This is a genomic window from Nostoc sp. UHCC 0251, assembly GCF_034932245.1.
Classification (GTDB): domain Bacteria; phylum Cyanobacteriota; class Cyanobacteriia; order Cyanobacteriales; family Nostocaceae; genus Nostoc.
The window spans coordinates 1-42113 of sequence record NZ_JAYGHD010000023.1 but is presented as its reverse complement, the minus strand read 5'-3'; the positions used below and the strand labels follow the sequence as shown (position 1 = coordinate 42113).

Genomic DNA, 42113 nt, shown 5'->3' with positions numbered 1-42113 from the left:
CCTAATCTGATTTAGCACTGATTCCGCCCTGCTTCCAGCTTCACTCTGGTGATTAACCTCGGTGTGGACAGATAGGGAGTCACTTCTAACCTTGAAGGGGAGGGATTACACCTCCATCCTGGGAACAGTTATGAGATTTTCAAGGTTCTGCCTTGACGTTCTCACTGCGGGTTATGAATTCACCGCAAACGAGTCGCACCACCCCACACCCTTTTCTTTGTAACTTTCTGTTGGGCGAAGAATTTTGCTAGTTGTGCATCGGTGTTAATATCAGCCCAAGTCCTTCCCGGTGTGGCGGTTAAACCTAATAAGGCGGTTTTTTCGTAGGGGATGACTAAAGCATCTAAGACGAGTTTATAGGTTTCGGCAACTGCTTGATGGGCTTCATCGATAATTACCAATGAACAACGCACACCCAGTTGATTAATAAAGCGAATACTCTTTTTTGCGGCGTGATAGACTTTCGCTAATCCTGCTACTACTAAGCCATCTTGAGCTTGTGCTAAGTCTAACTCATGGTTGCCCCAGAAGCGGTAAGTGGTGGTGGTGCGTTAGCGAAGCTTAACGAAGTTATCGCCTAAACTGTCCCAGGCTTTTTGGAATTCTGTAACTGCTTGTTCACAAAGTTCTTCACTGTATGCCAGCCAAATTACTAAAGTGGGTTTATTGTTTCTTAGACATAAATCCAATTTGGAGTAAAACCTTGTATAGTTGCTAAAGAAATTAAAGGTTGAGTTGTTGTTTTATAAGCCTTACTCAAAACCTCTAAATTTAATAAATCATCAGCTTGGCTAACTTTTAATTCAGATACAAATGACTCAGTATATTTTAACCATTGATTTTTAGATATGTTTTGATAGGCAATAGTTAAACCGCGATGTTGCAATTCTACAAAAGCATGAAAATATTCTTCGGATGGTAAATTGTTAGATTTAGAAGAATTAACAGATTTTGTAGTTGGAATTACATTCCATAGTTGATTATGAGCTACAAAAGACCAAGGCAGATAATGATCTAATGAAATTTCATTCTTATTTAAGAGAACCTTAGAATAAATACATTCAATATCTTGATATTCTAAAACAGTTTTCCAATATTTCTTCTGTTCTGTTAAAGAATCCCTTTCTTGCGGCATAAATAATTTATTAACCACATTAGGAGTACTGGGATTTCTTTGCTGCATATAATTCAACCATTCCCAAGATGCCCAACCCCTAACTATTGCGTAATTTTCCTCTAAATATTGAATCCAATCGGGATGTAAAATAATGGCGTTACAATTTTTCTGATCTTCAGCGTTAAAGTAATATAAGGGCTTTTTAGTATCAAATTGATTGTTAGCTAAACTAATAATAGTAGGGTTAACATCATAATCTTTTAATCCTCTCGTTTCTTGAGAAAAGAAAGGACGAATTAAACGATAAGATACATAGCCATTAATGGAAATAACAATATCATCAAGATTTTGATTATTAATAGACACACGCAAAAGTTTTTTATCTGTATCTTTAAACTTTAAAATTGGTTCTGTAATTTCTATATCAAGAGCATCTAATTTATTAGCAATTTGGTCTTGCTTACCAAAAGATAGTTTAAAATAATTGTGAGGATACCAAGCAGTAGCTAACATCTCAACAATTATTTCCCGAAAGCTAATAGGCGATAAAGTATCAAAATTCCTTCTTTTTAGAATGTCTAATATTGATAAAAAATAAAGGTACTTGTAAGAGTTAGTTATATTATTAAATATTTGAGATAAAACTGTAACATCAACTTTATCTGAAAGTGGTAAATCCCGACTTATAATTTGATTTTTAAATAAGATTAAATCTCCTAAAAATACTTGAATGAAATCATTGGCGGCTGATTGATTAATCTTATTTAACGCCTTAACAATGTCTGCAACAGTTTCAGCAGTGGGATCAATTTTTTCATGATACCAACGGAAGACAATCGGACGATCAACACCTAAACCTGTCGCCAGTTGGCTTTGGCTGATGCTGTACGACTCTAAAACCTGTCTGAGTGCTTGTCCTGCTTTTCCCATGATTTCCATTATCACAGGTCAGGGAGCAGAACTTTATTAACTTTTATGATAACTTCTCTTTTCTATTTTGTTACCATATATGATAACAAAATAGAAAAAACTTAAGACTATGCAAGTAGAAGATTGGCAAATGTTCGATGAGGATGGGAATATAGCCGTTTCTCACATGATGCAAGAGATTAAACAGGCTCTTTCTAACCAACCTTTACCAAAAGTGCGTGAGCAACTTCATCAAAAAATTCAAGAACTTTCAAAAAAGTATGGTGAAGTCTATGACACAGAAGTTAGATATAGAATCTCATCTAGATTGTCTAGCTTTGGAACTATGCAAAAAGAAGGTTGGTTATCAGGAGTACATTTTCTCGCAGATGCCTTGCGGACAGCAATTGTAGCGATACATCAATTACCACAGATGCCGGAAACGTTATGGTTGAGGCTTTTGGGTAGGGGAAGCGTGCAATCGCAAGCGATTATTGAGTTGCAAGCGTTACCATTAAATCATCCATACCAAAAAGCAACCCTGGAATTAGTTTACAACTTGCGCGAAAACTTGAGAGTAAATCAAGAATTAGAAACAGATGATAGGGAGTTAGTTATGCGATTAGAACCACTTTATCAAAGAGACAGAGAACAAGCCAAACAAGAGGGAAGACAGGAAGGAAGGCAGGAAGGAGAACAACATTTAATTATACGTCAAATCAATCGACGTGTTGGGGAAATTAATGAATCATTAATCGAGCGAATTAAAGGATTATCGATTGAACAATTAGAAAATTTAGGAGAAGCATTACTAGACTTTTCTAATGTTGCTGATTTAGAGACTTGGTTAAACCAATAACAAGGATAAAAATTGTGAGGAGTTGGTGCGATCGCACCAATTCTTTATCGTTTAAACGTTCTAATAACAGCGACACATGATTTGTATCTAACAGCCAAAGGCCCATACAGTGCTATTTATATCTAACTCGCGCTCAATACGCAGTTCTTGAGCCAGATCCGCAAACTCTTCATCACCCTCAAACATCCCAATAAAATCTGTCCAGGGATTATTCGCCACTTCTAGGGTTAGCACCTCAATATTTGCCAGTCTAGCTTTAACTTGCTCCTGTACGGCTGCGATCGCTGTGTCACAGGTTTCGGCTTCAGCTGTACAATTAGGCAACTCTGGGACTGATGCGATAAAAAGTCCCGACTGAGCCTGTTCAACCAGAACATGAAGAGACAGCCTATTAAAACTTGTGACGGCTAGAAGATTCATAAATACTGGTACTAGTTTCTCCTTCCCCATCATAATGCTTCTTTTAACCGAAGTTCTTCCCCTTGATATTCTCATCAGATCGCTTTTAGTTAATTATAAGCCTCTAAAAATCGACAGTAGTTTTACTTTTTTTCATACATTTAGGCTCGTAAACCTAATATTCTAAAATATTAAATATGGCTTATTCTATTTGATGCAAAAACCTCTATTTTCATCAATTTCACAAATTAAATGTCACTTTCTTGTTAGTAGAAGTGTTTATACCACAAAGGAAGCTTACAATACTTAATGATATAAAAATGCAGTGATGCTAGTATAGGCTCCATCTACACAAAAGATGTATTATTTTAATCTGTTTGACTGTATATGTATAAAAATTAGGTTAATTTTACATAAAAGGTTTAAGTTGTGTCATTTGAACTTGAAGATATTCTGGAGGATGGTCATTCAATTTGTCCTTTCCTTTACTTCCACAATCTTTAGGACATGACGCACTCCAGTAGATTGCTAATGTGGTGGATTACCGTACACAATCGACAACTTAAATTCTTATGTATATTTTTTAAAGCCAGCAGCGGGATTTGAACTCGCGACCTTCCGATTACAAGTCGGATGCACTACCACTGTGCTATGCTGGCAATTTTTTTGATTACTCTCAAGTAGCAACCACAATTTCTTATTGTACCATAATCAATTTATTTGTCTAGCTGTAATTGCTAAAAAATATCTTCCTGTTGCTAAATTAGGCTAGAAGACGAGAGATTTGGGCAGTATGGCTGCTTTTGTATGGCTAGATGGTTGAGTTGGCGTTGCAATTGTAGTGATTGCGATCGCTAATAAAGTTGGTAAATTAATATGCACGGCAAAAGCTAACTCAAATCCTGGGTTGGGTGCAAAAATATCTAGTGCAATTCTAAAACTGCATTTTCTGAACACGGCTGAATAAAGGGACAGAAATATATAATTATTTTTTACAGATTATAAGCATGGCAGCATTGCTCGGACGAGATTTATTAAGTCTAGCGGACATCAGTCCTACGGAAGTTCAAGAACTCCTACAATTGGCAACCCAACTTAAATCACAACAACTGAAGTTGCAGTGTAATAAAGTTTTGGGGTTGTTGTTCTCCAAAGCTTCAACTCGCACACGGGTAAGTTTTACTGTGGCGATGTACCAACTTGGTGGACAGGTTATTGATCTCAACCCTAATGTCACTCAAGTTAGTCGCGGGGAACCTTTACAGGATACGGCACGGGTGTTAGACCGATATCTGGATATTTTGGCAATTCGCACTTTTGCCCAGCAAGATTTAGAAACTTTTGCTCACTATGCCAAGATTCCGGTGATTAATGCGCTTACCGATGCAGAACATCCTTGTCAGGTATTGGCGGATTTATTAACGGTTCAAGAAAGCTTTAACACCCTTGCGGGGTTAACTTTAACCTACGTGGGTGATGGGAATAATATGGCTAATTCTCTGATGTTGGGCTGTGCTTTGGTGGGAATGAATGTCAGAATTGCTACCCCTAGCGGATATGAGCCAGATTCTAAGATTGTAGAACAAGCAAGAGCGATCGCTAATAACAAAACTGAAGTCCTTGTCACTCACGATTCAGAATTAGCAGCTAAGGGTTCTAATGTACTTTATACTGATGTTTGGGCAAGTATGGGGCAAGAGTCTGAAGCCGATAATCGGATGCCAATTTTCCAGCCTTACCAAATTTCGGAGCAGCTATTGAGCCTTGCTGATCCAGAGGCAATTGTTTTACACTGCTTACCAGCCCATCGAGGTGAAGAAATTACTGAGGCAGTTATTGAAGGTTCTCAATCACGAGTTTGGGAACAGGCGGAAAATCGCCTCCACGCGCAAAAAGCCTTGCTTGCCAGTATCTTAGGGGCAAAGTAAGGGAATAGCGCACAGGGGACAGGGTATAGTTTTCTTCCTTATAACCTGTAAGCTTTAACCTGTAACCGATAATATTCTTATTTGTCAAAAAGGCAAAAGAGAAGAAAATAATTTTACTTTTGCCTTTCATATTTTTACTTTTCTCTTGTTATGGGGAGTTTTTTGTAGTACTAATGTTCTAGAGACATTTATAATTACTTCCCAGAAATTTATGGAACGTCTAACGGAAGCTCAACAAGAACTTTACGAATGGTTGGCAGAATACATCAGAACGCACCAGCATTCGCCTTCAATTAGGCAAATGATGCAAGCGATGAACTTGAAGTCACCAGCACCAATTCAAAGTCGTTTAGAACATTTACGCACTAAAGGATATATTGAATGGACTGAAGGACAAGCGCGAACGATTCGGATTTTGCGTCCTGTGAAGCAAGGTGTACCAATTTTGGGGACAATCGCTGCTGGTGGTTTAATAGAACCATTTACTGATGCTGTAGATCATTTAGACTTTTCTAATTTCGATTTACCTCCCCAAACCTACGCTTTGCGCGTAGCTGGGGATAGCATGATTGAAGATTTAATTACTGATGGCGATGTGGTATTTCTGCGTCCAGTAGCAGAACCAAATCATTTAAAAAATGGTACTATCGTCGCCGCTAGAGTTGATGGATTTGGTACAACATTAAAACGTTTTTATCGCCAAGGCGATCGCGTTACCCTCAAACCAGCAAATCCTAAGTACAATCCCATCGAAGTCAGTGCGATGCAAGTACAGGTGCAGGGTTCACTCATTGGTGTTTGGCGTGGTTACAACTGAATTGGGGAATGGGGAATGGGGCATGGGGCATGGGAGCAGAAGAGAAGTTGTAGTAAGTCTTTCTCCAATGCCCAATGCCCAGTCCCCAATGCCCATTAATTAGGGTTCATGACTACCTTTGTGCTTAATATATGTACCTGACGAAAAATTCAGTGGAGCAACTGCCCACTTTCCGGTTGAAATTACCGTTTGCAAGGGAAAGTAAAGGCAGTTATTACACTCCGCAACCATTACCAGGATGCCCAAGAATGCCTCCGTCTCTGCAATTGCGGCAATATCAGCGCCAAGCGATCGCTAGCTGGTTTACCAACAATGGCAGAGGGACGCTGAAAATGGCTACTGGTAGTGGTAAAACTATTACTGCATTAGCGATCGCTTGTGAACTCTACCAGCAGATTAAGTTACAAGTTCTGGTGGTGGTATGTCCCTATCGCCATCTCGTTACCCAATGGGCGCGAGAATGCGAAAAATTTAATTTGCAACCCATTTTAGCTTTTGAGAATTTACGCACTTGGCAAAGTCAACTTTCGACGCAAATTTATAATCTGCGTTCTGGTTCTCAACGATTTGTCACAGTGATTACTACGAACTCCACTTTAATTGGAGATGGTTTTCAGTCTCAACTCAAATATTTCCCCGCCAAAACTTTAATTATTGGTGATGAGGCGCATAATTTAGGCGCACCTAAGTTAGAAGAAAGTTTGCCGCGTAGTGTTGGGTTGAGACTAGCTTTATCTGCCACACCGGAGAGATATTTTGATGATTTTGGTACGCAATCTCTATTTGATTATTTTGGCCCAGTTCTCCAGCCAGAGTTTACTTTGAGGGATGCGATCGCTCAAGGTGCTTTGGTACATTATCTGTATTATCCGGTGTTGGTGGAGTTAACTGAAGCCGAAAGCATTGCCTATTTAAAGTTGACTAAAAGAATTGGGCGATCGCTACTTTATCGAGATCGAGAAAATGGACAAGCAGGAAGTTTTGAAGATAATGAAGATTTAAAACCGTTGTTGATGCAAAGAGCAAGGTTGATTGGGGCGGCGGAAAATAAATTAAATGCTTTGCGAGATTTAATGATTACTCGCCGCGAAAGTACTCACACACTTTTTTATTGTAGTGATGGTTCCCAAGATGCGGGACAACGTTCATCTCTACGCCAAGTTAAAGCTGTTGCTAAAATTTTGGGAGTGGATTTGGGATACAAGGTAAGCACCTATACAGCCCAAACAACTTTACAAGAACGAGAACTTTTGCGCCATCAATTTGAAAGTGGAGAGTTGCAAGGTTTAGTCGCAATTCGTTGCTTAGATGAAGGTGTCGATATTCCGGCGATTAAAACTGCGGTGATTTTATCTAGTTCTGGAAATCCTCGCCAATTCATTCAACGACGGGGGCGAGTTTTACGTCCTCATCCTGCTAAGGAACGCGCCACTATATTTGACATGATTGTTTTGCCACCAGATTTAGATAGAGAAACTATAGAAGTCGAACGTAATTTATTGAAAAAGGAATTGCGTCGCTTTGTGGAGTTTGCTGATTTAGCTGATAACGCAGGCGAAGCAAGAATGAAGTTACTTGATTTACAAAAGCGATATGGTTTATTAGATATTTGATGATGAACTATATAGTTGTATTATTTTGTAAAATTTTTCGAGTTTTGAAAAAACAAGCATTAAGTATGAAATAATAAAATTATGAGTTTGATCATAATGGGATGTAAGTGGCTTTAAAAATTTCACTTACATCCCATTATGATCTAGATTGTTAATATTAATAATAACAGAAGACAATTCAATAATAAAGTCTTTTTTAAAAGAAAAGTATAAATTTAAAAAATAGTTTTTACAAAATTAAAGATAACGCTAACAGTGGCTTTACGGAGGTAAATGCAGTACTAGAGAAAGTTAAAATATAGAAAATCTATATTTCCAAACCGAAGATGTCACAAGATGCGAATATCGATGATGTGCAAGAGCCAATAAACAGCGCTCCGCCAGAGGTACGGCGAATTATTGAGCGGGTATGGAAGGAGGAAAAAGGTAGGTTAGATAAGAAAACTAACACCCATATAAATGAGAATATTTTGAAAATTATTAAGGAAGAGGTGCGATGAAGCTAACTTCAATCAAGCTATGCAACTTTCGCTCCTTTTATGGTAAGACACCAGAGATGCTTTTAGCTGGTGGAGATATTCACAACACAACGATTATTTATGGGAATAATGGCTCTGGAAAAACCAGTTTACTAAATGCCTTTACTTGGGTATTATATGAGAAATTTAGTGCAGCGTTTGCATCGATAGAACAGTTAGTAAATAAACGTGCGATCGCCGAAACTCCAAAAGGTCACGCTGTAGAATGTTGGGTAGAAATTGGCTGGGAACACGAAGGTAAACGCTATCGAGTTAAACGCCTCTGTCGGGGTTATAAAAACGAAGGTGATTTTGATGCTAGCAAAACTCAATTATATATATGGGTTGGCGATGACGATGGCAACTGGAAGATCCAAGAACAGCAACTAGAGGATATAATTAATCAAATTCTACCCGCCACTTTACATCAATATTTTTTCTTTGACGGCGAACGAATTGAACAAATAGTCCGTTCTGACAAAAAAGCGGAAATTGCCGAAGCTATAAAAATTTTCTTGGGCGTGGAAGTAATCAACCGTTCTATCAAACATTTGGGAGATGCTAAAAAAACTCTAGAAAATGAGTTAAAAGCCATTGGTGATTCCCAAACTAAACAGCTATTAAGACAGCAAGAAAAGATAGAGCGAGAACGGGAACGTATTAGCAAACGACAAACGGAAATTAGAGAAGAGTTAGAATATCAACAAACTTTCAAAAAAGAAACAAGTAACCGTTTGCGAGAACTGAGCGCTGCGAAAGAATTGCAAGAAAGATGTCAGGATTTAGAATCGCAAAAAGCGGCGAATCAAGAAGAATATAAAAAAGCGAAAGAAGCGCTGAAAAAAGTTATTTCGGCGCGAGGTTATACAGTTTTATTGTCACAAACTACAGCACAGTTTCGAGGAATTATCAATGATTTAAAACAGCGAGGCGAGTTAACATCAGGAATTTCGCGGGAATTCGTCAGTGATTTACTCAATTCTCAACGCTGTATTTGTGGTGCAGAATTACACGAGGGTAATCATTCTCATACTCATGTGAGTACCTGGTTAAATAGAGCAGGTTCTTCGGTAGTGGAAGAAACTGCAATTCGGATGATAGCTCAAGTAGATGAAATTGATAAACAAGCCATCGGATTTTGGGAAGAAGTTGATAGAGAACAAACTAGGATTAATCAGTTAAGACAAAACATATCTCAAATTGAAGGCGATTTAGACAATATTCAAGAACGGTTGCGAAAGGATGCTAATGAAGAAATTAGCAGCTTGCAAAAACGGTTAGACGAAATTGAAAGTAAAATTGATGAATTGAATCGAGAACAAGGTGCAAATCAGCAGCAAATTGCTCAATTCACAACTGAAATTGAAGGTTTAAACAAACAAATTGCCAAACAAAAACTGAATGAAGACAACCAAACTTTAGCGCAGCGACGAATTAATGCTACTCAAGATGCAATCGAACGGTTAACAGAAGTTAAAAATCGTCAAGAACAACAATTTCGCCTGCAACTAGAAAAGCGAGTACAAGAGATATTCACAGAAATTTCTGTAACTCCATACATTCCTAAAATTAGCGAAAAATATGAACTGACATTAGTAGAAAATACCACAGGTATAGAAGCACTAGTTGCAGCATCCACTGGGCAAAATCAAATTCTCAGTTTATCCTTTATTGCCAGCATTATAGATAAAGTACGGGAATGGAGTAAGAAACGGAAAATGATGATGATTCCCGATAGTAGTACTTTCCCAATTGTCATGGATTCGCCGTTTGGTAGTTTGGATGAAAGTTCGCGGCGACACATTGCGAAGACAATTCCCCAATTAGCGAATCAGTTGATAGTTTTAGTAACCAAAACCCAGTGGCGGGGTGAAGTTGAAGTAGAAATGACAGATAGAATTGGTAGAGAATATGTGCTTACGTATTATTCTTCTAAGCCGGATTGCGAACAAGATTATATTGAGTTGGGTGAAGAAAGATATCCTTTGGTGAAACAAAGTCCGAACGAGTTTGAATATACGGAAATTATCGCAGTTGAACGGAATGGGTAATTACTCACGGAAAGACGCAGAGGCGCAAAGGTTTTTTCTTGGTTACATTTGAGAAAAGAGAGGAATAAAGTTATGGTTGCGAGTCCAGACAGAAATTATATGTCTCCCCAAGAATATCTGGAATGGGAAGAACGCCAAGAAATTAAATATGAATATATTGATGGTGAAGTTTTCGCCATGACTGGGGGTACTCTTCCCCATACAACTATTGCTTTAAACTTAGCTTCAGCGTTAAAAATTCATCTAAGAGGGAGTGAGTGTCTTCCCTTTATGGCGGATGCGAAAGTAGGTGTATCCGAGAAGGGGCCTTTTCATTATCCCGATGTTGTGGTGAGTTGCGATGAACGGGACAAACAAGCTATTGAATTTCTCCAATATCCTTGTTTAATTGTTGAAGTTCTTTCCCCTAGCACAGAAGCTTACGACCGAGGTAAAAAATTTACGCGGTATCGTCGCATTCAGACTTTGCAAGAATACGTCCTCATCGATGCTGAAAAAATTAGTTTAGATTGTTTCCGCTTAAATGATAGAGGACTCTGGGAGTTACATCCTTATGAAGAAGGGGATGAAGTTCATTTAACTAGTGTTGATTTTAAATTTCCTATTTCTTTGGTTTATGAGGATGTTCAGTTTGCAATATAAATTTTGGAGAAACGAACCGCAGAGGCGCGGAGGAAGCAGAGGGAAGAGAAGATGAAAAATTGAGATTATATCTAACTAATTAGAAGTTATTTTATGAGTATTAAAACTGAAGCAACTATTGAAGATTTGTACCATTTACCTGACAATTGTAAAGCAGAGATTGTCAATGGAAAATTGGTGCTGATGTCTCCAACTGGATTTTTACCAGGACGTGCAGGTGGTGAAATTTATGCAAGTTTACGGGATTATGAACGTCTGAAAAAAAGTGGTTATGCTTTGCCTGATAATGTCGGTTTTATTGTCAATCTTCCTAACCGCCGTTCTTTAAGTCCTGATGCTGCGTTTTATACTGGCAAACCTACAGGCGGGAAGTTTCTTAATGGTGCGCCTATGTTTGCTGCTGAGGTGCGAAGTGAAAATGATTACGGTGATAAAGCTGAGGAAGAAATGGCTAGTAAACGCCGTGATTATTTTGCGGCTGGTACGTTGGTAGTTTGGGATGTAGATGTACTCAAAGAGGAAGTTATCAAAGTATATTGCGCTAGTAATCCTGAAGAACCGCAAGTGTATCGCCGTGATGAGGTAGCCGAAGCTGAACCCGCAGTGCCAGGATGGACTATGTTAGTGGATAATTTGTTTGTTTAGCGATCGCCCACATACTAGTATAAAATAATGCGTCGATAATTACTATCGCTTCTAACTTTCGGTTAAAATAGCAACAATGTAGATATTAAAACAATGGCTGCAAACAGAATCAGAGTTGCTAAAGATAAGGCTGAGTTAGTGAAATCTCTAGTCGCATCAAAAGACACAACTGGGCCTTTTCAAACTTATGTAGAAGTTATGGTGTTTGCAGCAGCACTGGGCGTTAAAAATAAAAAGCGCATTCCTTTAGACGTAATTTCTAAAGATTTATCCCCACTGCGACAAGACTATTTTACTAGCAGCTTCACTCTATTAATTAATTTGTTGGCTATTACCGAAACAGAAAATATTAAAATTATAGATGATGATAATGCAGCTGACGAGCAACGCATTCATATTTTTGAAGAGTATGCTAATGCTGGTTTAGAGATTATACAAAATGAACTGCGTGGAGCAGTAGACTATTCAGAGCGACTTTTATTGATTCTTAGTTATGAGAGAACTAATACAGAGCAACAAGATGAGGAATTTGATCTAACCAAATTCCTATCTTGATTTTTAAGTAATGCTTAAAAGCAATAATTTTACATCCATCCCAGTGTAATTTTTACTGTTTTGACTGCATCTGTTACTGCACTAACAGTAGCAGATATTCTATATGGCTTGTCTGTATTTTTAGGTTGGGCATCTATTCTAATTACGTTATCCTTCCAAAGTTGGTTTTCTCTTGACCAATCTAGCTGTGCTAGTTGTGAAATTTTTTCTTCATTAAAATAATTGTTTTCTGGATCATATATATAGTGCAATAAACGCCCTAAAACTTCCAATCCAACGCTTATACCTAGAATACAATCTTCTTTAAATGCAGCGACTTCATCTATTGTTAGTTCTTCAACAGTTGTATCAGCAATATACTCAGTGTTACTACATTCTGAGAAAAATCTATTAAGACAAATAACTAAAGCATCAGATGCTTGATAAACATCATAATCTCTAAGCTGATTACCTGGATCGTTAGTAAAAATGCAACTGACAAACCTAGCTATAAAATTGGTTGTGTAAATCAGCTTTTGTTTAGTTGCAGGACTTGATTTAATCTTCTCTGTTTTACCCTGAAACATTGGCACTCGTTTTATTAACTCTTTAGTAATGCCAACTCGACCAGAGAACTCCCCAAATGATAATAACAATGATTTATCTAGTTGTCTTGTTTGAGCCATGTCTCTGAAATCTGCCTGACACTGCTGGAAATCACCCTCTAAAACTAGAGTAATTGCAAAATCATCATCACTGATTAAGTGGCTTTCAGTACTTTCTATCAATTCGTGAATTGCACGTTTACGGTGTTGTCCATCAGTTATATCCAACTTGACTCCACGACGAATAACAACTAGACAAATACCCCTACCCAGTTCAAGAATTGTGATGTCTTTTGGAGCTACATTCGCGGTCAAAGTTCCGACAATCCAAGGTTTTTCTTTTCTAGAACGGTCAACAATATATTTTTTAATTTCATCAGCATGACCTTTAACCTCTGGGCGATTTTTACCAGAATCAGGATCATTCCCAGTGGATGGTTTAGCTTGGAGAAGACCAGAAAAGTCACTCGCAGGTACATTAATTTGCAGCATTGTTCGCTTTCCCTGCTGAAAAATCAGTCCTGGATAGCAGCGATCGCGATGATATTGTGAGAAAAATGGCTCAATAAAGGAGCTAAACTGAGCTTTTATCTGAGGAGAAATGCTATTATTGTCGTCCTCAATCGGTTGAGCCATATAAATACCTAATATAAATTAGTAGATGTTAGCAAACATGATATGCAACCCTTATGGACTGTAGCATCGGTAAAAACCACACTGCAAAATCCCTACTTAACTTTGCTAGTTGAGAATATGTGGAAGTCCTACGGCTTTCGGTTCAACAAACTCGCCATCAAAACCTATAGTTTTATTTTCAACAGTCCTAGCATCTGCTAAAGCCTTACGAAGTTCAGCACGTTCCATCTGTTCCTGAATTCCACCCAGAATATAAACCAATAATTTCGCCGCTAAATCTCGTCCAGCAACCTGCACCCGTTTTTTATTTGGATCATACAAAATCCCATACCAGAGAGATTGGGGATATTCCATACCACTAAAACCACCTTGCTGGTCAAACTTTCGCAGTTTCTTAAAAATATCTGCTAAGGAAAAACCTTTTTTAAAAACCAAAATTCCCAAAGCTTGTGCTAATGCAACTTGAGCAACTGGACGGAAAAGCATATTTCCTTCACCTCCATCTTTCTCAAAACTGAAGCGCCGTAAAGCTGGTGTATCCTCGTGTTCTAAAATCTTATAACTGGAAAGACTAGCCAAAGAATCAAATAGCTTTTTAAATTCCTCAATTCCCTGCTCAAGTTCTTCATCCTCTGGACGCATGGGAATTAGACCTTTCTCCAAAGGTTTCCAGTGAGGAAACTTATGAACCAAATATCGCTCAGACATATCTTGTAGAGCTTGCAAAGTTGTCAAAACTGTAGAATTGGAAGCCACTGTTGCACTATTCCAATTAACACGAGGATTGCGCTCTTGTCGTTGTTCTAATAGTGGATGTGTAACTGCAATTTTTCTAGCAACGATCGCAAAACCATCATCCTCATTCAACTGTGTTAGTTGCCCTTTAGTCAAGGGTGCAGCCATAAGGTTGACATGAACAAAAATCGATCTCACTCTCCGCCTCGCCTCAGTGCGAGTTTCCCCAGCCGCTACCGCACAGATGAACTCAATACCAATTTTTTCCTTGGGTAAATTTTGTAAGTAAGCAAGGTCTACTTGGTACTTTTCTATCAAATCATTGACTGTAATAAAACTGTCATCAGCACCTTTATCTTTCTTATAGCGCTGGAGTTTACGAGTTTTAATTAACTCCATCAACCCCTGTACACCCATTAATCGGTGTTGACCATCTAGTGCATAAATGGTTACATCATCCTCAGAAATATTTAGCAGACCTACTTTAGCGTCTTTATCTAAGGGTATAAAATCAGTAGTAGACTTGGTGGCGCGTCCTTCGCTATCCCACTCGGCAGCTTTAGGATTATCCACCCACGGTTGATTAATTACTACTAGCACTGGCGGAAACTTGTGATTTTGTCTAGCCGCTAAATATTGCACTAGCGGTGCTTGACGTGACCAATCAAGGGGACGCTGCTGAATTTCATCAATACTATCCGCGTCAATCTCGACATTATCAGTTTCAGGATTATACTTTTTTTGAAACAAAGGTAAGCCAGAGGCGAAGTGAACCCGACCTGCAAACCATTCCAAGGTAACAGAACTAACATAAGCCTCCGTACCACCCATCTCGGTTTTCTGAACGAGAATCTGATCTTTTCTCCCTAAAAACTTCTCCAAGAGTAAAGCTAGTACCTGTTTTTCCTTGTTTTCTCGTTCTAGGTACTCTCTAGCGATGTCAGCAGTTGGGTCAGATGCACTATCTTTCATGTTAAATTTTAAAAACAGAATAAGATTATGTCGTTTAATTATCCAAAAATTTGGATATTAGTAGTAAAGTTTTTAAAAACTTTTCTTAAACCCACGGAGATGGGTTTTGTCTATCTAGACGTGAATTCTATTTGCCCAGATATTACGCCAGTGTTTCCAGAGAGAAGGAGAAATGACTACAGCACAACAAGCAGAAAATAAAAACCAGCAAACACGTACTGTAGCAGAGTTAGTGGACTACATCCAAGTTCTCAACATTGAAATTCAAGAATTGTATTGTTTAGATGAGATACCTTGGGTTTTGGGCGTGTCTTGGGGAAAAGATTCTAGTACAGTATTGCAGCTTGTATGGAATGCGATCGCAACTCTTCCTCCAGAAAAAAGAACTAAAACTATATATGTAATTACAACCGATACTCAGGTAGAAAATCCTGTAGTATCTGCTTGGGTTCGCAAATCCATGCAGAATCTCAAGGTAGCTGCTAAAAGACAGGGGATGCCAATTGATCCACATTTACTACAACCAGTAATTGAAGATACATTTTGGGTAAATCTTATTGGTAAGGGATATCCAGCACCCCGTAACCAGTTTCGCTGGTGTACACCACGCTTAAAAATTAATCCTGCTAATCAATTCATCCGTGAAATAGTTAGAGCTAACGGTGAAACAATTCTTGTATTGGGTACTCGCAAAGCCGAAAGCGTCAAACGTGCTGCCACAATGAAAAAGCATCAAGTTGATAGAGTACGCGATCGCCTGAGTCCTAATGCCAGCCTACCCAACTCCTTAATCTATACCCCTATTGAAGACTGGAGTAATAACGATGTCTGGATATACCTGAATCAGTGGGATAATCCTTGGGGACAAAGTAATAAAGAATTATTTGCTATGTATCGAGGTGCAACAGCCGATAATGAATGTCCACTAGTTGTTGATACTTCTACTCCTAGCTGTGGTGATTCTCGATTTGGCTGCTGGGTTTGCACATTAGTGAATAAGGATAAATCAATGGAGGCGATGATCCAAAATGATGAAGAAAAAGAATGGATGCAGCCATTATTAGATATCCGTAATGAACTAGATATTCAAGATGATCGAGATAAAAGAGACTTTAGAAGAATTTGGGGAGATGTTCAGCTTTTTGAGCGAAATAAAGATGGAAAACATTCTGTTGAACCAATACCTGGCCCCTATATCAAATATTGGCGAGAATATTGGCTTAGACAATTATTAGAAGCGCAAACAAAAACCCGTCGGACAGCGCCAGAAAATATGCGCGATATCACCCTAATTACTCTAGAAGAAATGAGCGAAATCCGCCGGATTTGGCTAGAAGAAAAACACGAATTTGATGATAGCTTACCCCGGATTTATCAAGAAGTGACAGGCGAAGAATTTCAAGATCCCCGTCCTGGTGCAGACTATAGCCTACTAGGCCGTGATGCATGGATAGTATTAGAAGAAATCTGTGAAGGTGACGCGATGCACTTGGAACTCATGGCGAAATTGTTAGACACAGAACGCCAGTACCGCAAAAAGACTCGTCGCGTAGGGATATACGAAACCCTAGAAAAATGTTTTAATACGAGTTCACGTTCTCCAGAAGATGCGATTAAAAATGCTCGTTTGAAACGCGAATTAAGCGAAGCAGTTAGTCAAGGTGATGTTGCAAAAGTGAAGCAGATGACTTTGGGTGATGTTGCAGCAATCAATGAAGTCGATGAAGGTAAAAGTGAAAGTGATGAAGAGGTAACTTGGGCAAGTATGAAATTTAAAAAGAAAGATTCATAAGAATAATAGAATACCGGGCGAATACCGGATGAATACCGGGCGATTGGAAATCGCGGCTACACAGACGAAACCCACCTTCGTGGGTTAAAGAGAAATGAGAGCAAGTTTTACACAATTGTATTTGCATTATGTTTGGGCAACCTGGGATAGATTGCCGCTAATTACGCCTGATATTCAAAAGCAAGTTTACGGAGCAATTATTCGGGAATCCGAGCAGTTAAAGTGTACCGTAATTGCTATTGGCGGTATTGAAGATCATGTTCATCTGCTAACGGGTTTTCCGCCAACCATCAGTATCTCTGAATTGGTTAAACAAATTAAGGGAAGTTCGTCACATTTCATCACCCACGAAATCAAGCCCGGTGAGTTTTTTAAATGGCAAGGTAGTTATGGGGCTTTTACAGTGAGTCATGATGCCATTGATAATATAGCCAATTACATCAGAAACCAAGCTGCCCATCATAGCCAAAAATCAATCATCCCCACCTGGGAACTAACTCCCAAGTAAACCAACAATTATATACGAATTTAGTCCGCGAAGGCGGACTTTGCCTGTGTAGCCGCGAATTCCATTCGCCCGGTATCTTATAAACTCCGCTCGGTATCTTAATAAACTTTGCCTGTGTAACTGTGAATCATATTCGCCCAATATTTCTTTTCCTACTATTTAATAATCTTAAAAATCAATGATATTTCTTGAACTCGTTCTACAAAACTTTGGCCCCTACAGTGGAAAACAGGTAATCAATCTTAACCCAAAAATTGATGAGGAAAACTCACACCCAATTATCCTTTTAGGTGGAATGAATGGCGGCGGAAAAACCACGCTTATGGATGCCATTCGTCTCGCTCTTTATGGCGCTCGTGCCCAATGTTCTACCCGTGGTAATTTAAGTTATAGCGATTTTCTAAATCAATGTGTCAACAATAAAATTGATCCAGTTGCAGACACCCGGATTGAGTTGCTTTTTGAACATATTGAAAACGATAAGCCAATAAAATACCGTGTTGTCCGTAGTTGGACAAAAAATCCTAAAGACGGTAAAGATACATTAGGTATTTTAGGTGACAGTGATACATGGCCTGATGCTTTAGTTAATATATGGGATGAATATATTGAAAATCTTTTGCCATTAGGGATTTCTAACTTATTTCTCTTTGATGGTGAACAAGTTAAAGAACTCGCAGAACAAGAAACACCACCACCAGTTGTAGTAGACGCAATACGCGGACTTTTAGGGCTAGAGTTAGCAGATCGTTTAGCAGTTGATTTAGATATTTTAGTTAACCGTAAACTTAAAGAAGTTGGTAATACTAAGGATTTAGCAAACCTAGAGGAAATTGAAACTAGGTTAACCCAACAGCAAGAAGATTATCAAACCACAGAAGAGAAAGTAGAAATTCTCAAAAATCAGGTAGAAGAGTTAGAAGAAAAGCAGCAAGAAGCCATTGATAAATTTATTTCTGAAGGTGGGAAGATTGCAGCCGAACGCAATCAATTAGAACTACAACAAAATACAAAAACTGCGGAAATTGAACAAGTACGTCAGTCAATGTGTGAATTAGCGGCTGATGTTTTACCTCTGGCATTAATTCCCAATTTACTTAATCAGGCGCAAGTACAGGGGGAAAAAGAATTTCGCCATCAACAGATAGAAATTTCTAAAGACTTGTTAATTGAACGAGATCAGCGCTTACTCACTTGGCTAAATCAAGTCGAAATTTCTCCGATAGAAGTTGAAAAAATCCAATCATTTTTAATCCAAGATGCCGATAGCTTATATGCAAAAACTCTCCAGACAGAAACACCTTGGTTATTAGCTGATGATGAAACTTTAAGCCAGCTAGATAATCTCATATATCATTTACAAAATTCTAAACTTTCTGCGAAAGAAAAATTAGCTATTCTGAAAAATAAAGAAGAAGAAATTCATACTCTAGAAAGGCAAGTGCAAACAGCAGCAGCACCAGAAGATTATACAAAGCTGCGTCAAGCACTAGAAGCGTCACAAAATCAAGTTGTTGAAGCTAAAGCTAATTACGAAACAATCCGCCGTCGTTTAGCTGAATTAGAAACTATTATTGCTAAGTCAAAAAGAGAATTAAGTGATTATACTGTAGAAAATATTAAGCATAAAAATAGCGAACATATTATTACCTCTGCGGCTAAAGTTCAAAACACACTTAAGATTTTTCGTGAAAAATTAACTCTGCGAAAACTCAATAAATTAGAGGAGGAAGTTAAAAATTGCTTCCTTTATCTGCTCCATAAATCAGACTTAGTGCATCGCATCACTATTGATACTAAGACTTTTAGCCTTTTGCTTTACGATTTAAATGGTAAACCAGTTCCTAAACATCGTTTATCAGCAGGCGAAAAACAACTACTTGCGATCGCATTCCTCTGGGGTTTAGCCAAAGTCTCTGGACACCGCCTACCAGTAGCAATCGATACGCCACTAGGTAGACTAGACTCCTCTCACCGCAGTAACTTAGTTGAACGTTACTTTCCATCCGCCAGCCATCAAGTAATTTTGTTATCTACGGATACTGAGATTGGCAAGAAAGAAGTGGAAACACTGCGAGAAAATGAAGCGATCGCTCGTGAATATCTGCTTAAATATGACTCCACTACCCGCCAAACAACTATCCAACCAGGATATTTCTGGTAGTAGATATTGTTAAAAAATTGGCGGCTCACGATTTTTCTAACTCTAGATATTTACAATATATATAACGGCCTTTGGAAAGTAGATAAGCAATTATGAACTCACCACATTTACTAAAAATAGAGCGTGACCTACGTGCTTTGTCATTAGAAGAACTAGAATGGGTTTTAGAACTTATCACAATACAAGTGCAAGAAAAGAAGCAAATATCAGATAGCTTTACTGATGTTAAATATATGAATGAACAACTAGCTGCAATGGCTAATGATTTAGATATACAGGCAGAAATTGCCTCTATAAATAATGAATTTGCTGTTACAGAAATGGATGGGATGGGTTAAAAAAGGGTTTAACAAAGTGGTGAGCATTGAGAGAGGACAAATTTATTTTATAAATCTTAATCCAGTGCGTGGGCGAGAACAAGCAGGAACACGACCAGTTTTAGTGTTATCTATAGACGCTATCAACCAATTACCTTTGGTTGTAACTGTAGTTGTAGGTACGAAAGGAACAAATATTAGGCACGATTATCCAAATAATATACGAGTATCTCCAAGTGACAGTGGATTGCGACTAGAAACAGTGTTTTTATGTTTTCAAATTCGTTCTTTAGATCCAAATCGCTTTCCTGCTGATCCATCTGGCAAGATTTCTGACTCCAAAATGCTTGAAGTTGAAACTGCGGTTCGCTACTGTTTGGGTTTATGAACGAAAATTACCTCAATTTTTAGGAAGATAATGGAATCACCCATTGAAAGAATAAAACTCTCTCAAACAGCCAAAGACCAACTTACCAAACTTAAGCGCAGCACCAAAATCGACCAATGGAATATCCTATGCCGTTGGGCGTTTTGCCGTTCCCTCGCAGAATCAACCACACCCTCCCCCGTCCCAATTCCCCAGGATAGCAACGTCGAAATGAGTTGGCGCGTTTTTGGCGGGGAAATGTCCGATATACTCCTCCTCGCCCTCAAGCAACGCTGTCACAATGACGGTTATCCCACCGACAAAGAAACCCTCGCCACTCAATTCCGCTTACATTTACATCGCGGTATTGGTTACTTAGCAGGCGATCCAAATATCAAGAAAATTGAAGATTTAATTGAACTGGCGGTTAAAAATTGAAAGGATATTAGTTGATTGTTAACTGTTCACTGTTAACTAACAACTAATATTATGCCTGAAGCGCTAGAAATTGAGCGTCATAGAGCTGCGATCGCTCGCATTGATATATCTCGCCCTGTACGATTGGCTATAGAAGGGTCAATCCTCAATCAAGACACCACTTTTTTTGACTACGGCTGCGGCTACGGTGGTGATGTGCAGCGAGTAAAAAACTTAGGCTACACCAGCACAGGCTGGGACCCTTACTACTATCCTGATGTACCACGCACCCCAGCCGATGTAGTTAACCTGGGTTATGTCCTCAATGTTATTGAAGACTCAGAGGAACGCCGTCAAAGCTTGATCCAAGCCTGGGAACTCACCGGGAAAGTTTTAATTGTCGCGGCTCAAATCCTGATTAACGCTCCTAGTAAAACCCAACTTGCTTACAATGATGGCATTGTGACGCGCCGCAATACTTTTCAGAAATATTACGAACAACAAGAACTCAAAACTTATATTGATGAAGTCCTAAATGTAGATGCAGTACCCATAGCACTAGGCGTTTACTTTGTTTTTCGAGATGAAGCGGAAAAAGAAAGTTACAAAGCTATCCGCTTTTTTTCTGCGACTTCTACACCGCGAGTCCGCATTCCTATTAAGCGGTTTGAAGACTATCAAGAACAGCTACAACCACTCATGGCTTTCTTTACTAAGCGCGGTAGACTACCTGTGAAAGGCGAATTGGAAAATGAACAGGAATTACTAAGCGAATTTGGTAACTTTCGCCGTGCCTTCGGTGTAGTTTTGCAAGCAACTGATGAGGCTGAATGGGATGCGATCGCTTACCGTCGTTCTCTGGATATTCAAGTTTATCTTGCCCTAACTCACTTTGATAAACGCCCTGCATGGCAGAAGCTAGCAGCAGAAATGCGTCACGATATCAAAGCCTTTTTTAGTAGCTATGAAGAAGCGTGCCTTGTAGCCGATCAAAAGCTTTTCAGCTTGGGTAAACCTGGGGTGATTCAAACTGCTTGCGAAAAAAGCAAAATTGGTAAGCACACGCGCGGTGCGCTTTACGTCCATGTTTCGGCATTAGCAGCCCTTGATCCGTTACTGCGAATTTGTGAAGGCTGCGCTAGCCGCACCATTGGGCGCGTAGATGGAGCAACGTTGATCAAATATCACACTGATAAGCCACAAATATCCTATCTGTTTTACCCTGACTTCGACACTGATCCCCACCCAGCTTTAAAAGCCAGTATAGGTATTGATTTAAAAACCCTATTCGTCACTCACCGAGACTACGAAACTAGGGCAAATCCGCCAATTTTGCACCGTAAGGAAACATTTGTTACCAGCAACTACCCACGCTACGAAGAATTTGCTAAACTCACCCAACAAGAACAGGAATTAGGGCTGCTTAACCAAAAAAGCGACATTGGTACGCGTGAAGGTTGGGAAAAATGCCTCGCTGCACACAAAGTAGAAATCAAGGGACATCAGGTTTATCCAATTCAAGAAAGTTAATAAAACGCTGACGCTATAAGGTTATCCTGAATTTGTATTTAACCCAAGTAAATCTTGGTAGTTTGTTATGTTTGCGGAAAATCACACAGCAGCTATGGCAAGTTTCAATCTCTGATAGAAATTAATCGGAACTGCTGCCGCTCTGATAATCCAAACCTTTATAGGTACTAGTTAGATGATATACTTTTCGATTTCCTCGTTGGATTTTATTGATATTTCCTCAAAAGAGGCAAAAATTTGAAAGTATGAGGAAAATTAAATCGCTACTGGGAGTTTTCGGTAGCCGCAAGATGGCGGCTTTATTATTTTTAGGTTTTTCATCGGGTTTACCATTATTGTTAATCGGTAATACCTTAAAGGCTTGGATGACCGAGGAGAAGGTAGATTTAGCCGCTATTGGTTGGTTTAGCCTTGCTAGTTTGCCTTATTCCTTGAAGTTTTTGTGGGCACCCTTGGTGGATAGGTTCACTTTGCCAGTTTTGGGGCGACGACGGGGTTGGTTAATTTTGACGCAGATTGCTTTGATCATAGCGATCGCATTCATGGCTTTTCAACAACCCAAACAAGCATTACAACTACTAGCCATCAACGCCATAGTCATTGCTTTTATCAGTGCAACTCAAGATATCGCTGCTGATGCTTACCGCACCGACGTTTTAGAAAAACTAGAAATGGGGGCTGGTGCAGCCGTTTTTATCTTAGGTTATCGAATTGCCTTGTTATTTGCAGGTGCTTTAGCCTTGATGCTTGCTGATAAACTGCCTTGGTCATCGGTTTACTTGTTTATGGCAGGGACGATGGTAATAGGTATTCTTGCCACCTTATTCGCACCAGAACCCAAGGAAATTAGCCCTCCAGCTTCTCTAAGGGATGCTGTAATCTTGCCTTTTAAGGAATTTTTTCAGCGTCAAGGGATTATTAAAGCTATTCTAATGCTGGCATTCATCACCCTATACAAGCTAGGTGATGCTTTGTTGAGCAATATGACCACGCCTTTTTTGCTGCAAACTGGTTTTACCAAAACCGACATTGGGGCAATTCAAGTGGGGATGGGGTTAATTGCTACGATTGTCGGCGCTTTAGCCGGTGGATCAATTTTGAGTGCTATTGGCATCAATCGATCGCTTTGGGTTTTTGGTATTCTACAAGCAGTAAGTAATTTAGCTTACTTTTTTCTAGCATACATCGGTAAAAACTACCAAGCTATGGTACTTGCCATCAACATAGAACAATTTTGTGGTGGATTGGGGACAGCAGCCTTTGTTGCCTTTTTGATGAGTCTTTGTAACCAGCGGTTTTCTGCAACTCAATATGCTTTGTTATCCAGCTTAATGGCTGTCAGCCGCGATATTCTGGCGGCCCCTGGAGGCGCGATCGCTCAAAGTACGGGTTGGCCTGTATTTTTCTTAATTACCATCGCCGCCGCAATACCAGGACTACTCCTATTACCAGTATTTGCCCCCTGGAACCCTCAGCCAGTGGCAGTATCCAGACCAGGACTTGAGGACGAAGAAGAGGATATATGGGGAATCAAGTAGTTATTGCTGTCGGCACATTCATCCTCTTACTCACTGGTTTATTACTTGGCTATGTTCTCTCGCAGTTAGTTCTGGGATTTCTAGCATTTAACCTCCTAACATTTTTCGGAACACTCAGCCTAATTTTAATTTTTGGGACACTTTATTACGTTTTATTTTGGCAGTTGCGGAGAGATCAGTCTCGGCCATCAACGCCATCAACTATAAATCAAGGGATACCAAACCAGTTAGATGATGGTGGATCTGATAGCTATCTCAAAAACAGGCTAATCGCTAAATTATCCGGTGATGTTGCCGCTGCTGAACGGTTAATTGAACAGGCAAAGGAGACTTATCCAGGGATGCCGGAGAACTGGTATTGCGAGAGAGTACTTGATGACTTGGAGAGCGATCGCCAGCGGGAGTAGGTGAGGCAGGGGAAGCAGGGGAAGCAGGGGAAGCAGGGGAAGAGAAGTATTGCCCAATTCCCCATTTCCATGCACAGAAAATTGCTAAAATAAATCAAGAATACTTCACAAATCTTCAGCTAGGTTCTCATAAAAGTTCCTAGCTTCTTGCAATTAAAATATGGCTATTTTTCGTCAATACATCGCCCCACTGCTTGCAGTATTAGTATTTTTCTTTGCCCTAGTGGCAGTAAGCGCCCGCATCTTTTTACCGTCCGATATGGCAGCACCCGCACCAATTGAAGAGTTGGGGGTAAGTTTTCAACCTACTCCAACTGATTTATCACCAGCAGCACATAATTTAGCTAGCTAAGTTAATAAGCGTTAGAAGTGTCTGAGCAACTACTACCTGGGTATATTATTCGCCGTGGTTCCACTTTGGATCGAGCGTTGCTGTTTAAATTCATGCAGCGAACTTACCAGGATCTCTTTCCCAATGAGGATTTTTCCCACTTAGAGCAAACAGTTAAGCAATACTTTTCTAGTGATACGCCCTTGTGGTGGGTAGAAGAGGAGGGGGAGCAGGGGAGCAGGGGAGCAGGGGAGCGGGGGAACAATAAAGGATCTCTCTCCTCTGCCCCTCTGCCTCTCTGCCCCTCTGCCTCTCATTCCCCTATCGCTTGCCTCTGGGTGGGCAATGCCATAGATCAAGTCCAAGGTAATCGTCATGCTCACATTTTTATCCTTTACGTTGTACCAGAACATCGGCGGCAAGGTATTGGTACAGCCTTAATGCGATATGTAGAAAATTGGGCTATTGAAAGAGGCGATCGCCAGATTGGACTGCAAGTTTTTCAATCAAACAAACCCGCATTAAATCTTTACAATCAGTTAGGTTATCAAACCCAATCCCTGTGGATGGTAAAATTCCTGAGTGCAGAAAAATAAACTATAGGATGCTAGTAACATAACTTTAGCGTCTGAGTTATGGCGTTTCTCGTTTGAATAAAACTCAACGAGGGGAAAAGAAAGTGTATAATTACGCAACTAATACTTATAAAGCTTTAACTTATTGGCGCAGGAGATTATGTGTTAATCCCGAAAAGGGATTGAAATGAAATTATGTATGACGAAGACGATCTAAGCCTACTCGATATTGGGGAGGAGCTAGAAAGCCCCTTAGATAAAATAGAGCCGCTAACTGCTGATTCAGTTGTGGCAAAGCCAGATCCAGAAGTGATGCTAGCCCTGCTGGAAAATCCCCAGCCTCAGCAAAGAATGTTAGCGGCGCGTGCTTTTTGTGATATAGAAGATGCGCGTGCTACACCCCATCTAATTCACCTGTTAACCGATACCTGCCCCTTAGTCCGAGTAAGTGCAGCCTATGCCCTCGGACGTAATCCTAGTTCAGAGGCAGTGATTCCGTTAATTGCTCAACTAAACAGTGATTGGAATGGCTATGTGCGTAAAGGCGTTGTCTGGGCTTTAGGAAACTGTCGCGATCGCCGTTCTTTACCGCCCCTAGCAGATGCCCTAAGAACTGACATTTCCGCAGTGCGTTTGTGGGCTGCTAGCGCCTTAGCACAGATGGCAGAAGTGGGTTATGAAGCAGTTATAGGGGCAATACCACCATTAATTGAAGCCTTAGTCAAAGATCCCGTGGCAGCAGTACGGAGTAACAGCGCTTGGGCAATTGGTCAACTGTGCCGCGAGCTACCTTCTAATGTAGTTTACGCTACAGCGATCGATGCCCTAATTCAAGCCTTTGCTGAAGACCAAGATTTAGGAGTCCGGGAAGACGCTAAAGCTTCACTGTTAGGAGTGGGTGATCCCCGTGGTTTACAGCTGATTGAAACCCTGGAACAAGAAGGGTGGTTTTAATTTGGGCATTGGGAATTGGGCATTGGGCATTGGGAAACTCTTCTCCCCTGTCTTCCTAATCTCCCCTTGCTCCCTCTGCTTCCCCTGCTTCCCCTGCTTCCCCTGCCTCCCCTGCTTCCCCTGCCTCCCCTGCCTCCCCTGCTTCCCCTGCCTCCCCTGCCTCCCCTGCCTCCCTTGCTCCCTCATCCCCCGTCTTTGCCCTTACTGACCTTCAGTTACAGGTTTGACCAAATTTAAGTCATAAGGACGCTCAGTATCATCTTCGCCTAAATATTCGCCATTTTGAATTTCCAAAATAACTAGCGGAATATGTCCAGGATTGTCTACCTTATGTAGGGTGGCTGCTGGAACATAAGTTGATTCGTTTCGATTTAGTAATATTTCCACATCGCCACATGTCACCTTTGCTACACCGGAAACTACAACCCAATGTTCATTGCGATGATAATGGATTTGTGGTTTAATTCCGTGCCTGGGCTTAATTTCAACACGGCTAATTCTATAGGTTTCTCCCTCCTCGATCACCTCCACTTCGCCCCAGTATCGTGTACCTGAATGTGGAGACAATTCGTTAATATTTGACTGGGTATTATTTTCATTGGGAGTCATAATCAATTTCTCAACCAGATGAGTATTAGTCTTTTTCAGTAATTTACCGTAAACAGGATAAACCTGGATAGGGAGATGCAGTCACAAAATTTTTATTGATAACAACTGCTCTAACTTTACTCCAGGCAACAGATCCTATCCGTAAATTTCTAAATGTTTGAATGCATGAATTCCTTAACCACCCGTATACTGAATCCGATAAATTCGGTTATTGGCTTCTTCTGTTAGTAGTAGACTACCATCTGGTAACACGAGTAAACCTACAGGTCGTCCCCAAGTGGTTGGTACAGAAGGATTTAGCAAAAATCCTGTGAGAAAGTCTTCATAATAGCCTTGCGATCGCCCCTTAACATCGAAGGGAACAAATACAATTTTATAACCAGTGCCGCGATCGCGATTCCAAGAACCACGAAAAGCTGCAAAAGCACCGTTCCGATATTTTTTTGGAAACGTTTTACCATCATAAAACTGCAAACCCAGTGCTGCTGAGTGCGCCTGGAACAGCACATCTGGCGTTTGGGTACGGGCTACTAAGTCGGGACGTTTACTTTTACCTTCCGTCTTTTGGCGCGGATCGAGGTTGTTTGGTGTGAGGTAAGCATAGGGCCAACCGTAAAACGCCCCCTGTTTCACGCGTGTCAGATAATCTGGAACCAACTCATCACCGATTCCATCCCGTTCGTTGACAGTGGTATAAAGTTCCTTAGTTACAGGATGAAAGTCTAAACCAACAGGGTTACGCAAGCCGGAAGCAAAAGTTTGCTGCTGGGAACCATCTAAATTCATCACCTGTATAGAAGCCCGTGGTAGCGGTTCTTCATCCACATTGGTTCCTGAACCAACTGAAACATATAATTTATTGCGATCGGGTGAGAGAACAACATTGCGCGTCCAATGGTTGTTATAACCTTGAGAAGGCAAGTCGGCTATTTTTTTCCCCTTACCTGTAATCTTGTTTTGACCTTTAGTATAGGGAAAACGCACCACAGCATCTGTATTCCCCAGAAAAAAGGAATTACCTGCAAAAGCCATACCAAAAGGTCTATTGAGTTCGTTGTCCCTACTAGCAAAGGTTTCTCGAACGTCGGCTACACCATCACCGTTACTGTCACGTAACAAACGAATTCTGTTTTGCCCGGTTTCAGTCACCAGAACATCACCACTGGGGGTTAAAGCTAGCCAGCGTGGGGCATCTAAACCTTCAGCAAAGACGTTAACTGTAAAGCCTCTTGGTACGCGCAGCACCGGATTTTGCGGAATAGGCACAACTTCAGGCCGCTTAGAAGCACTTTCTGTTGCAAAGGGTGCTGGTAAATTCTTCAAATTTATCCGAATGGGTGTAGGCGAAAGTGTTTCAGTACGGACAATCTTTTTGGGCTGTGTAGGATTCTGTGTCCGTTGGGTAGAAGGTACAGATATTTGTGGTGTGGGATTATCTAAAGAAGCGCGAGTCTGGTTACAGGCTGCTGTTAAAGTTAGTAAAAAAATTGGCAGCAAGAAACGCGCAGAGACTTTCATAGCGGTAGACATTATGACATAATTTTTTTACTTTAGACTTGAGACTTAATAATTGTCACCAGTCTAAAGTCCGATTTTCCTTAATTAGTCAACCTATTAAGGTACTAGATACTAGTAAAATAATTTACACCCTCATACTCAATGCCCAACATTCAGACATATAAGTATTTATTTGTTAACAAAAAATTTTCAAATTCTGCTGCTGGCAATGGACGGCTAAATAGAAAACCTTGCATAGAATTACAGTTGTGTTGTCGCAAAAACCCTAGTTCTGCTTCTGTCTCTACACCCTCGGCAACTACATCTAGATTGAGATTATGAGCCATTTGAATTAATGCCTTAGTGATGGCTGATTTCTGTAGATCATTAGCAACATTATGGATAAAATAACGGTCAATTTTTAATGTGTTAATTGGTAAGTTTTTCAGATAAATTAAAGAAGAGTAGCCCGTACCAAAATCATCGATCGCAATTTTTACACCCAAGGATTGCAATTTGCTCATAGTAGCGATCGCACTATTTACATCTTGCATAATCATACTTTCAGTAAGTTCTATTTCTAAGTAATGTGGTTCTAAATCATTAACATCTATAAAATTAACTAATTTCTGAATAAAATCTGGTTGATTAAATTCGATTACTGACAAATTGACCGCAATAATCAAAGGATAAATTCCAATATCACGCCAGGTTCTTATTTGTTGACAGACTTTTTTTAATACCCATTTCCCAATTGGAACAATTAAACCTGTAGACTCTGCTAACGGAATAAATTCTGTTGGATAAATCAACCCTACTTCTGGGCTTTGCCAGCGCAATAAACTTTCAGCAGCTACTATTTTTCCAGAAGCAATATCGACTATTGGTTGATAATAAATTTCAAATTCTTGAAAATTATGTTGTTTGATAGCCCGATGTAAGCTAATTTCTAATAGCTGCATCTTTGGAGACAAGTTGTTAATTGCAGCCTGAGGAGATAAATACCTTTTTAAAGTAGCGTGTTTTTCTAATCTGTTGATGATGGCACTTAATAACTCAGCCCGAGTGAAAGGTTTAGTTATATAGTCATCAGCACCCATATTCATCCCTTGACGGAAGTCAGATTTGGCAGATTTGGCAGTGAGAAAAATGAAGGGGATTGTTGCGGTTGATGGCTCTTGACGTAACGCTGTTAGTACGCCATAACCGTCAAGTTGTGGCATCATCATATCACAGAGAATTAAATCGGGAACTTCGGAGATAGCTAAATGTACTCCGATTCTGCCATTAGCCGCAGCAATAGTTTCAAAATCCTCAGCTTCTAATAGATCCAAAATGTTTTCACGAACTGCATCTTCATCTTCTATTATTAAAATTTTTGCCATAATTTACCTCAATTCATATTTTATTTTTGATGCTAAAATCACAAAAGAATTGTACAAAAACTGCATATAGATATAGCAGATATTTCATTGTTGTAGATATATACAACTTTTTTAAATTCTCATTCTTCATGTAATGCCTAATATATTACCGACATTAATAGCGCGATAAAAGGATTCTAATAACGGATGAATATCGCTAACCCAAAAGCTAGTACCTTCTAGCATTTCCCGTGCTTGGTAGCTCGTGATAGCGACAACATTTTCCCTAATAAATGTACTACCAAAATCTGCATAACTCTTGCAAGTGTAAATTACTGCTGGGCTGGACGAGAATAAATATTGCAGATGTTGTTGGCTGAAAAGTAGCGCCCACCATATTTCCCAATATGAACGCTCAACTACATCTTGTGGCTGTAGTTCTCTAAAGTTGAGTGCCGTTTGGTTAACTTCTAGCACAATACTCTCTGTTATTAGCAACTCAATAAGCTGGAAGGAGCCATTGAAGATGGAGCGAAATCGTTTTTCAGTCTCACAAAATAATAGTTTTACCTGTACGCAGGAGGTACTATTCACAGAAACTCCAATGAGACGAGCAGGTTCGCCTGTCGTATACTTAAGTACTATAGCGCGTAGTAGTAACCATTTGTACTTGAGTAGTTGTCTCTCAAGGAGAATCTGATGTTCTACCTCAAAGGAAGCAATACTAGTGTTATCTCTAGTTTTTTCTGTTTCTTTTGCCAATACTTGACAAATGCTTTTAGGGGTAATACAAGCAACAATATAACCTTGGTTATCTGCAATTTGCAGTAGATCCAATATCTGGCACAACAGTAATAACACTGAGGCTATCTCCGAAAATTCTGACATGTTTAATGTCATGACCAAGGTATGCATAACTTCAAGAATCTTAGCTGTTTTCAAGCTAGTTTTTGAAGCTATAAGCATTACCATATCATTCTTGGTGAAGCACTCTACTATCTGCGAAGATGAAAAAAGTAAGATATTATTGCCCTGTGCTACCATCGGTGCGTAGACGTAACCCGTGGTAGACATCGCAACTAATAGTGCTCTTTCCAACACAAGCATCCGCAGCGAACGATCAATTGTTGACTCTAAGCTTTGTAGCTTTAGAAGCGGAGGTAACGCTTGCATAGATTTTTATGATAGCTATTATTAAAAAATAGTTATCTAAAGTTTTTTACTTAAGCATTCTCCAATATTTTGACGCCAAACAAGTAGTAATATTTAGGATATAAATACTACAAAAAGTGTGTTAAGAATTACAATACAGCTTATATCTGGCTAGTTGGAACCTGGATTTTGGCCAATAATCGATAGTTCTTCTCCCCCTGTTCCCAATATGCTTGGGTTAAGCAAATTTATCTGTTAAGACAGGCAGGGTGAGCAGGGGGAGAGAAAAAAGCTTAACCCAAGCGTATTGCCTCTGCTCCCCTTATTTCCTTGCTTTTTCACTAAGGACGCAATTGCAACCGCCGTTCGCCGTAACGTAATAGCCTTTCTATAGTTACAAGCCGATGTTCCCAAACTTTGACTTGGTAGGAATTTGACTTAAGCTCTTGGCTCATCAATACCCGAAATTGAGACTGGAATCGGGTTAGAGAGGCTCTCGCCACTAGTAGCTTGCTAGAAGAAGGGGAAGCAGCAAGCTGATTTAAAGCACTACGTAAAACTTCTGTCTGGTTGTTAAAATCTGATCTTGTCTGAGACGATTTTTGTAGTTGGTCATTTTGGAAAACAAATTTCCATTCCCGTTGCAGCGCGGTATAACGAATGGCAGCAGTTTGAAAAGGCTGGCGGTGAGGAATAGGTTCAGTTTTAGTGGGTGTTGGGGATTGAACCCTACCTTGGGTACTAATAAAGACTTTTTGTAGCTCGTTGTTAAAATTCTCTGCGGCAAAGAGTGCATAACCACTAACTGGCAAGTCTCTTACCAACTGGAGTTGATCGAATGCTCCAATTGTTGGCAAAGAAAGTAAGCGGATTCCTGGTACCAACAAGGTAGCTCCCAATTGTTTAGAGGCGATCCAGGGTTGGGCCAGCCGTTGAAAGCGAGAAGTATCAAGAGCATAAGTCATGGGAACAATTAAATCTATATCCCCCCGCCTTGCCCAAGTTTCCCAGTTTTGTTGAATTTTCTGAATCCGTTCTGATTCCTGCAAAGGAAATACTGCAACTGACAAAATCAAATTTGGTTGTTTTTGCCTCAACTGCCGTGATAATTGGGCGACAAAGCTATCAACTTGCTCGGTGCGAAATGTCGTCCACTTTTGCCACAAGTCTGGTTGGCTAGGGGAAATATTCACTGGATCTATACCAGTAAGTTGCTGAAATTGCGCTCTTGCAGCTTTGCCATAGCCGTAGGTTCGACCTGCTGATGGGTCTTGGAAAGGGTAACGAATGTAGTCTAGCTGTAAACCATCTACCTTATAGCGAGTGACAATTTCCTCATACAGCTTGAATAAATACTCGCGCACTTCGGGGTTAGCTGGGTCGAAGAATGGCTTAGTCTGACCAACAGGAATCATGTTGCCCAGGTTATCGTAGTTTGCCCAATCGGGATGAGCCGTCAGCACTGGCCCTGGAGAATCACGATTAACGTTGATAATCTCATTGTGACGTTGATTACCAGCAGCAAAAGTCCAAACCCAAGCGTGTAATTCCATGTCGCGCTCATGGGCTAATTTCACCGCATCTGCCAGTGGGTCCCATCCACGAATTAATGGGTTTTGCTCTTTTGCGACTTGGCTCGGATAAATTGTATAGCCAGCATTAACAGTTTCAAAGAAGACGGTATTAATCCCAGCTTGAGCTAGGCGATCAAAAATCTGGGATAGTCCCGCCTTGCTACCAGCACGAACAATCGTCCCCCGATCTAACCAAACTGCCCGGATTTCTGGTTGAGCCAGTCTCTGATCAACAGGGAACTGCTGCCACAACATTGTCTTCGCTACCAGCCACTGCTGACGAGCCAAAGCGTAGTTTTTTTGGGCAATCAATACGGGTAAGTTTCTAGCAATTGCCCTTGCTTGTGCCAACGCTTGCTCTTTACTTGTGCCTAATGCCCCCAGTTTGGTTGAGGCTAATTGCAACGGCTGTTCTTTAATATTTGAAGACTGCTTTTCCTCAGATATCATTTCGCCAACATTAGCCGCATCGGCTGACACTGCTAAATGAGCGCTTTCCACCCGACCAATCAGATTTTCTAGCTCTTGCTGGAGGGCGATCGCTTGGCTGTTGTCAATCGGCTCATTAGAGTTAGGTGCCACATCTAGACGCACTGCTTGTTCCAATTGGTCAATAGCCTCAGAATTTGGCTGTTTGACTATAGGAAGCGGTTTAGGTATGGGAACGGCGGCAGTTTTAGGAGGAGGGGATGAAGGAGATGAACTGCCCCTCTGCACCCCTGCACCCCTGTTCCCTTGCTCCCTTGACGCAGCCGCTACTTTTGTAGAACAGTTTGGGGAACCTCCTGCTACTTTTTTCATGCGATTCGATGGTGGTAGCGCTGTCAAATAATGATTGACAGCAGCTTTTAACCAGGCATTATCTAACCCGGCTGCTGAGGCTGTATCTGTTCCCCAGCGCCAGCCCAAAAAGGTGGAACGCTCAGTTGTTACTACTGCGGCAGGATTATCTTTAGAATTCCAAACAGCAGGAGATTGAGTACCCATATCATTAGGAATCACAACGCCGCCGCGTACTTTGCCAAAAAGTTCAGTTTGATTGGCCCATTCTGAGATTTTGGTTTTTGTGGGTTTGATCTGTTCTGTGTTACTGAGGCTGAATCCCCAATAACCTCCCAAAAGCGATCGCAATAACTGGCGCACTCCTGGCGATGACAGACTACCTACAGGGCCACTAGCAATCAAGCGCCCTCCCTTACTCATCCATTCTTCTAGAGCGATCGCTTGGGTTGGTGTTAATGTCTCGACATTTGGCAAAAATAATACCCGGCGATCGCCCCAATCTGCCATACTTCGTACATCATTTAGGGGAATTACACAATATTTTGCCCCTATTGCCTCTAAGCGGTCAGTTATGCCTGTCCATTGATTCGCATTTTCTTGGCTATGCACTACGCTCAATACAGGTTCTTCGGCTGCTGCCGTTACTGGCAAAATACTCAAAAAATTTAAAATTCCAATTTCACAACTTAAAATAAATAATTTTCTAGCTTCTTTAATTTTTAAACTTATATCTTTTTGGTTTTCTTGATGCCTCACCAGTCACTCCTCATTTCATTATTAATTGAGTTATTAGTCAGAATTCATTAGTACATCATCTAGGACTCTGGCTTAATTTTTGGTATATTTACTGATATATAACCTTAATTACGTAAACTTACTATTAGTGTGGATTTCCCAAAACAAAATAAGACTTCTATAGAAGTACTTAATGAATTACCTTTATCAATCTAGCCTATCAAAACCAATAAAAAATGCCAAGATTGATACTCAAATTGTCACAGGCGATTCTAAATAAATTGTTGGCTCTTGCATCGTGAATTTAATTCCATTAGTGGCTAGCTTTTTAGAAATTTTTTCATTTGCCAATTCTAATAAACGTTTACGTAATTGCAGAGAGTTGTCACTAGAACCCAAAATAAAAAATGTCACTCTTGTTCTAGTTATCTTTTTTTCTACATTATTGTGGGTTAAAAAAGTAATACTAGTGCTACCTGGATCGATACCAAATAGTGAATTAGTACTCTCGACAATTACTTGTTGAACTAGAGCTTGTTCTCGGTCTTGCAGCAAGTCTAAAAAATCGAGGTAGAGTAGAACCATAACTTTCTTACCTCGAGTAATATTTTCAATTTCTAAGTTGGCTAATATTGAATTGGGAATAATAAACAATGTACTTTTAGCAGCAGCGCGAATTTTGGTTGAGCGGATACCAATTGACTCAACTCGCCCAAATAAACCTTCAGGGATTTGCTGGGATTTTTGTAAACGAATATATTCTCCAGGGACAAAGGGACGATCTAAATACAACACAATTGTTCCCAACAACTGCTCTAGAGTTTTTTGAGCCGCAAAAGCTACAGCTAATCCACCAATTCCTAATCCAGTTATTAACCCAATTAAATTAAACTGTTGACTTTGGGCAAAAGCCAGAACAGCAATAAATCCGATAATTACATTTGCAATTGTTTCAAATACTAAAAGTACTTCATCTACCTCTCGACCAAATTTACGTAATATTTCAATTCCATACACTCGAATAAACTGTCGAAATAAACGAGAGCATAGCCAAGAGATACTGACAATGACAGCTAAATCAACAATAGGAGAAAGAAATCTATAGATAGATTCATATTCCACAATCCATGCTAAAGATAATGAAATCAGAATTAAGCTACCTGTAATTCTAAATAAGTTTCTAATTGGATCAATCAAATTATTATAAATACTGGCAACTTGCTGCGGTGCAAAACGACGAATAATAATTCGCAAGAATGTAGGAGTATATTGCCCTACTAGCAAAGACAGCAAAATAAAAACTAGAAAGACTCCAAATCTAGATAAGGCTGATATTGTGCTATCACGTTGAAAAAATTCTAGAATAATACGTGAGATATTCGTCATTCTCTCTAGATTGTAATTGGTGAATCAACATAAATTGTTGGTTCTTCTATATCAAAAGCAATACCATATTCTTTTAAACACTGAGTCATGCTTTCAGTTGCCATATTTAGCAGTTGGCGACGTAATTCCATCGAAACATCTCCAGAACCTAAGATAAAGAAAGTAACTTGTGCTTGAGTTTTATCTGGTTCTAGGGAATTACTGATACTTTTAAAAGTAACTCCTGTATTTTGCGAATCAATCCCAAAAATACCATTCGTACTATCTAGAATAACTTGGCGAATTAAGGCTCTATCTTCGCTACTTAGTGCTCGGTAGAAGGTCAAATAAAGAATAGACATGACTTTCTTCCCACCAGTAAAATTTTCAATATTAACTTGAGTCAGAGAACTGTTAGGCACTATCATCACAGTTCCCTTACCAGATGTTCTAATTCGGGTGGATCTTAATCCTATAGATTCAACTCGTCCAAAAGTCCCATCAGGAAGACCAATATAATCATCAATCACGAAGGGGCGATCAAGATAAAGAACAATACCACCTAGAACTTGTTCTAGAGTTTTTTGAGCAGCAAAGGCTACTGCTAAACCACCGATTCCTAAACTAGCTAGCAATCCTAAAAGATTAATTTGATGTGTTTGAGCATAGGTAAGAATTGCTAAAAAGATAATGACGAGATTAGCAACCCATTTTAAAAGAATAAGTAGCTCACTACTAATTTTTTGCCCAGTTTTGAAAGCAGCATTTAATAAATAGAAATCAAAAAACTTTTGAAATAATTTAGTAGCTAACCAACTGACTGCGATCGCCAGAGTTAAACTCACAATAATTTCTAATGAATTTGTCCATTGATTTCTAGGTAAAAAGGATGTAGTAAACTCAAAAATACTGATTACAGCTACCAAAATTAATAAGTCTTCATTTGGCTTAATTAGCTTTTGGTAAATATCAGTAATTTGGAGAAAACTAAAACGTTTCCAGAGTAAGTTTGCCAATGAAATCATGAAACGACCAAGTATAAAAATAAAAAATCCGACTCCCAGCCCTAGTAAGCCAATTTGTATTTCTCTGTTTGTAAAAACTTCTGATAAAAAAACAACCATTTCTATAATTAATATACAAATTGCGATCAGGAACATCTTAAATTGGTAAATCTACTTTCAATCTTTATAGCCACAACGGACACTTTGTGACCAGTTGCTAAGTTCAAACATATCCATAAAGCACAGTTAATCATCAGGATTGTTGATAGCTGACCGTTGAAAGTCAACAGTGATAAACTACACAATTAAATATGCAATCTTTTTAACAACTTACAACTTTGTTAACATGAGCAACGCATTGGCTTTTGAAGCTGGAAACTCAGCTTTTTCTGAAAGACATGCTACGCAAGTTTTAAGAGTAGAAGTACAATCCTGTACCATTGGTGTCAACTTAACCTAAAAGCATTTCCAAATCCTCTGGGCTGGAAATGCAACTCAAAAGCGGCTCTGCCGCCAGCAAGGGAGGCAGCAGCCCCAAGGATGGCATTCCCAGTCTCAGACTGGGAACGAGATAATATCTAAAAGCTAATTCTAGACTGGCTTTCACGTTAAGTTGACACTAATGATCCTGTACTGGCTATATAAGTGTCCTGCTCTGTGCCTGATCAAAAATATTGAGGGTGGAGATTTATTCGTGTTTTTGCAAAATTGGGATGTTCTCTTACTATCTATCTGAACTCCTGCTATAAGTTTCCTTTGGCTGCCTATTTCTAAAACATCCCCCATTTATTGACAGATTAGTTTCCAAAATGATATGGTAGTCAATGCTATCAAAGACCAAGTTATCATTTAAATTGTGCCAACTACTAAAATCTTCTTTAGAGTGGATGTTTTAGTAGTTGTCTGATTCATTTGAATTTTGAGAAAAAGCTATCCAAAAATAGACGCTAGTTAGATATGCTACTGCTAAGATGCAGATAGTGCTGATAAAGTTAACATCAGTCATGACATTTAATTAAACGTAATAGTGAGCAATAAGCTTACAAATTCTAGTTTGTAAACTTTTGATACTACATCCAAATATCTGGATGCAAAAAGGTTTTAGCCCAAAGGCTTGGACTAGGTAAATTTAATCGGGTCGCTGAATCGATGAAACTTCCTATTTAGGGGATAGCCTAAATATGACTAACCACGAAAGCTATCTATCCAAAAATTGACCATGCAAACACGTGCAGTTTGTGGTCTTCATCCCCTGAATTCTATTCAGGTGGATGGTTGAAAAGGTAATAAGATATACTTACCCTGTTCTTGAGTAGGCTTTTACTAAAGCTCTTTTTATGTTGCTAACCTTAAACTGCCGTATATACCAGCAGCAATAACCAGATAGCTAGCGTTGGTTAGCTGATTAGCTTAGTTTTTGCACGCTATTGCTACATTTACCTATTAGTTTTCATTCTACACTAGAAGGCATCAAAAAACTAGGCAGAAAATGCGTTCTCCAAAGTAGTAAACAAGAAGGTCTTGCAGAACAGAGTTAAATTGTCTAGACTAGAAGATTAACAAAACAACTTAAACAATACAGGTATTGATTAAATCTTCAACTCCTGATATTGGTAGAATTTTTGTATCCAATTTGCAAGCTAATTCTTCAATACTCATATCATCTAAAAATATCAGTTCACCATGTTTGAGCATTACATTCGGTAGTAGAATTCCTTCTCCCAAATCTTGCCCTTGTAAGTTCAACAGCAAATCATGTCCAGTGAGTAGCCCTGTGACTGTGATATCTTGTCCCCAATAATCACTAGATAAAGCACGCATATTTATTTCTAAACCTTCAACAGAATTTAATCGTTTCAAAATAGGTTGAAATGCATTTTCTACTGCATTACCTACTACCCAAGTTAATTTTCTTTGAGGATTAACTTTTGACGGTAATAATTCTGTTGCGGCGGCTGCAAATTGCTTGAGAAACAACTGAATGGAACCAACACCGTTATCAATTTGGGGATACTCTTCATATTCAGATTCGCTTGGCAATTCCTCACCTGCAATTAAAAACCACTCATCAGCTAACCAAACAACACTGGAAGCAAACTTTTGACGAAATTGCTGCGAGATTCTTTTGACTTGAGAAATCACTTCTTTGGCTTTTTCTCTACTTACGGGTGTGAGTTCGTCGTCTTGGGGACGAAATCGTGTCAACCCGACTGGCACAACTGCCACCGATGCCACCGCAGGTACTTCACCAGTATGAAAGGTCGCTAAATCTTTAAGAGTTTGCTCCAAATGTTTGCCATCATTTATACCAGGGCAAACAACCACTTGAGCATGAATTTGTAGCCGCCTTTCTTGAAACCACCTGAGTTGTTGCAAGATTTGTCCCGCACGGGGATTTTTCAACAGTCTAATTCTGATTTCGGGTTCTGTGGCATGAACAGAAACATACAACGGAGACAAGCGCATTTGTTCAATCCGTTGCCATTCTCTTTCTGGTAAATTGGTGAGGGTAAGATAAGAACCGTACAAAAAACTTAGACGGTAATCGTCATCTTTAAAATACAAGCTGGTGCGCTTACCTGGGGGCTGTTGGTCGATAAAGCAAAATGGACAGCGGTTGTTGCACTGAATTAAGCCATCAAATAGGGCAGTTTCAAATTCTAGCCCCAAGTCTTGGTCATAATCTTTTTCGATTTCCAGGCTATGAGTTTTCCCAGTAGCGTCTAAAACTTCTAATTCCAACACTTCATCAGCACACAAAAACTGATAATCAATTAAATCGCGGGGACGTGTACCATTGATAGCAACGATCGCATCACCAGCCTCAAAGCCAATCTCTGCGGCTATAGAATCTGGAAGCACCTTGGTAATTCGGGCAGGATTAATTGTATTCATGGGGCATTGGGCATGGGGCATGGGGCATGGGGCATTGGCTTTGGACTAATGACTAATGACCAATGACTAATGACTATTATGAATTATCCTTTCCAACCTGCTGCGATCGCAGCTAAAATAACGCTGCCAAATGCTAATCTATACCAAACAAAAACCAAGGTATTTTTGGTTTGTAAGTACTTGATCAAGAATGCAATTGATATGTAAGAAAAAATAAAGGTTGAAATAATCCCTACAATTAACAGTCCAACAATGTTATTTGGTAGCTGTTGGGCTTGAAATAAATTGAATATTTTCAAACTCTTATATAGCGTAGCAATGGTAAGAGTTGGAAACCCTAACAAAAATGAGAATTTTGCCGCTGTATCGCGTTCTAGCCCTAAAAATAAGGCAGTTGTCAAAGTCGAGCCAGAACGAGAAACACCTGGAATTAAAGCAAGTGTTTGCCCTAATCCAACTAAAATACCATCCCGAATTTGCAAGGAATTAAAATCTCGCTTGCGAGTACCAATTTTTTCTGCTAATCCAAGTAAAAGTGCCATGATAACTGACATGATGGCAATGATTAATGCACTCTCCGGTAGAATATCTTTCAAAAGAAAACCAACAATTAACGCAGGCATAGTCCCTACTACAATACCGACAAGAATTTTCCATTCTTCGCGTTGCCAGTCTTTCTCTTTTAAGGCTTCAATTCCACCTTTGACAATACTAGAAATCAAAGACCAAAAATACAACAAAATTGCTATAACGCTGCCAAATTGAATTGCATCAACAAAATCTTTAGAACCTAGTTCTTTCCAACCAAATACCTTTGTCACAATCAGAAGATGGGCAGTGCTGCTGATTGGTAAAAACTCTGTAATACCTTGAACAATGCCTAAAATAAAAGCTTGAATAAACTCCATACCTAACTAATACCTTTTTCCTGTTTTATACATCATTACTTAGCTGATGATGTTGCTTTATATACTCTCAATTGCACCCGATATTCTAGAAAATCTAACTTGACTGACCAATAACATCATCGAAGACGCTGGCCATGTTCTTACACCCACCTTAATAAGTCAACGCAATTTTGGCAGTTCATCAAACTTTAATATTTAGTGGGCTGATACCAGTTCACTTTTTAAGCGTTAAATTTTACCCTTGATTTTTCTGTAGTTTACCATTACAAAAAACTACACAGGAGTTCTGTACATAGTGAAAGTTTAGAAAATTACTCTGGGGCAGAACGCTTTGTTAGGTTTACGTCAGCATCCACCGAAATTTCTGTATAATTGCAATGCCCCTGGGGGGGATTTTAAAATGTGATATCTTAAATAAGATAAAGTTTAGTAACAAATATTAAAAACTTTGATTAATAATACACTGTCCTCCTACACTGCTTCTACCCCTTCTATTGATACCGAGTTGGATTTAGCTGATACTGGGCAGAAGGGTATCAGGCAATTGGAATCTACACTTTCCTTTTCTCCCTCTCTTCCCTTAATTTCTACCCAACAAACTTGGTTAGTCTTTGCGGCGGCGGTGTTTTTGGTATCAGTACCAGTATTTGTAGAAGCGCCAATAGTGCGATCGCTACCAAGTCTGAGTTTAGCGCTTACAGCATTTTGGGTGTGGCTAAGTTTTAGCTTAATGTCACGGACTGCAACTTACGTCTGGGGGGATTTACTCTTAGGATTTAGCGGGAGTTGGTTAGCGGGGGCGATTTACTGGGGCTGGTTACGTTGGGAACCTTTATGGCATCTGCCAGTGGAGTCTATAGGATTACCGTTTGCTTGCTGGTGTCTAATGAAGAATTGGGGCAAGGTGGGTAGCTGGTTTTATTTAGGTTCTTTACTCGGTACAGCTTTAACAGATGTATATTTTTATCTAGTAGATTTGATGCCCTATTGGCGGCAAATTATGAGAGTAGATGCAGATGTAGCACCGCAAATCTTACAAAATGCCCTCATACAAGTACAAACACCTTGGGGACAAAGTTGGGCCATCGTTCTCGCCTTAGTGCTGTTAACAGTCGGAATTTTACCTTTAAATTTAAAGCAAATACACTGGTATGCCTTTAGTGGCGCAGTTTTAAGTACAATTTTGGTAGACAGCCTATTTTTGTTAGCTGCGATCGCAGCGTGAAAAAGGCAGGAGATTGCAATCATCGTGTAACCTTCTCTTAACTTTTTCCGGCCCAATCTAAGGCACATCAAAAATGAGGCTGTAAATAATTAATTGGTTAAGAAATATTACATAAAAATTCATCACCATCAAGCCTTCTTACTAAGGTTTTCGGTAATGAGACATCTGACAGTTTTGTGTCTGCTTGGCAGTTAGAATCAGCCACCCCGAAAAGATTTCGGCTACCAGGATGATGGATAGAAGGCTATTGCAGCTATGCAGGCACTCTTACCACAATAAAAATTTTTGGCAAAATTACAGTCAAACCCAGTAACGGTAAATATTGTGGATATTAATACGCTGTATATTAGTTTCTGATGACTGCTGTGTTAATTAAGCTATCAGCTTTTGTCCTTTGTCCTTTATCCTTTGTCCTTAGCGCTCTCACGTAGACGCATTAGCGACTTCCCGCAGAGTATGACTAACGACTAATGACTAATGACTAATGACCACTGTTAGCTTAAAACTTTTATTGCTGTTTGATGGAAAGAGGTAGAAAATCGTGAAAGGATTGGCGCGTTTATTAACAGTGTTTAGTTTGTTACTTGGTTGCTGGGGATGGTTGGGAACAACTCAGATAGCCCAAGCTGCTAGTTTCAACAGTTTTGCTTTTCCCCAAGTCCCAGTTCTGGCAATTGAGCGGCAGAATCGGGCAGATAAGAAGCTAGGAACGGAATTTGGTAAAAAAATTGATTTGAATAATACCAACGTCCGAGCTTTTCAACAGTTTCCAGGACTTTATCCCACCCTGGCTAAGAAAATCATCATAAATGCTCCCTACAAAAATGTAGAGGATGTATTGGATCTTCCAGGATTGAGCGATCGCCAAAAACAAACCCTGCAAGCCAACTTGGATAATTTCACCGTGACAGAATTAGAGCCTGCCTTCAACGAGGGAGACGATCGCTTTAACAACGGCATCTACAGATAACTGCAAGTTGTAGTTAATGTAGCAAATAGCAGCCCACTCCTGATTCTAGGGAGTGGGATTCTTCTATTAGAGATAAGGAGGATGAGGGAGATAAGGAGGACAAAGTAAAATTTCTTCCCCTGCTCCCCCTGCTCCCCCTGCTCCCCCTGCCC

Annotated in this window: 38 protein-coding genes, 1 tRNA gene and 1 pseudogene; 23 read left to right on the top strand and 17 right to left on the bottom strand. The window is 39.7% G+C overall.

Annotated features, from left to right (window positions below; genetic code table 11):
* Positions 1 to 179 precede the first annotated feature (179 nt).
* Positions 180 to 485: pseudogene (locus VB740_RS05175) on the bottom strand (DEAD/DEAH box helicase family protein); the annotation flags it as partial.
* 188 nt (positions 486 to 673) lie between these two features.
* Positions 674 to 2056, bottom strand: a complete 1383-nt coding sequence (locus tag VB740_RS05170; RefSeq protein WP_323198989.1) for an HNH endonuclease domain-containing protein — start codon at positions 2054 to 2056, stop codon at positions 674 to 676.
* Positions 2057 to 2156: 100 nt separating this feature from the next.
* Here VB740_RS05170 and VB740_RS05165 point away from each other — a divergent pair, with 100 nt between their 5' ends.
* A complete protein-coding gene (locus VB740_RS05165; protein WP_323198988.1) occupies positions 2157 to 2885 on the top strand; it encodes a DUF4351 domain-containing protein in 729 nt (242 codons plus the stop codon).
* An 87-nt stretch (positions 2886 to 2972) separates the two neighbouring features.
* Here VB740_RS05165 and VB740_RS05160 read toward each other — a convergent pair whose 3' ends face one another.
* The 3 genes from VB740_RS05160 to VB740_RS05150 all read right to left on the bottom strand — a co-directional run bounded on the left by VB740_RS05160 (position 2973) and on the right by VB740_RS05150 (position 4241).
* The gene (locus VB740_RS05160; RefSeq protein ID WP_323198987.1) at positions 2973 to 3305 is read right to left on the bottom strand and encodes a hypothetical protein; all 333 of its coding nucleotides are present in this window, start codon (positions 3303 to 3305) and stop codon (positions 2973 to 2975) included.
* A 566-nt stretch (positions 3306 to 3871) separates the two neighbouring features.
* Positions 3872 to 3943: transfer RNA gene (locus VB740_RS05155), tRNA-Thr, on the bottom strand.
* Between the two features lie 109 nt (positions 3944 to 4052).
* On the bottom strand, positions 4053 to 4241 hold the full coding sequence (locus VB740_RS05150) for a hypothetical protein (RefSeq protein ID WP_323198986.1): 189 nt from the start codon (positions 4239 to 4241) through the stop codon (positions 4053 to 4055).
* A 50-nt stretch (positions 4242 to 4291) separates the two neighbouring features.
* On the opposite strand from VB740_RS05150, the gene argF reads away from it, so the two are divergent.
* From argF to VB740_RS05110, 8 genes are all read left to right on the top strand, one after another.
* The gene (argF, locus tag VB740_RS05145; RefSeq protein WP_323198985.1) at positions 4292 to 5212 is read left to right on the top strand and encodes an ornithine carbamoyltransferase; all 921 of its coding nucleotides are present in this window, start codon (positions 4292 to 4294) and stop codon (positions 5210 to 5212) included.
* A 211-nt stretch (positions 5213 to 5423) separates the two neighbouring features.
* The gene (lexA, locus tag VB740_RS05140) at positions 5424 to 6029 is read left to right on the top strand and encodes a transcriptional repressor LexA (protein WP_012410809.1); all 606 of its coding nucleotides are present in this window, start codon (positions 5424 to 5426) and stop codon (positions 6027 to 6029) included.
* Positions 6030 to 6160: 131 nt separating this feature from the next.
* The gene (locus tag VB740_RS05135; protein ID WP_323198984.1) at positions 6161 to 7642 is read left to right on the top strand and encodes a DNA phosphorothioation system restriction enzyme; all 1482 of its coding nucleotides are present in this window, start codon (positions 6161 to 6163) and stop codon (positions 7640 to 7642) included.
* A 326-nt stretch (positions 7643 to 7968) separates the two neighbouring features.
* The gene (locus tag VB740_RS05130) at positions 7969 to 8142 is read left to right on the top strand and encodes a hypothetical protein (protein WP_323198983.1); all 174 of its coding nucleotides are present in this window, start codon (positions 7969 to 7971) and stop codon (positions 8140 to 8142) included.
* Positions 8139 to 10211: an AAA family ATPase gene (locus tag VB740_RS05125; protein WP_323198982.1), complete on the top strand. Its 2073-nt coding sequence runs from the start codon at positions 8139 to 8141 to the stop codon at positions 10209 to 10211. The genes VB740_RS05130 and VB740_RS05125 overlap by 4 nt, the downstream gene beginning before the upstream one ends.
* Positions 10212 to 10283: 72 nt before the next feature.
* Positions 10284 to 10853, top strand: a complete 570-nt coding sequence (locus VB740_RS05120; protein WP_323198981.1) for a Uma2 family endonuclease — start codon at positions 10284 to 10286, stop codon at positions 10851 to 10853.
* A gap of 93 nt (positions 10854 to 10946) precedes the next feature.
* On the top strand, positions 10947 to 11498 hold the full coding sequence (locus VB740_RS05115; RefSeq protein ID WP_323198980.1) for a Uma2 family endonuclease: 552 nt from the start codon (positions 10947 to 10949) through the stop codon (positions 11496 to 11498).
* Between the two features lie 93 nt (positions 11499 to 11591).
* On the top strand, positions 11592 to 12053 hold the full coding sequence (locus VB740_RS05110) for a DNA phosphorothioation-associated protein 4 (protein WP_323198979.1): 462 nt from the start codon (positions 11592 to 11594) through the stop codon (positions 12051 to 12053).
* A 29-nt stretch (positions 12054 to 12082) separates the two neighbouring features.
* Here the strand turns inward: VB740_RS05110 and VB740_RS05105 are convergent, their stop codons facing one another.
* Together VB740_RS05105 and VB740_RS05100 are read right to left on the bottom strand one after the other, a co-directional pair.
* A complete protein-coding gene (locus VB740_RS05105) occupies positions 12083 to 13273 on the bottom strand; it encodes a DNA sulfur modification protein DndB (protein WP_323198978.1) in 1191 nt (396 codons plus the stop codon).
* Between the two features lie 105 nt (positions 13274 to 13378).
* Positions 13379 to 14980: a DGQHR domain-containing protein gene (locus VB740_RS05100; RefSeq protein WP_323198977.1), complete on the bottom strand. Its 1602-nt coding sequence runs from the start codon at positions 14978 to 14980 to the stop codon at positions 13379 to 13381.
* A 172-nt stretch (positions 14981 to 15152) separates the two neighbouring features.
* Between VB740_RS05100 and dndC the strand changes: the two genes are divergently transcribed.
* The 12 genes from dndC to VB740_RS05040 all read left to right on the top strand — a co-directional run bounded on the left by dndC (position 15153) and on the right by VB740_RS05040 (position 25880).
* Positions 15153 to 16772, top strand: coding sequence for a DNA phosphorothioation system sulfurtransferase DndC (dndC, locus tag VB740_RS05095; RefSeq protein WP_323198976.1), 1620 nt, complete (start codon positions 15153 to 15155; stop codon positions 16770 to 16772).
* A 94-nt stretch (positions 16773 to 16866) separates the two neighbouring features.
* Entirely contained in the window at positions 16867 to 17280 is a 414-nt protein-coding gene (gene tnpA, locus VB740_RS05090) for an IS200/IS605 family transposase (RefSeq protein ID WP_323198975.1), read from the top strand.
* A gap of 178 nt (positions 17281 to 17458) precedes the next feature.
* Positions 17459 to 19444 carry a DNA sulfur modification protein DndD gene (gene dndD / locus VB740_RS05085; protein ID WP_323198974.1) on the top strand — a complete coding sequence of 662 codons (1986 nt, stop codon included), beginning with the start codon at positions 17459 to 17461 and terminating at the stop codon, positions 19442 to 19444.
* Positions 19445 to 19536: 92 nt separating this feature from the next.
* A complete protein-coding gene (locus VB740_RS05080) occupies positions 19537 to 19782 on the top strand; it encodes a hypothetical protein (protein ID WP_323198973.1) in 246 nt (81 codons plus the stop codon).
* A gap of 16 nt (positions 19783 to 19798) precedes the next feature.
* On the top strand, positions 19799 to 20149 hold the full coding sequence (locus VB740_RS05075; RefSeq protein WP_323198972.1) for a type II toxin-antitoxin system PemK/MazF family toxin: 351 nt from the start codon (positions 19799 to 19801) through the stop codon (positions 20147 to 20149).
* A gap of 30 nt (positions 20150 to 20179) precedes the next feature.
* Positions 20180 to 20566: a DNA sulfur modification protein DndE gene (dndE, locus tag VB740_RS05070; protein WP_094345020.1), complete on the top strand. Its 387-nt coding sequence runs from the start codon at positions 20180 to 20182 to the stop codon at positions 20564 to 20566.
* Positions 20567 to 20617: 51 nt separating this feature from the next.
* The gene (locus tag VB740_RS05065; RefSeq protein WP_323198971.1) at positions 20618 to 22075 is read left to right on the top strand and encodes a DNA phosphorothioation-associated putative methyltransferase; all 1458 of its coding nucleotides are present in this window, start codon (positions 20618 to 20620) and stop codon (positions 22073 to 22075) included.
* A gap of 245 nt (positions 22076 to 22320) precedes the next feature.
* Positions 22321 to 23613: an AmpG family muropeptide MFS transporter gene (locus VB740_RS05060; protein ID WP_323198970.1), complete on the top strand. Its 1293-nt coding sequence runs from the start codon at positions 22321 to 22323 to the stop codon at positions 23611 to 23613.
* Positions 23598 to 24020, top strand: coding sequence for an ABC transporter permease (locus VB740_RS05055; RefSeq protein ID WP_323198969.1), 423 nt, complete (start codon positions 23598 to 23600; stop codon positions 24018 to 24020). The genes VB740_RS05060 and VB740_RS05055 overlap by 16 nt, the downstream gene beginning before the upstream one ends.
* 160 nt (positions 24021 to 24180) lie before the next feature.
* On the top strand, positions 24181 to 24372 hold the full coding sequence (locus VB740_RS05050; RefSeq protein WP_323198968.1) for a hypothetical protein: 192 nt from the start codon (positions 24181 to 24183) through the stop codon (positions 24370 to 24372).
* Between the two features lie 17 nt (positions 24373 to 24389).
* On the top strand, positions 24390 to 24947 hold the full coding sequence (locus VB740_RS05045; RefSeq protein ID WP_323198967.1) for a GNAT family N-acetyltransferase: 558 nt from the start codon (positions 24390 to 24392) through the stop codon (positions 24945 to 24947).
* A 174-nt stretch (positions 24948 to 25121) separates the two neighbouring features.
* Complete coding sequence (locus VB740_RS05040) at positions 25122 to 25880, top strand: HEAT repeat domain-containing protein (RefSeq protein WP_323198966.1); 759 nt, start codon at positions 25122 to 25124, stop codon at positions 25878 to 25880.
* Positions 25881 to 26081: 201 nt separating this feature from the next.
* Here VB740_RS05040 and VB740_RS05035 read toward each other — a convergent pair whose 3' ends face one another.
* The 10 genes from VB740_RS05035 to VB740_RS04990 all read right to left on the bottom strand — a co-directional run bounded on the left by VB740_RS05035 (position 26082) and on the right by VB740_RS04990 (position 39766).
* Positions 26082 to 26489, bottom strand: coding sequence for a phosphomannose isomerase type II C-terminal cupin domain (locus tag VB740_RS05035; protein WP_323198965.1), 408 nt, complete (start codon positions 26487 to 26489; stop codon positions 26082 to 26084).
* A 174-nt stretch (positions 26490 to 26663) separates the two neighbouring features.
* On the bottom strand, positions 26664 to 28007 hold the full coding sequence (locus VB740_RS05030) for a sorbosone dehydrogenase family protein (protein WP_323198991.1): 1344 nt from the start codon (positions 28005 to 28007) through the stop codon (positions 26664 to 26666).
* 152 nt (positions 28008 to 28159) lie between these two features.
* Positions 28160 to 29371, bottom strand: a complete 1212-nt coding sequence (locus VB740_RS05025; RefSeq protein WP_323198964.1) for an EAL domain-containing response regulator — start codon at positions 29369 to 29371, stop codon at positions 28160 to 28162.
* 126 nt (positions 29372 to 29497) lie between these two features.
* On the bottom strand, positions 29498 to 30523 hold the full coding sequence (locus VB740_RS05020; RefSeq protein ID WP_323198963.1) for a hypothetical protein: 1026 nt from the start codon (positions 30521 to 30523) through the stop codon (positions 29498 to 29500).
* A gap of 320 nt (positions 30524 to 30843) precedes the next feature.
* Positions 30844 to 33618 (bottom strand): family 10 glycosylhydrolase, encoded by a 2775-nt coding sequence (locus VB740_RS05015; RefSeq protein ID WP_323198990.1) that lies wholly within the window; start codon positions 33616 to 33618, stop codon positions 30844 to 30846.
* Between the two features lie 228 nt (positions 33619 to 33846).
* A complete protein-coding gene (locus tag VB740_RS05010) occupies positions 33847 to 34980 on the bottom strand; it encodes a mechanosensitive ion channel family protein (protein WP_323198962.1) in 1134 nt (377 codons plus the stop codon).
* 5 nt (positions 34981 to 34985) lie between these two features.
* Positions 34986 to 36083, bottom strand: coding sequence for a mechanosensitive ion channel family protein (locus VB740_RS05005; protein WP_323198961.1), 1098 nt, complete (start codon positions 36081 to 36083; stop codon positions 34986 to 34988).
* A 331-nt stretch (positions 36084 to 36414) separates the two neighbouring features.
* Positions 36415 to 36570 (bottom strand): hypothetical protein, encoded by a 156-nt coding sequence (locus VB740_RS05000; RefSeq protein ID WP_323198960.1) that lies wholly within the window; start codon positions 36568 to 36570, stop codon positions 36415 to 36417.
* 962 nt (positions 36571 to 37532) lie between these two features.
* A complete protein-coding gene (locus VB740_RS04995) occupies positions 37533 to 38858 on the bottom strand; it encodes a TIGR03279 family radical SAM protein (RefSeq protein ID WP_323198959.1) in 1326 nt (441 codons plus the stop codon).
* Between the two features lie 83 nt (positions 38859 to 38941).
* Positions 38942 to 39766 carry an undecaprenyl-diphosphate phosphatase gene (locus VB740_RS04990; RefSeq protein ID WP_323198958.1) on the bottom strand — a complete coding sequence of 275 codons (825 nt, stop codon included), beginning with the start codon at positions 39764 to 39766 and terminating at the stop codon, positions 38942 to 38944.
* Positions 39767 to 40214: 448 nt separating this feature from the next.
* On the opposite strand from VB740_RS04990, the gene VB740_RS04985 reads away from it, so the two are divergent.
* Together VB740_RS04985 and psbU are read left to right on the top strand one after the other, a co-directional pair.
* Positions 40215 to 40991, top strand: coding sequence for a DUF3120 domain-containing protein (locus tag VB740_RS04985; protein WP_323198957.1), 777 nt, complete (start codon positions 40215 to 40217; stop codon positions 40989 to 40991).
* Between the two features lie 541 nt (positions 40992 to 41532).
* Complete coding sequence (gene psbU / locus VB740_RS04980; protein ID WP_069069002.1) at positions 41533 to 41961, top strand: photosystem II complex extrinsic protein PsbU; 429 nt, start codon at positions 41533 to 41535, stop codon at positions 41959 to 41961.
* The last annotated feature ends 152 nt before the right edge of the window (positions 41962 to 42113 follow it).

Excerpts from the sequence above, each read along its gene's own strand:
- VB740_RS05040 (WP_323198966.1), top strand. The coding sequence starts at position 25,122 with ATGTATGACGAAGACGATCTAAGCCTACTCGATATTGGGGAGGAGCTA.
- dndC (WP_323198976.1), top strand. The coding sequence starts at position 15,153 with ATGACTACAGCACAACAAGCAGAAAATAAAAACCAGCAAACACGTACT.
- tnpA (WP_323198975.1), top strand. The coding sequence starts at position 16,867 with ATGAGAGCAAGTTTTACACAATTGTATTTGCATTATGTTTGGGCAACC.
- VB740_RS05055 (WP_323198969.1), top strand. The coding sequence starts at position 23,598 with ATGGGGAATCAAGTAGTTATTGCTGTCGGCACATTCATCCTCTTACTC.
- VB740_RS05130 (WP_323198983.1), top strand. The coding sequence starts at position 7,969 with ATGTCACAAGATGCGAATATCGATGATGTGCAAGAGCCAATAAACAGC.
- dndE (WP_094345020.1), top strand. The coding sequence starts at position 20,180 with ATGGAATCACCCATTGAAAGAATAAAACTCTCTCAAACAGCCAAAGAC.
- argF (WP_323198985.1), top strand. The coding sequence starts at position 4,292 with ATGGCAGCATTGCTCGGACGAGATTTATTAAGTCTAGCGGACATCAGT.
- VB740_RS05080 (WP_323198973.1), top strand. The coding sequence starts at position 19,537 with ATGAACTCACCACATTTACTAAAAATAGAGCGTGACCTACGTGCTTTG.
- VB740_RS05065 (WP_323198971.1), top strand. The coding sequence starts at position 20,618 with ATGCCTGAAGCGCTAGAAATTGAGCGTCATAGAGCTGCGATCGCTCGC.
- VB740_RS05110 (WP_323198979.1), top strand. The coding sequence starts at position 11,592 with ATGGCTGCAAACAGAATCAGAGTTGCTAAAGATAAGGCTGAGTTAGTG.
- lexA (WP_012410809.1), top strand. The coding sequence starts at position 5,424 with ATGGAACGTCTAACGGAAGCTCAACAAGAACTTTACGAATGGTTGGCA.
- VB740_RS05105 (WP_323198978.1), bottom strand. The coding sequence starts at position 13,273 with ATGGCTCAACCGATTGAGGACGACAATAATAGCATTTCTCCTCAGATA.
- VB740_RS05125 (WP_323198982.1), top strand. The coding sequence starts at position 8,139 with ATGAAGCTAACTTCAATCAAGCTATGCAACTTTCGCTCCTTTTATGGT.
- VB740_RS05165 (WP_323198988.1), top strand. The coding sequence starts at position 2,157 with ATGCAAGTAGAAGATTGGCAAATGTTCGATGAGGATGGGAATATAGCC.
- VB740_RS04995 (WP_323198959.1), bottom strand. The coding sequence starts at position 38,858 with ATGAATACAATTAATCCTGCCCGAATTACCAAGGTGCTTCCAGATTCT.
- VB740_RS04990 (WP_323198958.1), bottom strand. The coding sequence starts at position 39,766 with ATGGAGTTTATTCAAGCTTTTATTTTAGGCATTGTTCAAGGTATTACA.
- VB740_RS05005 (WP_323198961.1), bottom strand. The coding sequence starts at position 36,083 with ATGGTTGTTTTTTTATCAGAAGTTTTTACAAACAGAGAAATACAAATT.
- VB740_RS05135 (WP_323198984.1), top strand. The coding sequence starts at position 6,161 with ATGTACCTGACGAAAAATTCAGTGGAGCAACTGCCCACTTTCCGGTTG.
- VB740_RS05160 (WP_323198987.1), bottom strand. The coding sequence starts at position 3,305 with ATGAATCTTCTAGCCGTCACAAGTTTTAATAGGCTGTCTCTTCATGTT.
- dndD (WP_323198974.1), top strand. The coding sequence starts at position 17,459 with ATGATATTTCTTGAACTCGTTCTACAAAACTTTGGCCCCTACAGTGGA.
- VB740_RS05020 (WP_323198963.1), bottom strand. The coding sequence starts at position 30,523 with ATGCAAGCGTTACCTCCGCTTCTAAAGCTACAAAGCTTAGAGTCAACA.
- VB740_RS05050 (WP_323198968.1), top strand. The coding sequence starts at position 24,181 with ATGGCTATTTTTCGTCAATACATCGCCCCACTGCTTGCAGTATTAGTA.
- VB740_RS05120 (WP_323198981.1), top strand. The coding sequence starts at position 10,284 with ATGGTTGCGAGTCCAGACAGAAATTATATGTCTCCCCAAGAATATCTG.
- VB740_RS05030 (WP_323198991.1), bottom strand. The coding sequence starts at position 28,007 with ATGAAAGTCTCTGCGCGTTTCTTGCTGCCAATTTTTTTACTAACTTTA.
- VB740_RS05100 (WP_323198977.1), bottom strand. The coding sequence starts at position 14,980 with ATGAAAGATAGTGCATCTGACCCAACTGCTGACATCGCTAGAGAGTAC.
- VB740_RS05010 (WP_323198962.1), bottom strand. The coding sequence starts at position 34,980 with ATGACGAATATCTCACGTATTATTCTAGAATTTTTTCAACGTGATAGC.
- VB740_RS05060 (WP_323198970.1), top strand. The coding sequence starts at position 22,321 with ATGAGGAAAATTAAATCGCTACTGGGAGTTTTCGGTAGCCGCAAGATG.
- VB740_RS05025 (WP_323198964.1), bottom strand. The coding sequence starts at position 29,371 with ATGGCAAAAATTTTAATAATAGAAGATGAAGATGCAGTTCGTGAAAAC.
- VB740_RS05035 (WP_323198965.1), bottom strand. The coding sequence starts at position 26,489 with ATGACTCCCAATGAAAATAATACCCAGTCAAATATTAACGAATTGTCT.
- VB740_RS05170 (WP_323198989.1), bottom strand. The coding sequence starts at position 2,056 with ATGGAAATCATGGGAAAAGCAGGACAAGCACTCAGACAGGTTTTAGAG.
- VB740_RS05115 (WP_323198980.1), top strand. The coding sequence starts at position 10,947 with ATGAGTATTAAAACTGAAGCAACTATTGAAGATTTGTACCATTTACCT.